This window comes from Nocardia sp. NPDC004123 (assembly GCF_053603795.1).
This window is the reverse complement of record NZ_JBSGGG010000039.1, coordinates 1-56,767: the sequence shown is the minus strand read 5'-3', so window position 1 is coordinate 56,767 and position 56,767 is coordinate 1. Positions and strand designations below refer to the sequence as shown.

Annotated in this window: 50 protein-coding genes and 1 rRNA gene (1 of these 51 cut by a window edge); 30 read left to right on the top strand and 21 right to left on the bottom strand. The window is 68.7% G+C overall.

All coding sequences use genetic code 11. The annotated features are described in order from the left end of the window. The 3 genes in view from ACWEQQ_RS40885 to argH are tightly spaced (at most 54 nt apart) and all read left to right on the top strand, a layout consistent with a single transcriptional unit that may run on beyond the window. A protein-coding gene (locus ACWEQQ_RS40885; RefSeq protein WP_354848500.1) for an argininosuccinate synthase crosses the window boundary here: on the top strand, window positions 1-1,146 show its 3' portion. The gene continues 57 nt to the left of window position 1, outside the view; the window shows 1,146 of its 1,203 coding nt (coding positions 58-1,203); the start codon falls outside the window, past its left edge; it ends in the stop codon at window positions 1,144-1,146. 54 nt (window positions 1,147-1,200) lie between these two features. Next, window positions 1,201-2,118, top strand: a complete 918-nt coding sequence (locus tag ACWEQQ_RS40880) for an SAM-dependent methyltransferase (RefSeq protein ID WP_452351985.1) — start codon at window positions 1,201-1,203, stop codon at window positions 2,116-2,118. Continuing rightward, on the top strand, window positions 2,115-3,536 hold the full coding sequence (gene argH, locus ACWEQQ_RS40875) for an argininosuccinate lyase (protein WP_354848494.1): 1,422 nt from the start codon (window positions 2,115-2,117) through the stop codon (window positions 3,534-3,536). Before ACWEQQ_RS40880 ends, argH begins: the two co-directional genes overlap by 4 nt. A gap of 60 nt (window positions 3,537-3,596) precedes the next feature. Here argH and ACWEQQ_RS40870 read toward each other — a convergent pair whose 3' ends face one another. The 5 genes from ACWEQQ_RS40870 to ACWEQQ_RS40850 form a co-directional block, all read right to left on the bottom strand. After that, window positions 3,597-3,779, bottom strand: coding sequence for a hypothetical protein (locus tag ACWEQQ_RS40870; protein ID WP_452351984.1), 183 nt, complete (start codon window positions 3,777-3,779; stop codon window positions 3,597-3,599). A gap of 182 nt (window positions 3,780-3,961) precedes the next feature. After that, the gene (locus ACWEQQ_RS40865) at window positions 3,962-5,395 is read right to left on the bottom strand and encodes a hypothetical protein (RefSeq protein ID WP_452351983.1); all 1,434 of its coding nucleotides are present in this window, start codon (window positions 5,393-5,395) and stop codon (window positions 3,962-3,964) included. Between the two features lie 537 nt (window positions 5,396-5,932). Beyond that, window positions 5,933-7,486, bottom strand: a complete 1,554-nt coding sequence (locus tag ACWEQQ_RS40860; RefSeq protein WP_452351982.1) for a DUF222 domain-containing protein — start codon at window positions 7,484-7,486, stop codon at window positions 5,933-5,935. A 223-nt stretch (window positions 7,487-7,709) separates the two neighbouring features. After that, entirely contained in the window at window positions 7,710-8,180 is a 471-nt protein-coding gene (locus tag ACWEQQ_RS40855; protein ID WP_452351981.1) for an iron chaperone, read from the bottom strand. 49 nt (window positions 8,181-8,229) lie between these two features. Beyond that, window positions 8,230-8,577, bottom strand: a complete 348-nt coding sequence (locus tag ACWEQQ_RS40850) for a VOC family protein (protein ID WP_452343850.1) — start codon at window positions 8,575-8,577, stop codon at window positions 8,230-8,232. Window positions 8,578-8,766: 189 nt separating this feature from the next. On the opposite strand from ACWEQQ_RS40850, the gene ACWEQQ_RS40845 reads away from it, so the two are divergent. Together ACWEQQ_RS40845 and ACWEQQ_RS40840 are read left to right on the top strand one after the other, a co-directional pair. After that, entirely contained in the window at window positions 8,767-11,688 is a 2,922-nt protein-coding gene (locus ACWEQQ_RS40845) for an ATP-binding protein (protein WP_452351980.1), read from the top strand. A 387-nt stretch (window positions 11,689-12,075) separates the two neighbouring features. Next, window positions 12,076-12,399, top strand: coding sequence for a DMT family transporter (locus ACWEQQ_RS40840; protein ID WP_452351979.1), 324 nt, complete (start codon window positions 12,076-12,078; stop codon window positions 12,397-12,399). A 27-nt stretch (window positions 12,400-12,426) separates the two neighbouring features. Here the strand turns inward: ACWEQQ_RS40840 and ilvA are convergent, their stop codons facing one another. After that, window positions 12,427-13,641, bottom strand: coding sequence for a threonine ammonia-lyase (gene ilvA / locus ACWEQQ_RS40835; RefSeq protein ID WP_452343853.1), 1,215 nt, complete (start codon window positions 13,639-13,641; stop codon window positions 12,427-12,429). Between the two features lie 150 nt (window positions 13,642-13,791). On the opposite strand from ilvA, the gene ACWEQQ_RS40830 reads away from it, so the two are divergent. From ACWEQQ_RS40830 to ACWEQQ_RS40820, 3 genes are all read left to right on the top strand, one after another. Then, the gene (locus ACWEQQ_RS40830) at window positions 13,792-15,282 is read left to right on the top strand and encodes an NCS1 family nucleobase:cation symporter-1 (RefSeq protein ID WP_452351978.1); all 1,491 of its coding nucleotides are present in this window, start codon (window positions 13,792-13,794) and stop codon (window positions 15,280-15,282) included. 168 nt (window positions 15,283-15,450) lie between these two features. Beyond that, window positions 15,451-15,909, top strand: a complete 459-nt coding sequence (locus ACWEQQ_RS40825) for an RrF2 family transcriptional regulator (RefSeq protein ID WP_452351977.1) — start codon at window positions 15,451-15,453, stop codon at window positions 15,907-15,909. Between the two features lie 8 nt (window positions 15,910-15,917). Then, a complete protein-coding gene (locus ACWEQQ_RS40820) occupies window positions 15,918-17,189 on the top strand; it encodes a globin domain-containing protein (RefSeq protein ID WP_452343856.1) in 1,272 nt (423 codons plus the stop codon). Between the two features lie 37 nt (window positions 17,190-17,226). On the opposite strand, the gene idi is transcribed toward ACWEQQ_RS40820, so the two are convergent. The 4 genes from idi to ACWEQQ_RS40800 form a co-directional block, all read right to left on the bottom strand. Continuing rightward, window positions 17,227-17,793 carry an isopentenyl-diphosphate Delta-isomerase gene (gene idi, locus ACWEQQ_RS40815; protein WP_452343857.1) on the bottom strand — a complete coding sequence of 189 codons (567 nt, stop codon included), beginning with the start codon at window positions 17,791-17,793 and terminating at the stop codon, window positions 17,227-17,229. Continuing rightward, window positions 17,790-18,662, bottom strand: coding sequence for a geranyl diphosphate 2-C-methyltransferase (locus tag ACWEQQ_RS40810; RefSeq protein ID WP_452351976.1), 873 nt, complete (start codon window positions 18,660-18,662; stop codon window positions 17,790-17,792). The genes idi and ACWEQQ_RS40810 overlap by 4 nt, the downstream gene beginning before the upstream one ends. 68 nt (window positions 18,663-18,730) lie before the next feature. Then, on the bottom strand, window positions 18,731-20,683 hold the full coding sequence (locus ACWEQQ_RS40805) for a family 2 encapsulin nanocompartment cargo protein terpene cyclase (protein ID WP_452351975.1): 1,953 nt from the start codon (window positions 20,681-20,683) through the stop codon (window positions 18,731-18,733). A gap of 15 nt (window positions 20,684-20,698) precedes the next feature. Further along, window positions 20,699-22,105, bottom strand: coding sequence for a family 2B encapsulin nanocompartment shell protein (locus ACWEQQ_RS40800; RefSeq protein ID WP_452343860.1), 1,407 nt, complete (start codon window positions 22,103-22,105; stop codon window positions 20,699-20,701). A gap of 366 nt (window positions 22,106-22,471) precedes the next feature. Between ACWEQQ_RS40800 and ACWEQQ_RS40795 the strand changes: the two genes are divergently transcribed. The 3 genes from ACWEQQ_RS40795 to ACWEQQ_RS40785 all read left to right on the top strand — a co-directional run bounded on the left by ACWEQQ_RS40795 (window position 22,472) and on the right by ACWEQQ_RS40785 (window position 27,136). Beyond that, complete coding sequence (locus ACWEQQ_RS40795; protein ID WP_452351974.1) at window positions 22,472-25,435, top strand: AMP-binding protein; 2,964 nt, start codon at window positions 22,472-22,474, stop codon at window positions 25,433-25,435. Window positions 25,436-25,549: 114 nt separating this feature from the next. After that, window positions 25,550-26,182, top strand: coding sequence for a TetR/AcrR family transcriptional regulator (locus tag ACWEQQ_RS40790; protein ID WP_452343862.1), 633 nt, complete (start codon window positions 25,550-25,552; stop codon window positions 26,180-26,182). A gap of 81 nt (window positions 26,183-26,263) precedes the next feature. Next, window positions 26,264-27,136: a sterol desaturase family protein gene (locus ACWEQQ_RS40785; protein ID WP_452351973.1), complete on the top strand. Its 873-nt coding sequence runs from the start codon at window positions 26,264-26,266 to the stop codon at window positions 27,134-27,136. 70 nt (window positions 27,137-27,206) lie between these two features. On the opposite strand, the gene ACWEQQ_RS40780 is transcribed toward ACWEQQ_RS40785, so the two are convergent. Further along, window positions 27,207-28,682, bottom strand: coding sequence for an MFS transporter (locus ACWEQQ_RS40780; RefSeq protein WP_452351972.1), 1,476 nt, complete (start codon window positions 28,680-28,682; stop codon window positions 27,207-27,209). Window positions 28,683-28,798: 116 nt separating this feature from the next. On the opposite strand from ACWEQQ_RS40780, the gene ACWEQQ_RS40775 reads away from it, so the two are divergent. Next, a complete protein-coding gene (locus ACWEQQ_RS40775; RefSeq protein ID WP_452351971.1) occupies window positions 28,799-29,269 on the top strand; it encodes a MarR family winged helix-turn-helix transcriptional regulator in 471 nt (156 codons plus the stop codon). Window positions 29,270-29,322: 53 nt separating this feature from the next. Here the strand turns inward: ACWEQQ_RS40775 and rffA are convergent, their stop codons facing one another. Both rffA and ACWEQQ_RS40765 read right to left on the bottom strand, forming a co-directional pair. After that, entirely contained in the window at window positions 29,323-30,462 is a 1,140-nt protein-coding gene (rffA, locus tag ACWEQQ_RS40770; protein ID WP_452343866.1) for a dTDP-4-amino-4,6-dideoxygalactose transaminase, read from the bottom strand. Next, the gene (locus tag ACWEQQ_RS40765) at window positions 30,459-31,514 is read right to left on the bottom strand and encodes a glycosyltransferase (RefSeq protein WP_452343892.1); all 1,056 of its coding nucleotides are present in this window, start codon (window positions 31,512-31,514) and stop codon (window positions 30,459-30,461) included. The genes rffA and ACWEQQ_RS40765 overlap by 4 nt, the downstream gene beginning before the upstream one ends. Before the next feature lie 403 nt (window positions 31,515-31,917). Between ACWEQQ_RS40765 and ACWEQQ_RS40760 the strand changes: the two genes are divergently transcribed. From ACWEQQ_RS40760 to ACWEQQ_RS40750, 3 genes are read left to right on the top strand one after another with little or no spacing between them, the layout of a single operon-like run. Next, entirely contained in the window at window positions 31,918-34,119 is a 2,202-nt protein-coding gene (locus tag ACWEQQ_RS40760; RefSeq protein ID WP_452352005.1) for a hypothetical protein, read from the top strand. Continuing rightward, window positions 34,116-34,604 (top strand): GtrA family protein, encoded by a 489-nt coding sequence (locus tag ACWEQQ_RS40755; RefSeq protein WP_452351970.1) that lies wholly within the window; start codon window positions 34,116-34,118, stop codon window positions 34,602-34,604. The genes ACWEQQ_RS40760 and ACWEQQ_RS40755 overlap by 4 nt, the downstream gene beginning before the upstream one ends. Before the next feature lie 10 nt (window positions 34,605-34,614). After that, entirely contained in the window at window positions 34,615-34,836 is a 222-nt protein-coding gene (locus ACWEQQ_RS40750) for a Trm112 family protein (RefSeq protein WP_452343868.1), read from the top strand. 392 nt (window positions 34,837-35,228) lie between these two features. Here the strand turns inward: ACWEQQ_RS40750 and ACWEQQ_RS40745 are convergent, their stop codons facing one another. The 3 genes from ACWEQQ_RS40745 to ACWEQQ_RS40735 are packed head-to-tail and all read right to left on the bottom strand — an operon-like array spanning window position 35,229 to window position 37,376. Next, window positions 35,229-35,840 (bottom strand): TetR/AcrR family transcriptional regulator, encoded by a 612-nt coding sequence (locus ACWEQQ_RS40745; RefSeq protein ID WP_452351969.1) that lies wholly within the window; start codon window positions 35,838-35,840, stop codon window positions 35,229-35,231. Window positions 35,841-35,856: 16 nt separating this feature from the next. Further along, window positions 35,857-36,645, bottom strand: coding sequence for an ABC transporter permease (locus ACWEQQ_RS40740; protein WP_452351968.1), 789 nt, complete (start codon window positions 36,643-36,645; stop codon window positions 35,857-35,859). Beyond that, on the bottom strand, window positions 36,642-37,376 hold the full coding sequence (locus ACWEQQ_RS40735) for an ABC transporter ATP-binding protein (RefSeq protein ID WP_452343871.1): 735 nt from the start codon (window positions 37,374-37,376) through the stop codon (window positions 36,642-36,644). Before ACWEQQ_RS40735 ends, ACWEQQ_RS40740 begins: the two co-directional genes overlap by 4 nt. Before the next feature lie 229 nt (window positions 37,377-37,605). On the opposite strand from ACWEQQ_RS40735, the gene ACWEQQ_RS40730 reads away from it, so the two are divergent. Further along, window positions 37,606-38,664, top strand: coding sequence for an NAD-dependent epimerase/dehydratase family protein (locus ACWEQQ_RS40730; RefSeq protein ID WP_452351967.1), 1,059 nt, complete (start codon window positions 37,606-37,608; stop codon window positions 38,662-38,664). 15 nt (window positions 38,665-38,679) lie between these two features. Here the strand turns inward: ACWEQQ_RS40730 and ACWEQQ_RS40725 are convergent, their stop codons facing one another. Beyond that, on the bottom strand, window positions 38,680-40,065 hold the full coding sequence (locus ACWEQQ_RS40725; RefSeq protein WP_452351966.1) for a hypothetical protein: 1,386 nt from the start codon (window positions 40,063-40,065) through the stop codon (window positions 38,680-38,682). Window positions 40,066-40,190: 125 nt separating this feature from the next. On the opposite strand from ACWEQQ_RS40725, the gene ACWEQQ_RS40720 reads away from it, so the two are divergent. The 4 genes from ACWEQQ_RS40720 to ACWEQQ_RS40705 all read left to right on the top strand — a co-directional run bounded on the left by ACWEQQ_RS40720 (window position 40,191) and on the right by ACWEQQ_RS40705 (window position 43,483). Beyond that, entirely contained in the window at window positions 40,191-40,856 is a 666-nt protein-coding gene (locus ACWEQQ_RS40720; protein ID WP_452343874.1) for a glycosyltransferase family 2 protein, read from the top strand. Further along, on the top strand, window positions 40,853-41,542 hold the full coding sequence (locus ACWEQQ_RS40715; RefSeq protein WP_452351965.1) for a TIGR04282 family arsenosugar biosynthesis glycosyltransferase: 690 nt from the start codon (window positions 40,853-40,855) through the stop codon (window positions 41,540-41,542). Before ACWEQQ_RS40720 ends, ACWEQQ_RS40715 begins: the two co-directional genes overlap by 4 nt. 382 nt (window positions 41,543-41,924) lie before the next feature. Continuing rightward, complete coding sequence (locus ACWEQQ_RS40710; protein ID WP_452351964.1) at window positions 41,925-43,031, top strand: molybdopterin-dependent oxidoreductase; 1,107 nt, start codon at window positions 41,925-41,927, stop codon at window positions 43,029-43,031. Continuing rightward, on the top strand, window positions 43,028-43,483 hold the full coding sequence (locus ACWEQQ_RS40705) for a hypothetical protein (RefSeq protein WP_452351963.1): 456 nt from the start codon (window positions 43,028-43,030) through the stop codon (window positions 43,481-43,483). The genes ACWEQQ_RS40710 and ACWEQQ_RS40705 overlap by 4 nt, the downstream gene beginning before the upstream one ends. On the opposite strand, the gene ACWEQQ_RS40700 is transcribed toward ACWEQQ_RS40705, so the two are convergent. Then, window positions 43,410-44,441, bottom strand: a complete 1,032-nt coding sequence (locus ACWEQQ_RS40700) for a sensor histidine kinase (RefSeq protein WP_452343878.1) — start codon at window positions 44,439-44,441, stop codon at window positions 43,410-43,412. The genes ACWEQQ_RS40705 and ACWEQQ_RS40700 overlap by 74 nt on opposite strands. Beyond that, window positions 44,431-45,144: a response regulator transcription factor gene (locus ACWEQQ_RS40695; RefSeq protein ID WP_452343879.1), complete on the bottom strand. Its 714-nt coding sequence runs from the start codon at window positions 45,142-45,144 to the stop codon at window positions 44,431-44,433. The genes ACWEQQ_RS40700 and ACWEQQ_RS40695 overlap by 11 nt, the downstream gene beginning before the upstream one ends. A 278-nt stretch (window positions 45,145-45,422) precedes the next feature. Between ACWEQQ_RS40695 and ACWEQQ_RS40690 the strand changes: the two genes are divergently transcribed. Continuing rightward, entirely contained in the window at window positions 45,423-46,631 is a 1,209-nt protein-coding gene (locus ACWEQQ_RS40690; protein WP_452351962.1) for a low temperature requirement protein A, read from the top strand. Between the two features lie 6 nt (window positions 46,632-46,637). Here the strand turns inward: ACWEQQ_RS40690 and ACWEQQ_RS40685 are convergent, their stop codons facing one another. Further along, entirely contained in the window at window positions 46,638-47,357 is a 720-nt protein-coding gene (locus ACWEQQ_RS40685) for a DsbA family oxidoreductase (protein ID WP_452343881.1), read from the bottom strand. Between the two features lie 179 nt (window positions 47,358-47,536). Between ACWEQQ_RS40685 and ACWEQQ_RS40680 the strand changes: the two genes are divergently transcribed. The 5 genes from ACWEQQ_RS40680 (at window position 47,537) to ACWEQQ_RS40660 (ending at window position 51,589) form a co-directional block, all read left to right on the top strand. After that, on the top strand, window positions 47,537-48,724 hold the full coding sequence (locus tag ACWEQQ_RS40680) for an NAD(P)/FAD-dependent oxidoreductase (RefSeq protein ID WP_452351961.1): 1,188 nt from the start codon (window positions 47,537-47,539) through the stop codon (window positions 48,722-48,724). A 122-nt stretch (window positions 48,725-48,846) separates the two neighbouring features. Further along, window positions 48,847-49,770 (top strand): RNA polymerase sigma-70 factor, encoded by a 924-nt coding sequence (locus tag ACWEQQ_RS40675; protein ID WP_452351960.1) that lies wholly within the window; start codon window positions 48,847-48,849, stop codon window positions 49,768-49,770. Between the two features lie 122 nt (window positions 49,771-49,892). Further along, window positions 49,893-50,186: a DUF3761 domain-containing protein gene (locus ACWEQQ_RS40670; protein ID WP_452343884.1), complete on the top strand. Its 294-nt coding sequence runs from the start codon at window positions 49,893-49,895 to the stop codon at window positions 50,184-50,186. A gap of 91 nt (window positions 50,187-50,277) precedes the next feature. Next, window positions 50,278-50,901, top strand: a complete 624-nt coding sequence (locus tag ACWEQQ_RS40665) for a DNA-3-methyladenine glycosylase (protein WP_452343885.1) — start codon at window positions 50,278-50,280, stop codon at window positions 50,899-50,901. A gap of 112 nt (window positions 50,902-51,013) precedes the next feature. Beyond that, a complete protein-coding gene (locus tag ACWEQQ_RS40660; protein ID WP_452343886.1) occupies window positions 51,014-51,589 on the top strand; it encodes a Clp protease N-terminal domain-containing protein in 576 nt (191 codons plus the stop codon). Between the two features lie 6 nt (window positions 51,590-51,595). Here ACWEQQ_RS40660 and ACWEQQ_RS40655 read toward each other — a convergent pair whose 3' ends face one another. After that, window positions 51,596-53,203, bottom strand: coding sequence for a 2-isopropylmalate synthase (locus tag ACWEQQ_RS40655; RefSeq protein WP_452352004.1), 1,608 nt, complete (start codon window positions 53,201-53,203; stop codon window positions 51,596-51,598). Between the two features lie 214 nt (window positions 53,204-53,417). On the opposite strand from ACWEQQ_RS40655, the gene ACWEQQ_RS40650 reads away from it, so the two are divergent. The 4 genes from ACWEQQ_RS40650 to ACWEQQ_RS40635 form a co-directional block, all read left to right on the top strand. After that, window positions 53,418-54,119, top strand: coding sequence for a FadR/GntR family transcriptional regulator (locus ACWEQQ_RS40650; RefSeq protein ID WP_452352003.1), 702 nt, complete (start codon window positions 53,418-53,420; stop codon window positions 54,117-54,119). Window positions 54,120-54,195: 76 nt separating this feature from the next. After that, window positions 54,196-54,621 carry a DoxX family protein gene (locus ACWEQQ_RS40645; protein WP_452343887.1) on the top strand — a complete coding sequence of 142 codons (426 nt, stop codon included), beginning with the start codon at window positions 54,196-54,198 and terminating at the stop codon, window positions 54,619-54,621. Between the two features lie 208 nt (window positions 54,622-54,829). Next, window positions 54,830-56,119 (top strand): tyrosine--tRNA ligase, encoded by a 1,290-nt coding sequence (gene tyrS / locus ACWEQQ_RS40640; RefSeq protein ID WP_452343888.1) that lies wholly within the window; start codon window positions 54,830-54,832, stop codon window positions 56,117-56,119. Between the two features lie 560 nt (window positions 56,120-56,679). After that, a 16S ribosomal RNA gene (locus ACWEQQ_RS40635) occupies window positions 56,680-56,767 on the top strand; the annotation flags it as partial.

Genomic DNA, 56,767 nt, shown 5'->3' with positions numbered 1-56,767 from the left:
AGCTGGATCGGTAAGGAGACCGGCGCGGAGGTCGTCGCCGTCGCCATCGACCTCGGCCAGGGTGGCGAGGACATGAACGACGTGCGCCAGCGCGCGCTGGATTGCGGCGCCGTCGAGTCCATCGTCGTGGACGCCCGCGACGAGTTCGCCAACGAGTACTGCCTGCCGACCATCCAGGCCAACGCCCTCTACATGGGCCGCTACCCGCTGGTCTCGGCCATCTCCCGGCCGCTGATCGTCAAGCACCTGGTCGAGGCCGCCGAGTACCACGGCGCCGACACCGTCTCGCACGGCTGCACCGGCAAGGGCAACGACCAGGTCCGCTTCGAGGTCGGCATCGGCGCGCTCGCGCCCGACCTGAAGGTCATCGCCCCGGTCCGCGACTACGCCTGGACCCGTGAGAAGGCCATCGAGTTCGCCGGCGAGAACAAGCTGCCGATCAACGTGTCCAAGAAGTCGCCGTTCTCCATCGACCAGAACCTGTGGGGCCGCGCGGTCGAGACCGGCTTCCTCGAGGACCTCTGGAACGCGCCGACCAAGGACGTCTACGACTACACCGTCGACCCGACCGTCAACTTCGAGGCGCCCGACGAGCTCATCGTCACCTTCGACAAGGGTGTGCCGGTCGCCATCGACGGCCGCCCGGTCACCATGCTCGAGGCCATCACCGAGCTGAACAAGCGGGCCGGCCGCCAGGGTGTGGGCCGCCTCGACATGGTCGAGGACCGGCTCGTCGGCATCAAGAGCCGCGAGATCTACGAGGCCCCCGGCGCCATCGCGCTGATCACCGCGCACCAGGAGATGGAAGCGGTCACCATCGAGCGCGAGCTGGGCCGCTACAAGCGGCAGGTCGAGCAGCGCTGGGGCGAGCTGGTGTACGACGGCCTGTGGTACTCGCCGCTGAAGCGCGCGCTGGACGCCTTCGTCGCCGAGACCCAGCAGCACGTGTCCGGTGATGTCCGGATGGTCCTGCACGGCGGCAGCGTCGTGGTCAACGGCCGTCGCTCCGACGAGTCGCTCTACGACTTCAACCTCGCCACCTACGACGAGGGCGACACTTTCGACCAGTCGCTGGCCAAGGGCTTCGTCCAGATCCACGGCCTGTCCTCCAAGGTCGCGGCGCGGCGGGATCTCAACAGCAAGTAGTAGCCTGCGACCGGAGCTGATTTCACTCGAGCGCCGGCCGAAGGAGACGCACCCATGCGAACCGATGACGACAGTTGGGACATCACGGAGAGCGTGGGTGCGACCGCCATCGGCGTGTCGGCCATTCGCGCCTACGAGACCAGCCGCGAGGACGCCCTGTTCCACGACCCCTACGCGGCGAAGCTGGTGGCCGCGGTCGGGTCCGAGGGCTGGAACGCCATGATGTCGGGGGCGCTGAGCCGTCAGAGCATCAGCGACGGCGACTACCAGGCCTGGTCGTTGGGCAACGTCCTGGTGGCCCGCACCGTCTACTTCGACGAGTATTTCGCCGCGGCCGTGCGGGCCGGGATCCGGCAGATCGTGATCCTGGCCGCCGGGCTGGACGCGCGGGCCTACCGGCTCGAATGGCCCTCGGACACTCGGATTTTCGAGCTCGATCAGCCGAAGGTGCTGGCGTTCAAGGCCCGGGCGCTCGCCGATGACGAGCCGGTGGCCGATCGCCGTGAGGTGCCGGTCGATCTGCGGCAGGACTGGCCGAAAGCCCTGCTGGACAAGGGGTTCGAACCGGATCAGCCGACCGCCTGGCTGGCCGAGGGGCTGTTGCGCTACCTGCCCGGGCACGCCCAGACCCAGCTGCTCGAGCGCGTGGTGGAACTCAGCGCGCCGGGCAGCCGGATGGCGATCAACCTCGGCACCGGGTCCGGTGATCTGGCCGACGACTTCCGGGAGCGGCGCCGCAAGGTGATGGCGGATGCCGGGCTGAAGCTGGACCTGGAAGATCTGTTCTACCCGTGGGAGGGCCGCGAGGACCCCCGCAGCTGGTTCGCCATGCACCGCTGGCTGGTCACCGAGGGTGACCCGGTCGCCCTGCTCGAGGACCGCGGCCGGGCCGTTCCCGAGGCGGCCCGGGCCGCAATGACCCAACACATTCTGATGACCGCGACGAAACCGCGAGGAGACGACACGCTATGACCCAGGGCGGCAGCACCAATGAAGGCGCGCTGTGGGGTGGACGCTTCGCGTCCGGCCCGGCCGCGGCGATGGCGGCGCTGAGCAAGTCGACCCACTTCGACTGGGCGCTCGCGCCGTACGACATTCGCGCCTCCAAGGCTCACGCGCGCGTGCTGCACAAGGCCGGGCTGCTGTCGGAGACCGACCTGGCGGGCATGCTCGCGGGCCTGGATCAGCTTGCGGCGGACGTGGAATCGGGTGCGTTCGGGCCCCTCGAATCCGATGAGGACGTGCACGGCGCGCTGGAGCGCGGGCTCATCGACCGGGTCGGCACCGAGCTGGGTGGCCGGCTGCGCGCGGGCCGCTCCCGCAACGACCAGGTGGCCACGCTGTTCCGCATGTGGCTGCGGGATGCGGTGCGGCGCATCGCCTCCGGCGTACTGGACGTGGTGGACGCCCTGGTCGAGCAGGCCGCCGCGCACCCGGACGCGGTGATGCCGGGCAAGACCCACCTGCAGGCCGCCCAGCCGGTGCTGCTGGCCCACCACCTGCTGGCACACGCCCACCCGCTGCTGCGCGACATCGACCGGATCCGCGACTTCGACAAGCGGGCCGCGGTGTCGCCGTACGGTTCCGGCGCGCTGGCGGGCTCCTCCCTGGGCCTGGATCCGGAAGCCATTGCCGCCGAACTGAATTTCGACTCCTCCGCCGCGAACTCCATCGACGCCACCTCCTCGCGTGACTTCGCCGCCGAGGCCGCGTTCGTGCTGGCCATGATCGCCGTCGACCTGAGCCGCATGGCCGAAGAGGTGATCATCTGGAGCACACCGGAATTCGGCTACATCACCCTGGCCGACGCCTGGTCCACCGGCTCCTCGATCATGCCGCAGAAGAAGAACCCGGACGTCTCCGAGCTCACCCGCGGCAAGGCGGGCCGCCTCATCGGCAATGTCACCGGCCTGCTCGCGACCCTGAAGGCTCAGCCGCTGGCCTACAACCGTGACCTGCAGGAGGACAAGGAGCCGGTCTTCGACTCGGTCGCCCAGCTCGAACTGCTGCTGCCGGCCATCGCGGGCCTGGTCTCCACCCTGACCTTCCACACCGATCGCATGGCCGAGCTCGCCCCCGCCGGCTTCACCCTCGCCACCGATATCGCCGAATGGCTGGTCCGCCAGGGTGTTCCGTTCCGTGTCGCGCACGAGGCCGCGGGCGGCTGCGTCCGCGTCGCCGAGTCCCGCGGCGTCGGCCTGGACGAGCTCACCGACGCGGAGTTCGCCGCCGTCGACCCGGCCCTGACCCCCGGTGTCCGTGAGGTCCTCACCGTCGAAGGCTCCATCGCCTCCCGCAACGCGCGCGGCGGTACCGCAGGAACCCAGGTCGCCAAGCAGCTCGAGGAGGTGCGCGGCACCGCCGCCACCCAGCGCGCCTGGCTGAGCTGATACTCGAAACGGTAACGGCCCGTTGGATTTCCGACCTGGAAACCCAACGGGCCGCTTTCGTCATCCGCGTCGGTAATTCATGTGCTTCGCGGCGGGCACCGCGGCACGACCGGCGTCGTGCACCTTGCCGTTCGCGGTGGTCTGCTGCTTCTTGTCGACCTTCCCGCGCCGTTCGCGCCGCGACAACGGGCGTTCGGCGGGGTCCTCGGCAGGGATTTCGGGCAGCGGAAAGCGCTCGGGCATGAGTCCTCCTCTGGGTATGCGTGACCGACGGACCGGGTTCGATCGCCGGTCGGAATCGGGAATGCCACAGGCACGGTCAATTCGGCAGACCGCCGGGCGTCAAGGGCGAAGCGCGCTCAGGAGAACAGGAACAGCCACATGCCGGGCACTGTAACCACAAGCGCGCATCCGCCGCATCCCATTTATTTCTCGTCAGCAGACTTGGTTCGTTCCAGCAGGTCAGTGAAGTTCGCGCGCAGCTCGTCGTAGGGTTCGATCGCGGCGGCCTCGCTTACCCACGCGCGGGGGCCGGTGGGAAGATCCTGACCGTACAGCCTGTTCAACGTGTGTAAACCGATGCGGCGCAGTCGCGTACCTTGTCCGCGCAGCGCGGTCCGAATCAATGGCAGGACGTCGGCCTCTGCCACGCCGGCATCACCGATATAGCTCAGGACGAGGTCAAGGGCACCTTCCCCGTCGGAGCTCCCGATAATCCTCTCGGGATCCGGGCCCACCGCAATCTCGTCCAATGGCAGCACCTGGCCGGCCAGTCGCACGAGGGCGGTGTATTCGGGTTCGGGGGTGTGGGTGGCTGCCCAGTACCAGACATACTGATCGTGCGGCGGTCGTCGGAGACGGGACACGGCATGCGGATACGCGTCGATTCCGACCGCCTCAGAGCACATGAGCGCCAAGCGGAAGTTGGATTCGCCAGTGGGTTGATCCAGTGCCGACCGGACATGTCGTGACCAGTCGGGGCGGGCCAGCAAGGCGGAGTATTGACCGAGCAGGCGTGAGATGTCCGCCTCTGGCCAATCGTGGTCGGGCGGAGGTTCTTTCAGCAGGTTCTTCAACCGCCCGGCGGTATCGATGAGGGTGAGATTCAGGGGCGCGGAGGCGATCAGCTCGCCGAATCGAGCGAGGCAGGGGAGCGCGTCCGCGTAGTGCCGGATGTCCGAGCACGGTCCGGGCAAAGCCACGAGAGCGTCGAGGATTCCCGCGGCTCCGTGAAGGAGTTCGTCGTCGACCTCCGGTGCGAGCAGCGCGGTGTAGAGATCACCTGTGGTAGCGGCGAGATGGGCGAGGTACTCGTTCAGGATCTGATTGCGGAAGCCGCCGCGCAGCAGCCAGGACTTGATGCCGGGGTCCTGGGTTCCCCGCAAGCGCTCGACGGCGTGGATGCGACCCCAGCCGTCGACACGCTGGGCAAGGCGATGGATAGCCTGCTCTTGTTCGGGTTGGGAGTTGGCCAGGGCAACAATGGCATACAGGGTCAGGTCTTCCAGCGCGCCGAGTAGTAGCAGTAATTCCTGATCGCGTGCGTCACCTGCCACGCCCAGCATGACGATGCCGAGCGCCACGGCATTGCGGCGAGTGCCATGTTCGGCCAGCCACCGTGCCAAGGCGCGCAGATCCTCGGCGGGGTGATCGAGTGCGCGCAGCTCTTTGAGCAGGTCATCGGCAACGTCAAGGGCGCGGTACTCCGCGAGCCGATCATGCAGGGCAGTCAAGGTTTCGGCGTCGGGTGCCGAGAGCGCGGCCGCGACCGCGTCGATCAGCGTGGTGATGGGTGGGGATTCGTCGGACGCCGCTAGATGATGGGTTCGAATCCCGTCGAGGACGGTCGAACTCAGCAATCGAGAGTCGGTGGATTGCTCGTCTGGGAGCGGACTGCCACCGTCCGGCCAGGGGCCGGGGCCATGTAATGCGGTGAGGCTGAGAGCGTGAGCGAGAAAAGTGGTCCGGTCATCCGAGAACTCGGGAGCCGACCACTGGCCGGGGATCACCGGCAGGGGCGCTTGGCGCCCTTTCCATTGAAGAAGATCACAGTAAGACGATAGAGCCAAAAGACTGAAGAGACAAAGGATAAAAGATGCCTGGAGGAGGGAGAGGGTGGCCGAGCTTGGGAGGCCCCCTCACCTACCAGCCCCATTACGGCCCGGCCGTTCATCGTCTCTGTGTAGTTGTCAAAGAACCATGTGCTGGGGAAATCCTTGGCGGTCAGGAGTTGTCGGTAAGCGGTCTCGAGTTGTCGGTAGAGGTGATGCGTGTACTCGGCGCGCTGGGAGGTGAGGTGTGGCTGCCGGTTGGGTGTCAGCTCCAGTGCGGCAGGGCGGGCGACGCAACTACCCCCCTTGTCCCTGCGCACACATGTGAGACACCGGCCTCGGGGCTCACGCCACCCGTGAACCCCGAGGCCCGCATCGGGATTCGATCCTTGCTGCCAGCCACTCCGCCACGTGATGACGCTCGTTGACCTGTGGGGTTTGGGTGGGGTCGATGTGTTTGGGTGCGATCCATCCGCACCGTCCGGGGTGTGGTGAATCCTGGTCCATCACAACTGTTTTCCACCCATCCCGGCTGTTGTTGACGAGTGCGTGGCAGTGATCGCATGCCAACGCCAGGTTGTTCAGGTCGGTGGGTCCGCCGGCGGCCCAGTCGGTGATGTGGTGGGCGGCGCAGATGCTCGCGGATGCATCGCAGCCCGGGCGGGTACAGCCCTTGTCCCGGGCGATGAGGGCGAGGCGCTGACCGGAGGTCGCGAGGCGCTCGCAGCGGCCCAGGTAGAGCGGAATCTCGTTGGCGTCCAACACTGCGAGCACCGGGCGGGTGCCCTGAGCCAACTCGAGGGCCTCGTGGATGCTGACGTGGCCGCCGGTGCTGGTGGTCGCCACACCGGCGCCGCGCTCCACATCGGCCAGGCTCATTGTCAGCACCGGCTGCACGCGCATGCCTCGGTGGGAGCCGAGTTCGGCAGCGGTGATGCCGAGCTTGACGGTGTTGACGGCGAGTTCGGCGGTGTCGACGCCGGACTCGGACGCACTGGCGCGGGGCTTGGTGGCGTTGACGCCAGCCTTGCCGATGTTGATGTCCGGTTGCAGCAGCGCGTGCAGCGCGTCGTGGGTGCGCTGTGCGGCATCGCGACGGTCTCGGCGTGCGGCGGCTTCGAGGACTTTGGAATCGATTCGAGCTGTGGCGGTGAGGATTTCGGTGTCGTCGATGTTGCACATGCCGGGCCGGGCGAGCTTGGCGAGGATCGCGTCCAGCGATGCGCGCAGTCCGGGGGTGAGCCAGCCTTCGATCTTCGACATGCCGTCCACGCCGGGGCGGCCGATCACGATGCCGCGACGGCGACGCCGGTCGGCATCGGAGATCACGGTTCCGTTGGGGTCGAGGCGGGCGAGGATTTCGCGGCCGATCTTGGGGAGGTCGTCGGGGGAACCGGTGTGGCAGAACGTAACCAGCAGTTCCTCGGCCTCGGCTCGTGCTTGTGTGGGGATATCGGCGGGCAGGTGCGTCATGATCTCGACGATGCCGCGCACGTGGTCGCGGGAGATGTCTGCGGTCTCAAAGGCTTTGGCGGTCGCCGTCAGAGACGCGGTGCGCAATTGCCCGGTGCGGTCGAAGAACTCTCCACATGCACCGGCGATCTTCACCCGCACCGAGGCGTCGTGGCGGGACAACCCGAGGGTGTGGCGCAGGAACGGCCCCAGATCCTTGTCCCCATTCTTCTGCGGCAGCGAACGGTCGGAAGCTTCGATGATCAATCGCGAATCCAGTGCGGACAGTTGCCGTTTGCAGGCTTCCAGCTTGCGCATCAATTCCACGACATCACCGTCCGTGAATTGGTTCAGGTTGCCGTGGAGGATCGAATTCGACAAGGTCTCGACCGCGGTCGCCAGTTCGGCGATACCGCAGGTGTCGAATGTTGTCCCCTTCGAATTCATGTGCTAATTCTACCGCCATCAACAATGCCTGGGAATCCGAAATGTCCAATATGCCAACGTAATTCAGTAGAATTCCGGCGAACTCGGAGTGTCCCTTATTTCAATCCTATTGCTTGCCAAGGGACCAACCTACCCGCGTTGCCTGACAAGGCACTACCGGGTCGATGGTGTAATCCGCTACCACGGGTGGCGGATTACACCATCGACCTTCCCGGCGGCGGCACTAGCTCAGGGCCCGCTTCAGGAGGTCGGTGATGCGGGATTCGGTCTCGGGGGTCATGGCCTTCAGCGCGTAGTTGACGGCCCACAGGTCACCCTCATCGAGGTTGGCGATGTCGTTGAAGCCGAGGACGGCGTAGCGGGTCTTGAACTTGGCGGCGGTCTGGAAGAAGCAGACGATCTTGCCGTCGCGCAGGTAGGAGGGCATGCCGTACCAGGTCTTGCAGGTGAGTTCGGGGGCGACGGATTTGATGAGGGCGTGGAGGCGTTCGGCGATTTCGCGGTCGGTGCCGGTCATTTCGGCGATCTTGGCCAGGACGTCCTGTTCGCCGTCGGCCTTGGCGGAGCGGGAGCCACGGCGGGCGGCGGTCTTCAGTTCCGCGGCATGGGCTTTCATGGCAGCGCGCTCCTCGGCGCTGAAGCCGACGGTGGTCTTCTTGGCGGTGGTCTTCTCGGTGGTGGTTTCGGCGGCCATGGCTGGATTCCTTTGCGGGAGTGGGGGAGAGGACTGGGTGGGGGAGCGGTCAGCGGTCCTGGATGAGGCCCAGGACATTGCCGTCGGCATCGGTGAGGGTGGCGACCAGGCGGCCGCCGCCCACCTCACGTGCGGGTTGCTGGACGGTCGCGCCGGCGGCGGTGAGCTCGGCGACCTTGGCCTCGATATCGCCGACGTGCCAGTAGGAGACGGGGGCGGCCGGGCTCTGCGGGCTGCCCGCGGGGACGAGGCCGATGTGCTGGCCCTCGGACTCGAAACCGATGTAGTAGGGCGAGTCGGTCTGGGGCTCGATGCCCAGCAGCGCGGTGTAGACGGTCTTGGCGGCGGTGAGGTCGGAGACGGGGTGCAGCACGGTCCTGATGCCCAGCGTGGTCATGATTTCTCCTGGTGAGTGGGGGTCCGAAGCGACCCTGTCGTCCGGTTGGCTCCTGCGAACCCGGTGTGCATTCAGCTTCGCTCTCGGGGCCCCTCGGTCACATCCGTGGTGACCACGGAATCCACCACGGAGAGCCACACCGAGCCCATCGGTACCGTCTTCCGGCGACCGATGCGGCAGACTGAATTCATGGCTGTGACGTCGGAAATCTCCACTCGCGAGGCGGAAGTGCTGACCCTGGTGGGCGAGCACCTCAGTAATGCCGAGATCGGTGCGCGACTGTTCATCTCGGTGCGCACGGTGGAGAGCCACGTGTCCTCGCTGCTGCGGAAACTGGATATGCCCGACCGGCGGGCCCTGGCCCTGCACGCCGCCGCGACCCGCGCCGCCGGCCCGCGACCCGCGCCGGCGTTGCCGAAACCGTTGACCTCGTTCATCGGTCGCGCCCGGGAGCGGGCCGAGCTCACCGAACTGATCAAGACGCAGCGGCAGGTGACCGCGGTCGGACCCGGCGGCGTCGGCAAGACCCGGCTCGCCCTGGCGGTGGTCGCGGACGTGGCCGCCGACTTCGCCGACGGCGTGTGGTTCGTCGACCTGGTGCCGATCGCCAGCCCGGATACGTGTGTGGTCGCGGGCACCGTCGCCATGGCACTCGGCATCGGTGAGCAGCCCGGCCGCGGCTTCGACCGCGCCGTGCTGGCCGCGCTCGCCGACCGGAACGCACTGCTGGTGCTGGACAATTGCGAACACGTGCGGGACGGCGTCGCCCCCTTCGTGGAGCAGTTGCTGGCGGCGTGCCCGGGTATGAGCGTGCTCGCCACCAGCCGCGCCCGGCTGATGGTGCCGTTCGAGCGCGTGTACACCGTCCCGCCGATGTCGCTTGCCGGGGACGGCGATTCGGACGCGGTCGCCCTGTTCATGGATCGCGCGGCGGCGGGCGGCTGGCCGCCCAATCACGCCATGCGCGACCAGGTCGCGACCTTCTGCGAACGCCTCGACGGCGTGGCGCTGGCCATCGAGCTGGCGGCCGCTCGCTGGACCACGCTCGGATTGGACGGTCTCGCCGCCGGTTTGGACGATCAGCTGCGCATGCTCGCCGGCGGCGCCCGCGCCGACGACCGGCATCGCTCGGTGCGCGCGGCCCTGGACTGGAGCCACGCCCTGCTCGAGCCCGAGGACCGGATGCTGCTGCGGCGGGTCTCGGTGTTCATGACCTCGTTCCCCGTCGAGGCGGCGGCCCACGCGGTGGGCCTCGACAAGGGCGCGGTGGCAGCCGGATTGGCGCGACTGGTCGAACAGAGCCTGCTGGTGGTGACCGATACGCCGACCGGTACCCAATTCCGCGCGCTGGAGACCATCCGGCAGTACGGGCTCGGACAACTCGAGGCGGCCGGCGAGGTGACCGACGCCCGCGCCGGGCATCTGCGCTGGTGCCTGGCCGAGGCGGGCGACCTCTCGGTGGTGCGCGCCGACTGGCGGGCCCGATTCGACACCGCCGCAGACGATTTCCGCGCCGCTCTCGGCTGGGCCTGCGAACAACCCGACCGCCGAAGCGACGCCCACGGCCTGGCGCGGTTACTGGCTCCCCTGATGTTCACCCGGCACCTCACCGGCGAATCCCAGTGGCGATACGAGCAGGCCGCCTACCTCGCCGACGACCCTTCCGCCGCCGCGGAATTGCTGCGGCACGCCGCGGCCGCAGCCGGTTGCCAGGGGAACGGTGACGACATGTACCGCCTGCACCACGCCGCCGCCGAATTCGCCCAGCGCGCAGGGGATTCCGCGGGGGCATCCATCGACCTGGCGACCGCGGCGGCCGCCGCCTACCGATTCTGGGGCAGGTTCGAGCGCGTCCCGGCCCGCGAGGATCTGGTCGCACTCATCGCCGAGGCGCGCCGCCTTGCCGCCGCACCGACGTCCGCCGCTCCGGCCGATATCGGGTCGGCCGTTGCGGCGGGTGCGGATACCGTGGAGGATTCCGCTGCTCAGGCCGATATAGCTCGGTCCGGGGCTGTCACGATTGATCCGGCTCGGGCTGAGGCTGCTCGGGCTGCCATCGCACTGGCCGAGGCCGTCGTTCTCACCAATCCCTTCGGTGCGCCGCAGGGCATAACCGATGTTCCTGCGCCGGAGGCGGTTTCGAGTGCGGAGCGAGCTGTCGAGCTCACGCACGGCACCCGTGACCCGTTCGCCGAATCCGCTGCCCTCGATGCTCTCGCCGCCGCTCAGAGCCGAGCTGGCGAATTGCGCGCCGCGGCGGCCACCGCACGGCGGCGCATCCGGCTGCTCTCGACCACGCCGGACAACCCGGTCGGTACCCACGAACTGATCGACGCGCTCGGCCAGGCCACCGAATTCGGTCTCGGGGCGGGCGATCTGGCCGGAGCGCGCCGCTGGGGACGGCAACTCGCCGAGCATCCGATGCTGGCCGAGGTCGGACACACCGCGACCAGCCGCCTGCTGGTGGCGGATGCGTTGGCGGGCAATGTCGATGACGTCCTCGCCCACAGCGCACGCTTCCTCGAAGCCTGGCATCGCGAGGAGCGCCCGGCCCGCTCGGCGCTCGGCGCGGCCGTAGCCGGGGTGCGCATGATCCACGGCCTGCGCGACGACTACGCCGCCGAACGCGAATGGACCGGCGTACTCCAGCAACTCGGCACCCCGGCCACGGATGCCGATGGCTACCAAGCCGTTTTCGACGCACTGCTCATGCTGCACCACGGCCAGCCGGAGGACGCGCTGGAACGCACCGAACTGACCCCGGCCGAGGCGCGCACTCGGGTGACCGGCGCGTGGCTGCCGTGGTACCTGGCCCTGCACGCCGAGGCCGCCGCCATGACCGGGAACACCGCCGCATCAGGCGATCTCGCGCAGGCGCGCACCGAGGTCGCCGGAAACCCGGTGGCCACGGCCATCATCGACCGAGCCGAGGCCCTACTGGCCAAGGACAGGGACCGTTTGCGGTCCACCGCAACAACTTTCGAGGCCGCAGGTTGCGTCTACCAGTCGGCCCGGACCCGGATCCTCGCCGGTGGCGCGGACGCCACCGAGGGCGCCGCCATGCTCACCACCCTGGGTGTGTCCCCGATGACCGCACTCGTGCACCTCTGACTGTTCAGCACCGCGTATTCTGCTCCGCTGCCCCGGGCAACGACGTGACCTTTCTTTGCCCGCTGAGCGTGGAGGTGTGGAAACCCACCCGGTCAACCCGGCGGGCAAGTCGCGAAATGACGATCGACAGCTTCAGCGACCGTGCGGCGACGACGTGCAGCGGCGGTTGATCAAAGCCGGTGGCAGGGCGGGAAGAGCTCGGTCCTACTCGGTCCGAACTCGCGGATCGGGCCGGGCTGAAGCAACCTGCGGTGGCGAGGTTCGAGGCCGGGGCACCATGCCGACCACTCCGATGTTCGAGCGGTTTGCCGAGGTGCTGGAGTTGCGGCTGAGCGTCGAGTTTCATCGGTTGCCGGAGGCGGGAGGAAGGGTGGCTATTGTGCGGTTATGACCTTGTTGTTGCTGGCGTTGGCTATTGCGTGTGAGGTGACGGCGACTGTTTCGCTCAAGATCTCGGAAGGGTTCAGCAGGCTGGTGCCTTCGATCATCGTGGTGATCGGGTATGGGGCAGCGTTCTATTTTCTGTCGCGGGCTTTGCAGCGGGGGATGACCATCGGGGTGGCGTATGGGATCTGGTCGGCGGTGGGGGTGGTGGCGGTGGCGGCGATCGGGGCGTTGTTCCTGGACGAGGGGATCACGGCGGTGCAGATCGGGGGGATCGTGCTGGTGATCGCAGGGGTGCTGGCGCTGGAACTCGGTGGGGCGCACTGACCGTGGGTAGTGCGCCCTCCGGTGTCGTCAATCCTGCACGCGCACCAGGTATCCAGCGTCCGCGAGGGCGGTGAGCATCTCGTCGCGGTGGGCGGGGCCGCGGGTTTCGAGGGTGAGCAGCACCTCGACCTCGTCGATGGCGAGCCAGGCGCCGGTGCGGGAGTGGACCACGTCGAGGACGCTGGCGCCGGTGCGGCCGAGCTCGGCGAGCAGGCGGGACAGGCTGCCGGGACGGTCGGAGATGGTGACGCGGGCGGCGAGGTAGCGGCCGGCGGCGCTGAGGCCGTGGCCGATCACGCGGGTCAGCAGCAGCGGGTCGATATTGCCGCCGGAGAGGATGGCGCAGACCGGGCCCTCCAGCGCGAGTTCGGCTGGGCTGCAGGCCATCAGCGCCGCGACGCCCGCCGCGCCCGCGGGCTCGACGATCAGCTTGGCCCGCTCCATACACAGCAGCAGCGCCTTGGACAGTGCATCCTCGTCGACGGTGACGATGGTGGGCGCGCTGTCCACGATGTGCTCGAACGGCACCTCACCGGGCCGGCCCACCGCGATGCCGTCGGCCATGGTGGACATCTGTTCCAGCGCCACCGGCTTCCCGGCCGCGAGCGAGGCGGGCCAGGCGGCCGCCTCGGCGGCCTGCACACCGATCACCCGGACCTGCGGCTTCAGCCGCTGCACCGCCGCGGCCACCCCCGCGAGCAGGCCGCCGCCGCCCGTCGGCACCAGCACCGTGCCGACATCCGGGAGCTGGTCGAGGATTTCGAGCCCGACCGTCGCCTGCCCGGCCACGATGTCGATGTGATCGAACGGGTGCACCAGCGTCGCCCCGGTGCGTTCCGCGAAATCCCGTGCGGCGGCGAGTGATTGGTCGATGGTGTCGCCCACCTGGTGCACGGTCGCGCCGTAGGCCCTGGTGGCCACCAGTTTCGGCAGCGCCGCACCCACCGGCATGAATACCGTGGCGTCGATCCCGAGTGAGGTCGCCGCCCACGCCACCCCCTGCGCGTGATTGCCCGCGCTGGCCGCCACCACCCCGTGTGCCCGCTCGGCCGCGGACAGATTGGCGATCCGGTTGTAGGCGCCGCGCGGCTTGAACGATCCCGTGCGCTGCAGGTTCTCGCACTTCAGCCAGACCTCGTGCCCGATGCGTTCCGACAGCACCCGCGAGGCCACCACGGGAGTCCGCCGGATCACCGGTGTCAGCAGGGTCGCCGCCGCTTCGATCCGCGCCATGAGCTCCATGCGGGCCATGTTGCCAGGTATTCACGCGCCTGTCGTTCGCGAAAGATATATGGATCACGCAATAACCCGGAAACCGAAAAGCAATCCACGGGGAACGGCTCGTTCCTACCTTGAGCCCACCATCATCGGCTTTCGGATCGGATACACCCCATGACCGACATCGTCACCCCCGCGTCGGCGGGCGCGGAGCCCGCCGCGGCGACACCCGCTCCAGATTACGACCCCAGGCTCACCAATGACGATCTCGCCCCCCTGAAGAAACAGACCTGGGGCTCGTACCACATCTTCGCCTTCTGGATGTCGGATGTGCACAGCGTCGGCGGATACGTCACGGCGGGCAGCCTTTTCGCCCTCGGCCTGGCCGGCTGGCAGGTGCTGGCCGCCCTGCTCATCGGCATCACGATCGTATATTTCCTGTGCAATCTGGTGGCCGCGCCCAGCCAGCGGGCGGGTGTGCCGTATCCGGTCATGTGCCGCAGCGCCTTCGGCGTGAAGGGCGCGAACATCCCGGCCATCATCCGCGGCCTGATCGCGGTGGCCTGGTACGGGATTCAGACCTACCTGGCCTCGGCGGCGCTGATCGTGGTGGCGGTCAAGCTCTTCCCGAGCCTGGCGCCGTACGCGAAATCCGGCGACTACGGTTTCCTCGGCCTGTCGCTGCTGGGCTGGTGCGCCTACCTGGTGCTGTGGGTGGTGCAGGCGGCCGTGTTCTGGCAGGGCATGGAGTCCATCCGCAAGTTCATCGACTTCTGCGGTCCCGCCGTGTATGTCGTCATGTTCTTCCTGTGCGGCTACCTGATCTACAAAGCCGGCTGGAGCGCCATCGACCTGCAGCTGGGCGCGGTGAAGTACCACGGCTGGGACGCGCTGCCCGTGGTCCTGGGCGCGATCGCGCTGGTGGTGTCCTACTTCTGCGGGCCGATGCTGAACTTCGGTGACTTCTCCCGCTACAGCAAGTCCATGGCGGCGGTGAAGCGCGGCAATCTGCTCGGGCTGCCGGTCAACTTCCTGGCCTTCTCGCTGCTGGTGGTGATCACCGCGTCGCTGACCATCCCGGTGTACGGCGAGCTCATCACCGATCCGGTCGAGACCGTCGCGCGCATCGACTCCACCTTCGCCATCGTGCTGGGCGCGCTGACCTTCACCATCGCCACCGTCGGCATCAATATCGTCGCCAACTTCATCTCCCCGGCCTTCGACTTCTCGCACGTGAGTCCGCAGAAGATCAGCTGGCGCATGGGCGGGATGATCGCCGCGGTCGGGTCGGTGCTGATCACGCCGTGGAACCTGTACAACAACCCGGACGTCATCCACTACACCCTCGAGGTGCTGGGCGCGTTCATCGGCCCGCTGTTCGGGGTGCTCATCGCCGACTACTACCTGGTGCGCAAGCGGACCATCGTGGTGGACGACTTGTTCACCATGGCCGAGCGCGGAAAGTACTGGTACCGCAACGGATTCAATCCGGTCGCGGTGATCGCCACCGTGATCGGCGCGATCGCGGCGGTGTTCCCGGTGCTGGCCAAGGACGTCTACGGCATGCACACCGCGGCCGAGTACAGCTGGTTCATCGGATGCGGTCTGGCGCTGGTCATCTACTACCCGCTGGCCACCCGCACGACGCTCATGGTCGAAGCCTGAGGGGATATCCCTGGCAGCGATGCCGGTCGCTGCCAGGGATTTGCCGGACAAGTTATAGACCGTCTCCTGAAAATGTGTCCGGCGTAACATATTCCGCACGGATTCACGTATTAAAGCGCACAGCAGGAAAACCTGCTTTTCCCAATCGGAATAAGTACCGTTGGGCCCATGCAGCTCTCCCGGTTCACCGATCTCGGCTTGCGGTCGCTCATGCGCCTGGCGGTCAGCAGTGATGCCGAGGAAAGAGTCACCGTCAAACTCATTGCGCGACAGGTGAATGCTTCCGAGAACTACGTTGCCAAAGCCATCTCCCGGCTCGCCGAACTGGGCTATGTCGAGTCCCAGCGCGGACGCACCGGCGGGATCTTCCTGACCGAGGCAGGGAAAAAAACCACCATCGGCACTATTGTTCGGCAACTCGAATGTGATAACGAAGTCATCGAGTGTGGCGGCGACAATCCGTGCCCATTGGCGAATGCGTGCCGTTTGCGGGGCGTCTTTGCTACCGCGCAGAACGCCTTCTACGCCGAACTCGATCGGTACGTCCTGTCCGATCTGGTGGATCAGCGCACCGTGGAACTGCTGTATATGCCGGTATTCCCGGCGGCTTCACTCATCGACACCTAGGAGACCTCATGAGGCTCGCGCCGGATTCCACGCTGCACACCTTCCCCGAGCTGGCTGAATCCACTACCCAAGGTCTTGGGGCCGAGCACGCCGAGGTGATCCGCGCGACCCTGCCGTTGGTGGCCGCGCACATCGACCAGATCACCCCGCTGTTCTACACCAAGATGTTCGCCGCCCATCCCGAGCTGCTGCGCGACCGCTTCAACCGCGGCAACCAGCATCAGGGCGCACAGCAGAAGGCGCTCGCCGCCTCCATCGCCGTGTTCGCCACCCACCTCGTCGACCCCGGCCTGCCGCACCCGCGGGAACTGCTGGCCCGCATCGGCCACAAACACGCCTCGCTGGGGGTCACCGAGCCCGAATACCGCATCGTCCACGAGCATCTGTTCGCCGCCATCGTCGAGGTGCTGGGCGCGGACGTGGTGACCCCGGAGATCGCCGCGGCCTGGGATCGCGTGTACTGGCTGATGGCCACCACGCTCATCGATTTCGAGCGGGAGCTCTACGACGCCGCGGGCGTCGCGCCCGGCGACGTGTTCCGCGAGACCCGGGTGGTGCAGCGCATCGACGACCCGTCGGGCGTGGCCACCTTCGTGGTCGAGTCCGCCGATCCGTCCGCACCGCTGCCGGGATTCATTCCGGGACAGTACATCTCGGTCGGCGCGCGGCTGCCCGACGGCGCCCGACAGCTGCGTCAGTACAGCCTGATCAATCGCGGCGGTGACGGCCGGCTCGCCTTCACCGTGCGGAAGGTGCTCGCCGACGCGGACACGCCGGCCGGTGAGGTCTCGAACTGGCTGCACGACACCGTCGGCGCGGGCGACACCCTCGAAATCACGCTGCCTTTCGGCGATCTCACCATCGACACCGAGGCCACCACGCCGGTCGTGCTCATCTCCGCGGGCATCGGCGTCACCCCGATGGCGGGAATCCTGGAATACCTGGCGGCCGAAACCCCCACGCGCCGGACCGTCATCCTGCACGCCGACCGCTCCACCACCGCGCACCCCCTGCGCGAGACGGTCGACGCGCTCGCCCACCGGTTGGCGGACGTGTACTTCCGCGCCTGGTACGAGGCCGACGGCCACGGGTTGCTGGACGTGACCCGGGTCGATCTGCCCGAGGACGCGGACTACTACCTGTGCGGTGGCACCGGCTTCCTGCAGTACGTCCGCGCCCAGCTCATGTCCGCCGGAATCCCTTCGGACCGAGTCCATTTCGAGCTCTTCGCGCCGAACGACTGGTTGCTCGACGCCGATCAGCAGCCCGCCCTCGCCTGACCGCGGGCGGCATCGACCCCTGGCCGCGATCGACCGGCTAGCCGTGCGCCGCGATGATCCGCAGCACTCCGCTCAGCCACGGGGTGTAGCGCGCGGGTTCCGCCGCCACGTTCTCGGCGAGGGTGTCCGGCCGGATCCACGCGGTATCGGCGACCTCGTCCGGGTTCGGGTGCGGCGCGGTGTCTTCCAGGCGTCCGATCAGGACGTGATCGAATTCGAACTCGACGCGGCCGGTATTCGGATCGGTGGCCTGGTAGGTGAAGGTGCCGGCCTCGGACAGCTCGGCGGTGATGCCGAGTTCCTCGTGCAGCCGTTTGGCGGCCGCCTCCACCACCGCCTGCCCCGGCGCCGGATGCCCGCAGCAGGTGTTGGTCCACAGCAGCGGAAAGCGCGTCTTCACGCCCGCCCGCTGCTGCAGCAGCACTCGCCCGGCGGCATCGAACAGCAACACCGAGAAGGCCCGATGCAGCCGTCCGGGCGCGGTGTGGGCAGCGGCCACCGACAGCGAACCCCGCGCCCGGCCCTGCTCGTCGACCAGTTCGACGAGCAGGGTCTCACGGTCCACCACCGGGGTGGTGTCGGATGCGTCGAGGGTGCCGGTCACCTAACCACCTTATCGGCGGTGATCATCAGGTACTGGAAGCTGCCCTCCTTGTACGAGGTCAGGAAGGGTTTCTCGACGCCGGTCGCGAGTTCGGACCGGGTGCGCAGCTCCCAGTAGGGGATGGTCGCGGGGGTGAGGTCGGTGACCGCGATGGGGACCAGGCCGTTGGCGGCCAGCGCCTGGAAGTAGCGGCTGCGCGGATGGATATTGCAGCCGTAGTGGGCGTCGATCCAGCTCACCGAGGCCGAACGGGCGCCGAACACGTCATTGGAGCAGCCGGTGATGCAGACGTAGCGGCCGCCCGGCTCGAGCAGGCGGGAGAACTCCGCGAACAGCTCGACAAGGTCCACGTACATGGTGGTTTCATTGGTCCAGATGCCGCGCCGGGAGCCGGAGTCGAAACCGGTGTCGAGCATGTTCTTGAAGTGGAAGCGCACCTTGTCGGAGACGCCGCGCTCGCGGGCCTGCTCATTGGCGAAACCCACCTGGTATTCGGAGATGGTGACGCCGTCCACCTCACAGCCGAAGCGCTGGTTGGCCATGAAACTGGTGCCGCCGCGGCCGGACCCGCCGTCCATCAGCCGGTCGCCGGGGCGGACGTCGCCGAGCTGGTCGAGCAGGACGTCGGCCTGCGCGGTCTCCAGGCGGTGCAGCTCCTTGACGATCCGGTCCTGCCGGGTCTCCTCGGGGCCTTCCAGGACCGACAGGTCCGGCTGGCCGATGCCGTAGTGATGGTGATAGAGCCCGTCCACCTCGCCGAGCTTGGTGTTGACGCGATCGTCATTGGGATTGTTGTTCCAGTAGGACGCGACCGATTTCTGGTATTCGGTCTTCAGCACGGCATCCGGCCGGGGGTGGAGCGCGGTCATGGCAGGTCATCCTCTCGAATGGGTGATATGACGCTGGAAGTACTGCGCGCATCGAAGGGTGAGGTGAATCACGGGGTTTCGTTGTAGCGGCGGCTGTCCGCGTGCCAGGCCCGGTTGCCGCCCATCCAGGCCCACAGGCCGGTCAGGAAGCGGCGCAGCTCCGGGGAGCCGGCCGCGGCGAGGGCGCCCGCCTCGGCCTCGAAGCGGTGCACCAGCTCGTCGTGGACCTCCGCGGTGCGCTGGACGGCCTGGCGGCGGGAGCACTGCTCCTCGGCGGCGAGCACGGTGGGGAGGTTGAATTCCCTTCCGCCGGAGAGGTCTTCGCGTGCCATGGAGTAGAGGTCGTTGACCATCTGGCTGGCCAGCGCGGCGGTGGTGACCACCCGGCGCACCCGCGGATCGGTGTACTCCGCGGCCGGCACCTCGTAGCCGCCGACCGCATCGATCGGGGCCATGCAGGGCAGGAAGCTGTGCGGTTGCCGGTTCAGCAGGTATTCCCAGACCGGTGGCATGCGGCCCGCCGCGCGCCACCCCGCTTCGGCGCCCAAAGCGATGAACCAGCCCGCGATCTCGGTGCGCAGGCGCGCCACCTGGGTCGGGGTAGCGAATCGCGACAGGTGCTCGAAGGAGGTCCGGAATGCCCGCAGAATCGGATCGCTCTGCATGGCCTCCTCGACCTTGACCTGGTATCGCGGTGGCAGGTGCACGGGATCCATGGCGGCGGCGGCCAATTCGAGCCGCGGCCCGAGCTCGGCCTCCGCGCTGGACCTGCTGCCGTCCGGCGCGATATCGCTGGCGTCCTCCTCACAGTAGTAGTCGTCCACCGACCACTCCGACACCGCGCACTTGGCCGCCGCCAGCAAGCGATCCGCGTCATCGCAATCCGGATGCGCCAGCATGATCAGCCGTCCGAAGTCGGCCTTCCGCAGATCATCCAGCCGCCCCTCGTACAGCCCGATCTCCTCGGCCCAGGCGATGATCCCGAAATTCACCGCCTCCGCCAGCGCCGGATTGTCCCGCACCGGCGGCGGACAGTAGAGCGCGGGAATAGCCGCCCCCTGCGCCCGCCGCACCGATCCGGTCCCGATGCCACTCGGACCATGCGAAATCCGCTCTGCCCCAGTGGAACTCGCGGCCTCCGATGCCCCGGCCGACATGGTGGTACCCGGCTCGACCGCCGTGGAGCCCGAAATCCCACGAGCCAGCTCGGTGATCGACCCGAGGTCCCACACCGGATCGAGGGTCTGCCCGGGATCTACGCCGGGAGCACCGGGCCGAGCGGCCGCCGAAGTCGGAACCGCCCGAACGGCATCCGCGATCTGCCCGGCGGACCGTTCGGGCGCCGGCCTGACCGCTGCCGCATCGGCGGGACCGACACCCTCCGGATCGGCAGCCATCGAGGTGGCTGCAGCCGGAACCACCGCATCGGGCCGAACCACGGTGTCCGCCCGTGCCGCAGGCGAAGTCGGCGCGACCGGTGTGGAGCCGCCGGACACCCCGCCTCGGCGAAATGCCGAGGTCGTGCCGATTCCGGTGGGGCCCTTCGCAACCCGCCGCCCTGCCGGGCCGGGCGAGCTCTGTTCCGCGGCATGGGTTTCGGCCGGTGGGGAGGGGAGACGGCCGGTGCCCAGGGTGCGGGGGATGGGGCGGAGGGGTTGGGCGAGTGGCGCGGTCGGGAGTCTGGGAGTCGGCACCGCGCCGCCGGCAGGCGACGGCGGACGCGATGCCTGTCCCGCGAGCTCCGTGATCACCTGGGGGGTGGGTAGGTTCACGCGGAGGCTCGGGGCCCCGAGGCCGGAGGGGCCGAGCAGCCGTCGGGGGGAGTGCGCCTCGGCGGCGTCGGAGGCGCCGAGGCGGGGATCATCACCGAGGGCGGCAATGGATTCCAGGGCGGAGAGGGCTTCGGTTGCCGCGAGCAGGGTTTGGGGCGCGGTGGTGTCGAGGTTGGTCAGCAGGGCGGCGACGGCCGCCGCCACCTCATGGGTGGCAGGCGGGGCCGCGGCGCGTGAGAGCACCGACATGACGGGACACCTCGCTCAGTCGGACTGACGGGCGACCAGCACATTGTCGAGAATGCCGAGCGCATCGGGGACCAGGACGGCGGCCGAGTAGTAGCAGCTGACCAGGTAGGAGATGATCGACTGATCGTCGATGCCCTTGAACCGGACGTTCAGGCTGGGCTCGTACTCGTCCGGAATTCCGGTCTGGTGCAAGCCGATCACGCCCTGGTCCTTCTCGCCGGTGCGCATGGCGAGAATCGACGTGGTCTGGGTGCCGCTGACCGGGATCTTGCCGCACGGGAAGATCGGCACCCCGCGCCAGGCGGGCACGCGGTGGCCGTCCACCTCCACCGGGTCGGGATAGATTCCGCGCTTGGAGCATTCGCGCCCGAACGCGGCAATCGCCTTGGGGTGCGCCAGGAACAGCTTGGTGCTGCGGCGCATGGAGAGCAGCTCGTCCATATCGTCCGGAGTGGGCGCGCCGGACTCGGTGTAGATGCGCTGTTTCAGGTCACAGTTGTTGAGCAGGCCGAAGTCCGGATTGTTGACCAGGTCGTACTCGCGGCGCTCGTAGAGGGCCTCGATGGTCAGGCGCAGCTGCTGCTCGATCTGATCCATCGGGTCGTTGAACAGGTCGGCGACACGGGTGTGCACGCGCAGCACCGACTGGGCCAGGCTGAGTTCGTACTCGCGGGGCTGATCGTCGTAGTCGACGTAGGTGCCCTCTAGCATCGGCTCCCCGGAGTGGCCGGAGGAGATCACGATCTCGGCCTCGCCGTATTTGTTCTGCGGCAGCGCCGGGGCCTGTGCCACGGCGGAAAGGTGTTCTGCCAGTGCCGGAATGTTCTCGGTCAGCTGGTTCACGGTGGAGCGGGCGAGCACCAGCATGGTGGTGGGCGTGACCGTCTTGATGGTGACCGGCCAGATCGCGTCCGGATCGGTGAGGGTCTGATCGCCGAAGTAGTCGCCGCCGCCCAGCATGCCCAGTCTGGTGGTCTCGCCGTACTCGCCCGTGCCGATCTTGGAGAGCTTGCCGTGCACGATCAGCAGCACCTGGTCCATCGGGTTGCCGAACTCGGCGACCACGGTGCCGGCGGGCAGATCCCGCTGTTCGAAGCGGCCGGCCACGGTGGCCAGGATCTCCTCGTCCGCGAACCCGCGCAGCTGCGGCAGCTCCTGCAGTTCGAGCGGGATGACCCGGGCGTGCGGGCCGTTGATGACGTACTCCACCTCGCCGTTGCCGACGGTGTGCGTGAGGCGCCGGTTGACGCGGTAGATACCGCCCTTCACCTGGCTCCACGGCAGCGAACGGGTCAGCCAGCGGGAGCTGATGCCCTGCATCTGCGGTTCGGATTTGGTGGTGTGTGCCAGCTGGTGGGCGGCAGCGGTACTGAGGGATTTGCGCTGGCCGTTTTCGGTCTGAAGGGGCATTTCGATGGTCATGCTGCGGTCCTCACCTCGAAGGGCCACCGCGACGGGAGGCGGTGGAGTCCACGGCGAAACAGCAGACCCGAGCGGGGCCTGCGTGAATTAGTCAAGTGAGTGAATTGACAAGCGCGACAGTGCGATTCCAGCGATTCCGATGGTAGAGCCCCGGATCACCCGACGCGCCGAAATGCCAAAACATGATGCCTGGCATGTTGCTGTATCCCGTAAACCCCGAACGGCCGGTTTGCTTCGGCGCGGGCCCGGATCGCTCCGCCACGCGTAGCCCGCATGGTGCTGGTCACAGCGCCAGCGCAGTAGGGTGGACATATGGCAAGCTCATCGCGACGCGTCGGGGCGGGTGACGCTGGTCAAGGCCAGGAAATGTCTGGGAGAGAAGCCGTGAAATTCAATACGAGGTCCGTGGTGGGTCCGATCGAGCGACTCGTCGCGACCGCACAGAACGGGCTCGAGGTGATCCGGTTCGGGGGACTGGTTCACGACATCGAATCGTCGCCGTACGAGGTGGTGGAGCGGAAGCGGATGTACCGCCTGCGCCACTACTTCCCGGACGACACCGGGGCGGAGCGTCCGGTGGTGGTGCTGGTGCCGCCCATCATGGTGACCGCCGAGATCTGGGACGTGAATGCCGCCGATGGGGCGGTCGACATTCTGCACCAGGGCGGAATAGATTGCTGGGTGGTCGATTTCGGCTCACCGGCCACCGAAGAGGGCGGCTGGGACCGGGATCTGGCCGACCACGTGCTGGCGGTCTCGAGCGCCATCGACACCGTCACCGAAATCACCGGCCGCGCCGTGCATCTCATGGGGTACTCGCAGGGCGGCATGTTCGCCTACCAGACCGCGGCCTACCGCTACGGCAAGGGCGTCGAGTCCATCGTGACCTTCGGCAGCCCGGTCGACGCTGTCGCGGGCATGCCCTTCGGCCTACCGCACGGGCTGGTCTCCGACGCCGCCGACTTCCTCACCGATCACGTGCTGAACCGGCTGCCCATCACCGATTCCATGGTGCGCCTGGGCTTCCAGGCCCTGGACCCGGTCAAGACCGCCCGCGCCCGCATCGACTTCCTGCGCCAGCTGCACAACCGTGAGGCGCTGCTGCCCAAGGAGCGCCAGCGCCGCTTCCTCGAGGTCGACGGCTGGCTCGGCTACCCCGGTCCCGCGCTCACCGACCTGCTCCAGCAGTTCGTCAAGCACAATCGAATGATGCTGGGCGGCTTCGTGATCCGTGATCAGCTCATCTCGCTGGCGGAGATCAAGTGCCCGATCCTGGCCTTCGTCGGCGAGGTCGACGACATCGGCCAGCCCGCCGCCGTGCGCGGCATCGTGCACGCCGCGCCCAATGCCGACGTGTACGAGACCAGCATTGTGGCCGGGCATTTCGGACTGGTGTCGGGCTCCACCGCCACCAAGCAGACCTGGCCCGTGGTGCGCGACTGGGTCAACTACCTCAGCGGCCGCGGCGAACTGCCCGAGCAGGTCCAGCGCATGAGCACCGAGGTGGTCCGCAATGGCCCGCGCACCGGGCTCACCCGGGTCGTGCACGCCCTCGGCACACTGGCCGAGGCCGGAACCAGCGTCGGCAAGACCATCGAGGGCGTGGCCGGGCAGACGCTGCGCGGTACGGTCGAACTCACCAGCGAGGCCGCCCGCGCGCTGCCCCGGCTGACCCGGCTGGGCATGATCCAGCCGCATACTCGAATCTCGCTGGGCCGCTTGGTCGCCGAGCAGGCGCAGCGCGCGCCGCAGCGCGATCTGTTCGTGTTCGACGACCGCGTGCACACCCAGGAGGCGGTCAACGAGCGCATCGACAATGTGGTGCGCGGGCTGATCTCCGTCGGCGTGCGGCCGGCCACCCGGGTCGGGGTGGTCATGGAGACCCGGCCGAGCGCGCTGGCCTCCATCGCCGCGCTGTCGCGGCTGGGCGCGGTCGCGGTGCTGCTGGCGCCGGGGAGCGAACTCTCCAAGGTCGCGGACCTGACCGGGACCAGGCTGCTCATCGCCGATCCGGAGAACCTCGCCAGCGCGGCCGCCACCGGTCACCGGGTGCTGGTGCTCGGCGGCGGCAATACCCGTGTCCTCGACATTCCGCCGGGCGCCGATGTGGTCGACCTGGAACAGATCGACCCGGCGCAGGTGGAGCTGCCCGCCTGGTACCGGCCGGATCCGGGCCTGGCGCGCGAGCTGGCCTTCATCCTGGTCACCGGTACCGGCGACAAGTTCGACGTCAAGCAGGTCACCAATCACCGCTGGGCGCTGTCGGCCTTCGGCACCGCGTCGGCGGCGAACCTGGGCCGCCACGACACCGTGTACTGCCTTGCGCCGCTGTACCATTCGTCCGGATTGCTGGTGAGTCTGGGTGGCGCGGTGGCCGGCGGCAGCCGCATCGCGCTGGCCCGCTCGCTGGAACCGGCGCGGTTCGCCGAGGAGGTGCACCGCTACGGCGTCACCGTGGTCACCTACACCTGGACCATGCTGCGCGACATCCTCGACGCCGACACCTTCGCCGACGGGCATGCGCATCCGATCCGCCTGTTCATCGGGTCCGGAATGCCCAGGGGCCTGTGGCGGCGCACCGAGGAGCGCTTCACGCCCGCCAAGGTGCTGGAGTTCTACGCCTCCATCGAAGGAGATGTGGTGCTGGCCAACGTCTCCGGCGCCAAGATCGGCTCCAAGGGCCGCCCGGTGCCGGGCACCGCCAAGGTCGAACTCATCGCCTACGACCCGCTGACCGACGAAATCCTGGTCGACGACAGCGGTTTCGCGCGGCGCTGCGCCGACAACGAGGTGGGGCTGCTCATCGGCACCGTCTCCGACCTCGTCGACCTCTCCGCGGGCGGACTCCGCGGCGTCTTCGCCCCCGGCGACGCCTGGATGCCCACCGAGAACCTCTTCCGCCGCGACAGCGACGGCGACTACTGGCTCATGGACCGCCGCGACACCGTCATCCCGACGCCGCGCGGCCCGGTCTACACCCAGCCGATCGTCGACGTGCTGAACGACATCACCGCCGTCGACATGGAGGTGGCCTTCGGTCTCACCGCCGGGGACCGCATCCTCGCGGTCGCCGCGGTGAGCATCCGCGCGGGCTTCGGCCTGGCTCCCAAGGATGTGACCGAGGCGGTCCGGGCCCTGGCCCCCGACCAGCGCCCCGACATCGTCTACGTCGTGGACGACATTCCCCGCAGCTCCACCTACCGTCCCTCGACGCGGGCGGTGCAGGCTGCGGGCCGCGCCGAACCCGACGACCGCACCTGGTGGTACAACCGCACCACCGAGGCCTACGAGGTCCTCACCCCCGACCTCGCCGCGCGCCTGTTCGGCTGATCGCCTCGAACGCGCCCCCGCCACCGTGTCGTACCGAAGAAGACACGGCAGGGCCGGGGCGCGTTCGCATTTCGCCTGCGATCCATCGAATTGACCGAATGGTAATTTTCGAGCATGCGATCGGATGTCGGAGGTGGGAGCGGAGCCGTGAAGCGGGTCGGCACGGCGGGGACCAAGGGGGTGCCGCGAGCCGAGCGGGAGGCGCAGATCCTCGATGTGGCGGCCGCGGAGATCGCGCGGGTCGGGTACGCGGGGCTGTCACCGGCGGTGGTGGCGGCGGGGGCCGGGGTGTCGAAACCATTGGTGTACGGGTATTTCGGGTCCAAGGACGGGTTGTACGTGGCCTGCGTGCAGCGGGCCGCGGGCGTGCTCGGGGACGCGATCGACGAAGCCATCTCGGGGACGGCCTCGCTGGAGATGGCCGAGCGCACGCTGGCCGCGATCTTCACCGCGCTGGAGCCGCGGCCCTACGACTGGAAGGTCGTGCACGACCAGTCCCATCCGGCCGAGGGACCCGCGGCGGACGCCGCGCTGGCCGCGCGCGCACGCATCGCGGCCCAGACCGATCAGGGTGTGGGCGCGTTCGTGTCGGGACACGGGCTGACCGACCCGCAGGATCTGTCCGCGCTGATCGCGGTGTGGACCGGGCTGGTCGCCGCCCTCGTCGACTGGTGGCTGGGTCATCCAGACGAGACGGCCGAGGCCATGATCGCGCGCAGCGCCCGGCTGTTCGCCGCGCTCACCTGAATTCGACCGGGAGCGGTTCGAGCTCTTGCCATTGAATTGACCGATTGGTAACTTACGAATCGGTCAATTCATGGAGGTTCGATGTTGTCGCAGGTCTGGCACGAGATCAACACGCCGCTGCTCTACGCGATCCCGGTGTTCCTGCTGTGCATCGCGGCGGAGGCGGTGACACTGCGCGACAGCGACCGCGAGCAGGCGACCGGGTACCTGACCCCCGACACCCGTGCCAGTCTGAGCATGGGCATGGGCTCGATGGTCTCGTCCTTCGTGTTCAAGACGGCCAGTCTGGTGCTGTTCGTCCTGATATGGACCTATCTCGCGCCGTGGCACCTCCCGACCGGCGCCTGGTGGAGCTGGGTGCTGCTGACGGTGGTCCTCGACCTGCTCTTCTACCTCAACCACCGCTTCTCCCACCGCGTCCGCATCGGCTGGGCTGCCCATCAGGCCCACCACTCGAGCGAGTACTTCAACTTCGGAACCGCCTTGCGGCAGAAGTGGAATCCGTGGTCCGAGGCCGTCTTCTGGGCGCCCCTGCCGCTGCTGGGCTTCGCCCCCTGGACGATCTACATCGCCTTCACCCTCAACCTGATCTACCAGTTCTTCACCCACACCGAGACCATCGGAAAGCTCTGGGCCCCCATCGAATTCGTCTTCAACACCCCGTCGCACCATCGCGTCCACCACGGCAGCGACCCCGAATATCTCGACAAGAACTACGCCGGCATCCTCATCATCTGGGACCGCATGTTCGGCACCTTCCAGCCCGAAATGCACCGCCCCACCTACGGTCTCACCAAACCGGTCGGCACCTACAACCTCCTGAAGCTGCAATACCATGAGTACGGCAACATCATTCGCGACGTCCGCGCCGCCGACGGCTACCGCAACAAACTCGGCTACATCTTCGCCCCGCCCGGCTGGCAGCCCCCGGAACTGCGCGACCAGCCCGCCTGAGCTCGCGCCGCACGAAAGCCCGGTCCTGGACCGGGCTTTCGAAAATCGGCCGTGTTCCGTGCGCTCCGGTTCAGTTCTCCGCCAGTACCTTCTGTGGCTCGGCTGCTGCGGTGGTGCGGGCCGCGACCGCGTTGCGGACCGGGATCGCGAGCGCGATCACCGCGGACACCAGGCAGGCTGCGCTGCCGATCAGGAACACCGTGCGGAAGCCGTTCTCGGTCGGAATGGCATGGCCGCCAACCGAGATGGTCAGCTGTGCCAGCACCGCGCCCACGACCGCCGAGGAGACGGAGGTGCCGATCGAGCGCATCAGGGTGTTGAAGCTGTTGGCGGAGGCCGTCTCCGACAGCGGCACCCCACTCATGATCAGCGCCGGCATCGCGCCGTACGCGAGCGCCACACCCGTGCTGCAGATGATGTTCACCAGCTCCAGACCCCAGGTGGAGCCCATCGTCAGCTGTGCCACCCCGTACCCGGCCGCCATGGTCAACGCGCCGGTGAACAGGGTGATCTTCGGGCCGCGCGCGGCGGACAGCCGGGCGCCCACCGGTGAGACGAGCATCATCATGATGCCGCCCGGGGCCATCCACAGCCCCATCATGATCATCGACTGACCCAGGCCGTAACCCAGCGACGTCGGCAGCTGCAACAGCTGCGGCATGCTCAACTGCAGTGCGTACATGCCGACACCGATCGCGATACTCGCGAGGTTGGTGACCAGCACCTGCGGACGCGCGGTGGTGCGCAGGTCCACCAGCGGCTCGGGCGACCGCAGCTCCCACCAGCCCCAGGCGAGCAGGATGACGACCGCCGCAGCGAACAACCCCAGCGTGGTACCGCTGGTCCAGCCCCAGGTCGCGCCCTTCGACACGGGCAGCAGGAACGACACCAGACCGGCACCGAGCAGCACCGCACCGGGAAGGTCGAAACGGCCCGACGGTCCTTCCGAGCTGCCCTCGGGCACCAGGGTCACGATCAACGCGGTGGCGATGCCCACCAGGCCCGCCGCGACCCAGAACATCACACGCCAGCTGCTGTACTGGGTGACGGCCGAGGCGATCGGCAGGCCCAGTGCGCCGCCGATGCCCAGCGACGAGCTGATCAGCGCGATCGACGAGCCGAGCCGTTCGGCGGGCATCACATCGCGCAGCAGGGCGATGGCGAGCGGGATGATGCCGACGCCGAGCCCCTGCAGGCCGCGGCCGACGATCATCGGCACCAGCGAATCGGACACCGCACACACGATCGACCCGACGATGAGCGGAATGGTGGAGGCGATCATCATGCGCCGCTTGCCGTACATGTCGCCGAGCCGGCCCGCGACGGGGGTGGCGACGGCCGCGACGAGCAGCGTGATGGTGACCACCCAGCTGGTGTTCGAGGCCGAGGTGTTCAAGATGCGGGGTAGCTCACCCAGCAGCGGCACCACCAGCGTCTGCATGAGCGACGCGATGACACCGGCGTAGGCGAGCACCGCGAGGGTGCGGCCCGCGCCCGTGCGCGCCGGCGTCGAGCCGGACGCCGTAGCGGAATCGGGTTGGGTCATGGGATCTCCTCACGATGCGAATCATGTGTACTGTACACATAAAGTGCAAGATGCACATGCAGTGGCGGATGCACAACGCTAGGGTGTGGGTGAACAGGGGTTGAACCCGCAGGTCAATGCGGATCGCGGAAGGACGGGACGTGCCGAAGCCCACTGAATTGCTGGAATTCCAGACCATGCTGATGGCCCGTTTCAGCCTCATCGCGCGCAAGGCGACCGATACCAGCCTCGATCGCAGCGCCTACCTGTTGCTGAGCCTGCTCGAAGCCGAGGGCCCGATGTCCATCGGCCAGCTCAGCGAAATCCTCGGCCTCGACGTCTCCACCCTGAACCGGCAGACCGCGGCGCTGCTCCGCGCCGGCCTCGCCGACCGCATCCCCGACCCCGACGGCGGCATCGCCCGCAAGTTCCGCCTCACCCCGGAAGGCGCGTCCCGCCTGAACGGCGAACGCGCACAGAGTATCCGCCATCTCGACCAGATCGTCGCCGACTGGACCGACGCGGAGGTCACCGCCCTCGCCGACTCCCTCGCGCGCCTGAACGCCGACATCGACCGCTACCGAAACCGTATTTCCGCGCGCCCCTGACGCGGACCCCTCGTGTGGCAACGGCATCCGCCATGCCGCCGGGCCCGCGGCTACTAGACGGTGAAGCTGGTGACGCCGTCGACGACGCGGGTCAGCTGCTCCTCGGTCAGGCCCGGCCACAGGGGGAGCCGCACCAGGGTGGCCGAGAACTCGGCGCTGCGCACGCACGGGAACGGGGTACGGCCGAGCTTGAGCCCGGCGGGGGAGGAGTCCAGGGGGACGTAGTGGAAGGGAGCCACGATGCCGCGCTGGGACAGGTGCGCGATGAGGTCGTCGCGGCGGTGCTCGGTGGGGACGCGCAGGTAGTACAGGTGCGCGGTGTGCTCGCGGTCCGACGGCACCGTCATGAGGCGAATGTCGTTGCGGGCGGCCCAGTCCGGGAGCGCGGCGGCGTAGGTGTCCCACACGCGGTGGCGGTTGCGCTGGATGGTGTCGAACTCGGCGAGCTGGGCGTCGAGGACGGCGGCGTTCAATTCGCTGGGCAGGTAGGAGGATCCGATGTCCTGCCAGGAGTACTTGTCCACCGCGCCGCGCAGGAAGCGGGCCCGGTCGGTGCCCTTCTCGCGAATGATTTCCGCACGCGCCATGAGGATTTCGTCGGTGAGCAGCACCGCGCCGCCCTCACCGCAGTGCACGTTCTTGGTGTCGTGGAAGGACAGCGCGCCCACGGTGCCGATGGTGCCCAGCGGGCGGCCCCGGTAGTAGCCGCCCAGGCCGTGCGCGTTGTCCTCGATGATGGCGAAGCCGTGCGCGTCGGCCAGCCGCTGCAGCCCCTCCATGTCGGCGGCCACACCGCCGTAGTGGATGACCATGACGGCCTTGGTGCGCGGAGTGACCGCCGCGGCCACCGACTCCGGATCCAGATTGCCGGTGGCGGCGTCGATATCGGCGAACACCACGGTCGCGCCGCGCAACGCCATGGCCGTCGCACTGGAGGTGAACGCGAAACTCGGGACGATCACCTCGTCCTCGGGCCCGAGCTCCAGCAGCAGCCCGGCCATTTCGAGCGCGTGCGTGCACGAGGTGGTGAGCAGCGCGTGCGGCGCGCCGGTGATGTCACGCAGTTTCGTGGTGGCGGTCGCGGTGAAGGGACCGTCGCCGTGGCTGTGGTCCGAGGACAGCACGGCCTCCACATTCGGCAGCTCGCGCGCGGCGCGGAACGGGCGGCTGAAGATGATGCGGTCACTGCTCACGCGCGGAGCTCCCCCTCGATGTCTTCGTCGAACCGATTCGTCGTGCCGCCGTGGTGATTTCCACCGTCGTAGCGGATTCCGCCGCGCAACTGCCGCGGCCGCGGCGTCGGCGAATCCACCGTCAGATACAGCGGCTTGCCGACCAGCACATGCAGTGCCACACCGAGGTATTCGGCGATCAAACCCAGCGAGAACAGCACCGCGCCCGAGCACAGCAGCAGCACCGTCATGAGCGAGGCCCAGCCCTCGGGGTCGGTGCCGCTGTCGGTCAGCCGGTGGTACACCACCCACCCCGCCATGGCCAGCCCGCCCAGCGCCAGCGTCACACCCAGCATGCTCACCAGCCGCAGGCCGCGAGTTCCACTGCACAGCACCATCTTCCAGAACAGCGAGAACAGCCGCCGGTAGTTGTAACCCGACTCCTCGCGGCCCTCGGCGCGCAACTGCACCGGCACCTGCGCCGCCTCGCCCACCACCCAGGTGAGCGCCACATCCAGGTACACGCCATTGGAGGCGACCTGCGCCAGCTGCCGTGCGATATCGCCGCGGATCAGCCGGTAGCTCTCGAAGCGGGTGGAGTCCGGGAAGGCGAACACCGTCGCCAGCACGATCTTCGCGCCGCGCGAGGTGACATTGCGCAGGAAGCCGTGCGGGCGGGTGTTGACCGGCTTGGAGTAGACCAGATCGGCGCGCTGCTCGAGCGCCGCGTCCAGGAAGTCGGCGATGAAGGCCGGATCGTGCTGGCCGTCCTCGTCCATGGTGACGGTCCAGTCGCCCTGCGCGGCGGCCATACCGGCGATGGTGGCGGCATCCTGGCCGTAATTGCGGCTCAACCACACGACCCGCACCTGCGGGTAGGTTTCGGCGAGCTCCTGCAGCACCACGTCGGAGCGGTCGGGCCCGTGATCGTGCACCAGCACGATCTCCTCGACCCGGAAGGTGGCGCCCTGCGGCGTGGTGACCGGCTCCCCGAGCTTGTCCAGCTCACTGACCAGTGCGGCGATCGTCTCCTCGCCGCGGTACACGGGCACCACGACGGAGACAGCGTGCACCCGCGCCGGGCGCTCGCTGCCGGAGGTCACGCTGGGGTCGCTCGCGTAGGTGCGGGCGGACGGAATCGGCATCAGCTGAATGTACTTTCGATGACGGTGTGCGCCGGAACTCCAGCCCGGAAACCGGAGCCCGAGCCGCGCTGAACTCTAACACGCTGCTCGGCGCGGCATTCGGGGCGAAGTGTTGACACCCGGCCCATCATTCCCCATGTCCATCCCCCGCAACGGCGCCCATACCTCCCAACGGCTTGGCGTAAGTGCCATCGACATCGCCGCCCTGTAGGGTCTGGAACTCGTGGTGGAAAGCTCAGTTTCCAAGGTGGTCGGGGCCGCCGAATCCGGGCAGGACGATAAGGCGGCTCGGCGCGAGGTGTATCGCTGGGGCATCGTCACTTCGATCGGGGTGACCCTCGGGTATCTGGCTGTCATCCTGGCCAACTCCCGCCACTTCTTCACCGATGACACCGAATCCCAGTACACCGGCCTGTGGGTGTTCTTCGGCCGCGCCTTCCGTGACGGCCATTTCCCGCTGCTGATTCCGGACCAGTGGATGACGGGCAACTACACCAATGAGGAAGCGGGACTGTTCAACCCGCCGCAGCTGCTGATCGATCTGATCGCGCCCTCGGTGCCGAACCTGGCCGTGTACGCGACCATCGTGAAGCTGGTCTTCGCGATCATCACCGGGCTCGGCGTGTACCGGGTGTGCCTGGTGTACGGCGCCCGCCCGCAGTGGGCCGCGGTGGCCGGGGTGGCCATGCCGTTCACCGGCTTCTTCCTGTTCTTCGACTCGGCCAGCTGGTTCACCGCCATGGCCGGCACCGCCTGGATGATCCACGCCTGGGCGTCCGCGGAGCGTTACCTGCGCGGGCAGGGCGGTCCGATCCCGGTCTTCGTGTACCTGTACCTGGCGATCTCGGTGCAGTACGTGTTCCCCGCGGTCGAGGCCGTGCTCATGCTGATAGCGGTGGCCGTCGGCTACCTGGTGTGCCGGGGGCCGCGGACCTGGCCGCAGTGGCGCGACGCCTTCGGCCCGCTGCTACGCCTGGCCGCGGCGGCGGCCTGTGCGGGCACGGCGGGTCTGCTGACCTTCCTGCCCTCCATGCTGTCGGCGCAGGTGAGCTGGCGCGGCAATTCGCAGATCAATAACGACCAGTTCCTGACCGTGCCGTGGTCCGAATCGCTGAACGCCAGCCTGCCGACCACCATGCCCGCGTTCACCTCGTGGTGGGGCTACGTCCAGCCGCTGCCCATGACCTACATCGCCTGGTTCCTGATCCCGGCGCTGGCGTTCGTGGATTGGAAAGCGGCGCAGAAACACTGGAAGCAGTTCGTCGCGATTGCCCTGTTCGCGCTGATGGCGCTCATGTGGACCGCCGGGCCCGGCACCGTCGGCCCGCTGCGCTGGCCCGCCCGCGTGCTGCCCATGCTGGCGCTGGGTCTGCTCGTGCTGGTGTGCGTGCTGCTGGGCCGCTTCGCCACGCTGCGGGACCGCAACACGCGGATCATCTCGGCACTGGTGCTGGTCCTGGCCCTGTGGGTGCGCACCTTCTCCGCCGACCCGCACCGGGTGCTGTGGCACCTGGGCTCGGCCGCCGTGGTGATCGCCCTCGGGTTCGGCGCGGTGTGGCTGGGCCGCACCCGCGGCGCCACCGGAGCCACCGCGCTGGTCATCGCCGCCATGGTGCCGATCGCCTGGTTCCAGGTGTGGTGGGTGCAGCCCACGCCCATGTCGTGGAACCTGCCCGCCGACCGCAACGAGGCCATGGCCGCCTTCCCGAAGTTCCAGGCCGGCACCACCCTGCAGCTCTCCGACCGCGGCCTGCTGCAGCCCGCCGACAAGAACCTGCAGGGCGCGTACGGGTCGCTGGTGTGGGGCAACTACGCCAAGGACCTGCAGCAGGACTACGTCAACGGCTATACGCCCAACGGGCACTTCTACTTCGGTGAAATGCTCTGCATGCGCTGGGATTCCAGCGTCTGCCCCGACGCGTACCGCCGGCTGTTCAGCGCCGAGCCGGCCACCGGCCGCACCCTGGCCGACCTCATGCTGATCGACCGGGTCGTGTTGCAGAAGGCCATGTTCCCCGACGCGGGGGACCAACCCGCCCCGGAGGGCTGGCACTTCGTCGACGTGCCCGGGCACGAGAAGTACATCTGGGTGCTCGAGCGCGACAACGGCCCGATCTCCACGGTCAACGGCCGCGTCGGCGACGCCCACGATGTCACCGCCACCTCGCTCGACGAGACCGACGCCACCAGCCGCGTACAGGTCTCCTCGGAGACCGGCGGCCGCGTCACCTTCGCGCGCCTGGGCTGGCCCGGCTACCGCGTCACCCTCAACGGCAAGACCGTCCCGTTCCACACCGTCGCGAAAGTCTTCGTGGCCGTGGACATTCCGGCCGGCACCGACAAGGCCGTGCTGGAGGTGAGCTGGCGGCCGCCGGGCTGGAAGATCGGAATCGGCAGTGCCGCGGGCGGACTCGTCGGCCTCGGACTGCTCCAGTGGCTGTACGTTCGCTCGCGCCGGCGCGGACAGGACGTGCCCGCCGCCGAACAGCTCGACGACGATCCGGACCGCGAACTGGTGGGCACCGCCAAGTGACCGAGACGCGTCCCTCGCTCACCGGCGCCGAGCCCGCCCCGGCCGGGCCGCTGCTCCGGCTGGTGCGTCGGCAGGAGATCGCCTTCGCACTGGTCGGCGGCTTCAACACGCTGATGGGCGTGGTGCTCACCATCGTGTGGCTGACCGTTCTCGGTGGCGTGGTGTCCAAGGACGTGGCCGCCGCCCTGTCGGTGGCGCTGGCCTACGCGGTCAGCATAGTGGTGGCCTTCGTCCTGCATCGCACTCTGGTGTTCCGGGTGCGCGGCCACCTGCTGCGCGACTTCGTGGCCTTCGTCGGAGTGAACGCGGTCGGCATGGTGCTGAACATGGTGCTGCTGCAGCTGGCCGTCTCCCTGCTGCACGCCCCCGCCAGACCGGCCGCCGTGGTGGTCATGGGCCTGGTCGCGGTGGCCAGCTACTTCGGCCACCGCCACATCAGCTTCCGCCGCCCCGCCGATTCCCCTCCTGCCCACGCCGACCGGTAGGTTGTCGGACATGTCGGAGGAAACCCTGGACCCCACCCTGCTGAGCCTGCTCGCCTGCCCCCAGGACAAGGGCCCCCTGCAGCTGGTCCACACCGCCACCGGTGACACCGTGCTCTACAACCCCCGCCTGCGCCGCGCCTACCCGGTCGACAACGGCATCCCGGTCCTCCTCGTCGACGAGGCCCGCGACGTCTCCGACGACGAACACACCCTCTTCGTCACCCAATCCTGATCCCCCCGCGCGCCTTCCATGAAGGCCCGCTGACCGGGCTGCGTCCCGCCGTCGGCCGGCTCGCGCGGGCGCGGTGCCGGCCGCGGCCCTGCTGGTCGATAGCGGCTCCAAGCTGATGCATGCCCGAGGCTCGCGCAGCGTGGTGCTGGGTCCTGGTTTCCGGGTTTTCACCGTTGCGGCGATTGTGGCCCTGGGGGCACTGCAGTCGCATGTCACGGCTGGGCAGCCGCAAGGTTGGGTCACTCGGCACCAAGGGTCGTACCGGAGCCGGGTTGGGTAGCGGTGGCGCAGCAGGGGACACCGTCGCAGTGAGAAGGGGCGCCTCGCGCGCAGAGGCCCGCTGGCCAGAGTAGTAGCGGGTTCGATTCTGCCGGTGGATGTCTCGGGCTGGGTCAGCCCTGCTGGGGGAGATCGCCGGTGAAATAGCGTTGCAGGGTGGGGCCGATGGTGGCGACGAGGTCTTCGACCGGCATGGAGGCGATGGGTTCCAGGCGGACGATCTTGCGGGTTACCAGGAGGCCGGCCAGCTGGGAGGCGGCGAGTGCGGCGCGTTGGGCGCCGGTGCCGGGGGGTGAATCGACCAGGGGGCGAATCTCTTTCAGGACTATTTCCAGGATGAAGGCGCGCGCCAGGGTGGGGTCGTCGCTGGCGAGGAGACTGCGGAAGGCGGCTACGGCGGGCATGCCGACGGGGGAGTCCCAGATGCCGACGACGGTGCGGACGATGTGGGCGCCCAGGTTTTCCACGGGGACGGCGGCGAAGCCGGCGAGGATGGTCTGGGGATCGACGGGGAGTTGCAGGGCGGCGGCGAACAATTGGTGTTTGGTACCGAAGTAGTGGTGCACCAGTGCGGGATCCACTCCGGCCGCGGTGGCGATGGAGCGGATGGAGGCGCGGTCGAACCCGACCTCGGCGAAGCGCACCCGGGCGGCGTCCAGAATCGCCTCCCGGGTGCCGGAATTGCCCGGACGCCGACCGCTGCGGGTCCCGTTGCCTCCGCTCACGCCGCGTGTCTCCCGGTCATGCGGTGCGCCGGCGCAGGGTGGCCGCGCCCAATCCCAGTGCGATGGCGGCGAAGACGGCCACGATCAGCACATCCCGCCACATCTGCCCGGTGGCCCCGGTGTGCGTGGACACCTGCTCCAGCGCGTCGACGGCGTAGCTGAGCGGCAGCACATTGCTGATCGCCTCCAGCCAGCTCGGCAGCTGTCCGCGCGGCACCAGCAGGCCGCACAGGAAGAATTGCGGCAGCACGATCACCGGCATGAACTGTACGGCCTGAAACTCGGTGCGCGCGAACGCGCTTGCCAGCAGGCCCAGCGCGACCCCGAGCATCGCGTCGACCACCGCGATCAGCACCACCAGCCCCGGGCTGCCCGCCGCGTTCAGCCCGAGCAGCCAGAACGCCACCAGGCAGGCCACCGCTGCCTGCACCGCGGCCGCGATGGAGAACGCGGTCCCGTACCCGGCCAGCAGGTCGAATTTGGACAGCGGCGTGGTCATCAATCGCTCCAGCGTGCCCGAAACCCGTTCGCGCTGCATGGCGATGGCGGTGATGAGGAACATGACCACGAACGGCAGGATGCCGAGCATGGTGATGCCGACCCGGTCGAACAGCCGCGGCGCGCCCGGCATGGTCGGATAGTTCTTGTATACGAAATACAGCAGCGTCATGAGCAGCGCGGGCACCAGCACGATCATGGCGACGGTGCGGTGATCGGCGCGCAGCTGCCGCAGGATGCGCACGGTGGTGGCGGTGTAACAACCCAGTGGCCGTGGGCCCGCCGGGCGTGAAAGGGTCGCGGTCACAGCTCTTCTCCCATCCGGATCAGCTTGAGGAAGGCGTTCTCCAGACTGGATTCGCCGGTGTCGGAACGCAATTCGGCGGGCGTGAGCTGCGCCAGCAGCCGGCCCTCGCGCATCAGCAGCAGTCGGTCGCAGTGCTCGGCCTCGTCCATGACGTGGCTCGAAACCAGCAGTGTCCGGCCCTGTTTCGCGAGCGCCTGGAACTGCTCCCACAGGTCGGCGCGCAGCACCGGGTCCAGGCCGACGGTGGGCTCGTCCAAGACCAGCAGCTCCGGATCGGCCACCAGCGCGCAGGCCAGGGACACGCGGGTGCGCTGCCCGCCGGACAGCTCGTTGCCGTGATGCCCCGCATGACTGCTCAAACCCACGGCGGCCAGCGCCGTTTCGACGTCGGCGGACGAAGCCCCGTACAGCGCACCGAAATACGCGACATTGCTGGCCACGGTGAGGTCGTCGTAGATGCTCGGGTCCTGGGTCACGTACCCGACCCGCCGCCGCAGCCCGCGCGATCCGGCCTCCTCGCCGAGCACGGACACCGACCCGGATTCGATGATCTGTGTCCCGACGATGCTGCGCATGAGCGTCGTCTTTCCGCACCCCGACGGCCCCAGCAGCCCGGTGATGCTGCCCCGGGGAACGGTCAGGGAGATGTTCTGCAGAACCTGTTGCCCGCCGCGCCGCACTTCCAGGTGCTCGATGGCGATGGCGTCGGTTGTCGTCGCTGGTGCCGTCACGGGTCACCCTCAATTCATCGAGTGTTGAATTCACTACGTGATGAATTGTGCGCTCATCCGGGGCCCGGGGCAAGACCCCGCTGCGTGTCGTTTTCCGGTGTGGCGATCTGGTCATATCGGCGTGGCGATCTGGTCGCATCTGACCGATTCCGCTGACCAAATCGTGACGAATCACGCGAGGTCGGCCAGTCCGGGCGCATTCCGGCGGCGGTCCATCCAGAATCGCCGCATGCGTGTACTTCTGACCGGCGCAGCCGGATTCATCGGCTCGCACATTCACCGCGCGGCACTGGCCGCCGGACACGAGGTCGTCGCGGCCGACTTCATGCTCGCCGCCGCCCACGGATCCGCCGCCGTGCCCCCGCCCGGCATCGCCCGGGTGGACGTGCGCGACCCCGATGCCCTCGGCGATCTCCTGCACGGCATCGACGTCGTCTGTCATCAGGCCGCCGTGGTCGGCGCGGGTGTCAGCGCCCAGGACGCCCCGGCCTACGCCAGCCACAACGACCTAGGCACCGCCGTGCTGCTCGCGGCCATGCATCGGGCCCACTGCCGCCACCTGGTGCTGGCCTCCTCGATGGTGGTCTACGGCGAGGGCCGCTACGTCGATTCCGCGGGCGTGCCCGCCGAGCCGGCCCCGCGCACCCGCACCGATCTCGACCACGGCCGCTTCGACTACCGCGGTCCCGACGGCCGTCCTCTCACCTGGGCGCCCATCGACGAGGACGCGCCCCTGCGTCCGCGCAGCCTCTACGCCGCCTCCAAGGTGGCCCAGGAGCACTACGCCACCGCCTGGGCCGCGGCCACCGGCGGGACCGTCACCGCACTGCGGTACCACAATGTGTACGGACCCGATATGCCCAGGGACACACCATATTCCGGGGTCGCCGCCATCTTCCGCTCCGCACTCGAGGCGGGTGAGTCCCCGCGCGTGTTCGAAGACGGCACGCAGGCCCGCGATTTCATTCACGTCCGCGATATCGCGGAGGCCAATGTCGCCGCCCTCGAACACCCGCTGGGCGCGTTCACCCCGCTCAATATCGCCTCGGGCACCCCGATCACCATCGGCGAGGTGGCCGCCACCCTGGCCCGCGCCTGCGGCGGCAAGCAGCCCGTGGTGACCGGCGACTACCGCGCCGGCGACGTCCGCCACATCGTGGCGAGTCCCGAACGCGCCCGCCGCTCACTGGGTTTCGTCGCCGCCGTCACCCCGAGCCTGGGGCTCGCCGAATTCGCGACCGCGCCGTTGCGCTCCACCGCCGGGAACGGGGCCCCCACCTGGCGGTGAATTCGGCTGCGGCGATCACCAATTCGTCAGGATCAGGTGGTTGACGAGCAGCGCCCCCGCCGCCTGCGCGGCGAGCCAGAAACGCGTGCTGTGGCGGGGGAGCAGCGCGGTCGCCGACAGCGCCCACACATCGAACGGCAGCCAGATGCGTTCGGTCTCGGCCTTGCTCAGCCCGCTGATGTCCGCGATGAGGATGGCGGTGATCCCGGCGGCGGCCAGTAGCGCCGCCGGATCGACGCGGGAGCGCCAGCGCGAGAGCCAGTTCCGCCACGGCTGCACCGGCAGGAACTCCAGCTCGACCAGCACCCGGCTGCCCGCGGCGGCGGTGGCCGGCCCCACCGCGCACACCGTCGCCGCGAGATTGCCCCAGACCCAGTACGAGTAGGGCCGCTCGCTGGCAATGCCCTGGTAGTAGCGCTGCACCACGAGGTGATAGCCGGTGAGCCACCAGAATCCCGCCGCCGCGAAGACTGCCACCACCGCCAGCGCGGCCGCGAGCGCCGGCAGCGCGGGCCGCAGCGACCGGGCCAGCAGCACCGCCGCGGCCGGAACCACCATGAGCACCAGGCCGTAATTCAGGAAAATGGTGAACCCGAACAGCGCCCCGGACGCCAGCGCGAGCAGGACCCAGCCGCGCTCCAGCCGGGTCGCCAACGCCAGCAATGCCACCGCCCAGGCGCCCACCCCGGCGAAGAGCCCGTCCGCGGAGACCGCGATCCAGATGACCGCGGGCATGAGCGCGAGGAAAGGCGTTGCGGCCCGGGCCCGATGCTCGGACCCCAGCGCCCGGATGGCGAACGGCACCGCGGCCGCGGCACTGGTCCCGACCAGCACACACAGCAGTCCTGCCCAGGCTCCGCCGCCCAGTCCGATCCGGTCCAGCAGCACGAACACCAGCAGCGCGCCCGGCGGATGCCCGGACACGTGGGTGGTCCACGAATCGGGCTGGAAATCCAGGATGCGCCCGGTGAATCCGCGCAGCATGGCCCCGATGTCGTGCACTCCGCCGACCTCGTGCAGGTACTCGTCGCGGGTGGTGAGCCGCCCGGCGAAGCCGCGCTGCCAGCCGTCCACCATGGCCAGCGCGAACGCCCACGCCGCCGCCGTCGCCCACGCCGCCAGCAGTAGTCGTCCCCACGACAGCCGCCGTGCCAGATCGGGGCCGAAGCGCACCACGGCCGCGGCGAGGGCGACGGCCGGCACCGTGCCCCACCCCACATGCGGCAGCCAGCCACCGAAGATCGGCGCGGCCTCGGCGTAGAGCCGGTCCCGCCAGGGTTTGCCCTCGATTCGCGGAAACACAAAGGCGGCACAGACCAATACGAGAGCCGCGAGCGCGCAATAGCCGTCGGCACGGGTGGAGACGGAGCGCGCGACCCGGGTCGCGGAAGCGTTCGCCATGCCGGAAACCCTAGGCTCCGAAACCCGCCGGAACTGTCCGGATCGCCATTTCTCCTGCTCTTGTCATACTTTCGTCATGCGTGTCCCGGGGTCGGAAGACCCCGATTGGCCGTACGGTCGAGGCCATGACCGAGTTGGACTCCGTACCCGGGGTCACGGTGGTGATCCCCTGCCGGGACGAAGCGGAAGCGCTTCCCGGCGTACTGTCAGCAATTCCGGTGGGCTACCGGGTGATCGTGGTGGACAACGGCTCCACCGACGGCACGGCCGAGGTCGCGCGTGCCGCCGGAGCGACCGTGGTGACCGAATCGACCCCCGGCTACGGCAGCGCCGTGCACGCCGGCGTCGACGCCGCCCGCACCGAACTGGTCGCCGTCCTGGACGGCGACGGCTCCCTCGATCCCGGCGAACTTCCGCGGCTGGTGGCCGAATTCGGCCCCGGCGTCGACATGGTGGTCGGTCGCCGCCGCGCGGCGATACCCGGCGCGCAACCCCTGCATGCGCGAATCGGCAACTGGGCCTTCGCCTTCCGGCTACGGCGCCGCTATGGCCTGTCGGTGCACGATATCGCCGCCATGCGGGTGGCCCGCCGCGACCGCCTGCAGGCGCTCGGCCACCTGCACGCCCGCTCCGGCTATCCGCTGGCTCTGCTCACCGGTGCGGCCCGCGCGGGCTGGCTGGTGCTGGAGCGAGACATCACCTATCGGCCGCGGACTCACGGCGAGTCCAAGGTCTCCGGTTCCTGGCTCGGCACCGTGCGTGCCGCCCGAGACTTCTGGAGCGTGCGATGAACCCGACCGATGTCCCCGCCACCATGCTCGTGGTGGCCAAATCGCCCATCCCCGGGTTCGCCAAAACCCGCCTCACACCGCCGTTCTCACCGGTCGACGCCGCCTACCTGGCGGCCTGCGCCCTGCTCGACACGCTGGACGCGGTGCGCGAGAGCGGCATCCGGCACAGCGTCGTCGCCTGGACCGGCGACCTCGACCGCGCCGAGCGTTCGGTCGAACTGGCCGCCGCCCTGCGCGAGGTGACCGTGGTGCCGCAGCGCGGCGACAGCTTCGGCGAACGCCTCGCCAACGCCCACGTCGATGCCGCCGAGTTCGGTGTCCCGGTGCTGCAGATCGGCATGGACACCCCGCAGGTCGACGCCGACCTGCTGAACCGCTCGGCCGCGCGCCTGGTGGCCACCGGCGATGCGGTCCTCGGCCCCGCGGCGGACGGCGGCTGGTGGGCCCTCGGTCTCTCCGAGCCGCGCCCGGCGCACCTGCTCACCGACGTCCCCATGTCGACCCCCCGCACCTGCGAGCTCACCGCAACAGCCCTGCGCCACAGCGGATTCCGGGTGCACTCCCTCCCCACCCTCACCGATGTGGACACCTACGCCGACGCCGTCTCCGTAGCGGCCGTGTCCCGCGGCCGCTTCACATGCGCCGTCGCCGACCTGGTGACCGCGAAAACCCCCGCCCCACTCTGAGATTCGAGCTTGGAAAGGAGCCCGCGGCGGCCGCCCGAACCGCCCCGCCGCGGACGCCATGTCAGAACCCACCGCACCGCCCGCTGAACCCGCACCGCCCGGCGGGCCAGCCCAACCCGGCGGAAACGTCCAGTCGAGCGGGAGAGTTCAGTCGAGCGCCACAGCTCAGCCCGGCGAGACGGACCGGTCCGGTGGGGCGGCCCAGTCCGGCGGGGAAGCTCAACCCGGCGGGGCAGCCCAGCCGGGCGGGACCGGTCAGTCTGGTGGGACAGCTGATCCTGGCCCGGTCGACGGGCCCGGCCGGGTCGAGGGGGCCGGGCCGCTCCAACTGTTGCTGCCGGCTGCGCTTTCCGATCGGCTGAGTCCTGCCCGCTCCACGGCCGTGGCCGCGCGGACCGGCATTGCGCTCGGCGTCGGCATCTCCATTCTGTTCGTGACCGGCCTGATCAGCCATCTGATCCAGCATCCGCCGGACTGGTTCTGGTGGCCTGCGCATCCGGTGTGGCTGTACCGGCTCACGCAGGGCACGCACGTGACGGTCGGGGTCATGATGATCCCCCTGCTGCTGGTGAAGTTCTGGTCGGTGTATCCGCGGTTCTTCATCAAACCGTCGTTGCGCCGGGGACTTCCGGACGCGCTGGAGCGGCTGTCGGTGGTGGTGCTGATCGGCGCGGTGCTGTTCCAGATCGTGACCGGGCTGTTCAATACCGCGCAGTTCTACCCGTGGAGGTTCTTCTTCACCACCACGCATCACGCCATGGCGTACCTGGCCTTCGGTGCGGTCCTGGTGCATCTGGCGGTCAAGCTTCCCGTTGTACGGCAAGCGCTTTCGCGCCCGATCGACGATCCTGTCCCGGATGCCGAACAGACCGCAGAATCGGAACGCGCGCAGCCGGGTGTTTCGCGGCGCGCGGTGCTCGCCGCGGCCGGGCTGGGCGCGGTCGTGGCGGGTCTGGCGGTGGCGGGGCAGTCGATCCCGTTCCTGCGCTGGGTCTCCCTGCTCGCGCCACGCAGTGGCGAAGGCCCACAGGGTGTTCCGATCAACCGGACTGCCACAGCCGCTGGAGTCACCGAGACCGCCCGCTCACCGCAGTACGCGCTGACGGTGAAAGTCGGTGGCCGCGAACACAGTTTCTCCCGCGCCGACCTGGAGGCCCTGCCGCAGACCGGCAGCGCACTGCCCATCGCCTGCGTCGAAGGCTGGAGCGCGCAGGGCCACTGGTCCGGTGTCCGCCTGCGCGACCTGCTGGCCCGGGTGGGCGAATACGGGGGCGGCGACGTGCGTTTCGTGTCCCTGGAGACGACCGGCATCTACGGTTCGTCCGTCCTGCCCCGCACCCACGTGGTGGATGCCGCCACGCTGATCGCCCTGCGCCTCAATGGCGAAGATCTCGCCCTCGACCACGGCTACCCCTGCCGCCTCATCGCACCCAGCCGCCCGGGCGTCCTGCAGACCAAATGGCTGAAATCGATCGAGGAACTGTCATGACGATCACCCGAATCCTGCTGAGCGCGCTGGGCATCGGCCTGGCCGCGTACGGCGTCGAATTGCTGCTGAAGATGAGCACCCCGGACCTGCGCTCGGTCGCGATCTGGTTCATCGGCGTCATTCTCGCCGAGAACCTGGTCTTCGGCCCGGCCGCGGCCCTCGCCGGCGCGCTCGGCCGCCTCGTGCTCCCCGCCCGCTGGTGGCCCGCCTACGCCGTGGGCGCGTTCATCAGCCTGGCCCTGATCCTCATCGCCGTCCCGGTGCTCGGCCGCGAGGGTGCGGTCCCCGGCAATGCCACCATCCTCAACCGTGACTACCCGGTCGGCCTGCTGGTCGCGCTCGCCGTGGTCTGGGCGGGGGTGGCCGCCTACCTGCTGTTCACCGCCCGGCGGTGGTCAGCAGCGGCAGCCGGACCTCGAATCGCGCACCGTCGGAACGATTCTGCGCGGTGATGTCCCCGTGGTGCGCCGCCACCAGCCCCGCGGCAATGGCCAACCCCATGCCGCTGCTGCTGCCGAGTTCGGCCGCGCCGGGGGAGCGGGCTGAGCTGCCGCGGTACGCGACCTCGAAGATGCGCGGCAGATCGGCTTCGGAGATGCCGGGCCCGGTGTCGTCGACCCGGGCCCAGGCGTGCCCGGCGTCGGCGCCCGCCGAGATGTCGATGCGCCCGCCGGGCGGGGTGTGCGCGATGGCATTGGCGACCAGGTTGGTCAGCACCCGGCCCAGCGCCCGATCGCTGCCCGCCACCACGATCTTGTCCTCGGGTTGCGTTGCGGCCAGGGTGATCCGGGCGCGTTCGGCCGTCGGCCGGTTGGCCGCCAGCACCTCGTCGATGAGCTCGCGCAGATCGACCGGCTCCATCTGCAGCCGCAGCGCCCCCGAATTGATCTTCGACATCTCGAACAGGTCGTCCACCATCGTGGAGAGCCGATTCGTCTCGCGCACAATCTGGTCCGCGTACCGCTGCACATCCTCGGGACGCGACACCACCCCGTCCTGCAGCGCCTCGCCCATGGCGCGAATCCCCGCCAGCGGGGTGCGCAGATCGTGGCTGACCCAGGCCACCAGCTCGCGCCGCGACCGTTCCGCCGCGCGCTCCTGCTCGAGCATCTCGCGCTCCCACACCGTGGCGCGGGCCTGCTCGCGGCCGAGCAGAATCGCCGCGGGCACGGTGACCGCGGTGACGACGGCCAATACCACTGCCGTGCGCTCGAATTCGGCCCCGAACATGAGCCCGCTCACCGCCACCACTCCGCACAGCGTGGCCAGCGTCGGAATCAGCACCAGCACGGCCATGCTCGTGGTCATCGCGCGATTGCGGGTGTAGCGCAGCAGCAGTGCGCCGATCACCACCACCGGCAGCGTGCCGGCCAGCGCGTACCCGATCAGCCCCGGCGTATCAGTCGGCACCGGACACCTCCTCGGTTCCCGGTTCGATACCGAGATCGGCGCGGCCCCAGGCATATCCGCGACCCCACACCGTCTCGATCCGATGTGCGGCGCCCAGTTTGGCGCGCAACCGCTTCACGTGCACGGTGACCGTGGACAGGTCGCCGAAGTTCCAGCCCCACACCTCGGCGAGCAACTCCTGCCGGCTGAAGACGCGCCGCTGGTGCGCCAGCAGGAAGGCCAGCAGATCGAATTCGCGCGCGGTCAATTCGACCGGCGTTCCACCCGCCACCACGGTCCGCGCCGCCCGGTTCAACTCCACCCCGTCCCCGCGCAGCACCTCGTCGGCCACCGGCTGCGGATGCGAGCGCCGCAGCACCGACGCCACCCGCAGCGCCAGCTCGCGCGGACTGAACGGCTTGGTCACATAGTCGTCCGCGCCCGCCTGCAACCCGATCACCCGATCGTCCTCCTCGCCGAGCGCGGTCAGCAGAATGATCGGCGTCTCCGGATGCGCCCCCGCCCGCACGGCCCGCGTCAGATCGATCCCATCCGGCGGCGGCATCATCACATCCAGCACCGCCAGATCGATCTCGTTCCGGGCCAGCACGGCTGCGGTCGCCGGCCCGTCCGCGGTCTCGATCACCTCGAGCCCGTCCCGCTCCAGATACCGCCGCACCACCTCGCGCACGACGGGATCGTCATCCGCCACCAGAATCCGCATCTCCCCACCCTAGGCGGCGGCGAACCGCGAATCACCTGGTCCGAGCCATTTCCCAAGTCGCCGTCACAGTTTCGTCACCACCGGTGACCGGCTCCAACGCCCCTGCGGACCTACCGTCGAACCATGGACCCCGCACCCGCCGAGCTCCGCGTGGTCGCCAGGTAGCGGGGCGGCCGATCGCCTGGCCGGCGCGGTGGTGAGCGCACCGAGCGCGGAATCGCCGGGAGGGCGGCCGGGCGCAGGCGGCGGCCGGCGCCGGGCGGCTCTACGCTCTGGACGTGACCAGCGATACGTCCGGCCCGGCCGGCGAGGTCGAAGCGGAAGGCGGACAGGTCCGGGCCTCGACTCTGGAACTGTTCTTCGACCTCGTCTTCGTCTTCACCATCACCCAGCTCACCCACGCCTTCACCCACCATCCCGGCTGGTCCGAGCTGGGACACGTGGCGCTCATGTTCGCCATCATCTGGTGGATGTACAGCGGGTACGTCTTCCTCACCAATGAGGTCGCCCCGAGCAATTCGTCGCGCCGCACGTTCCTGCTCATCGGCATGTTCGGTTTCTTCGTGATCGCCCTCGCGATTCCGAGTGCGTTCCAGGGTTCCGGGCTGGCCTTCGGGCTCGGGTACTTCGTGATCAACACGGTGCACAGCGTCATGTTCGCAAGGTCGGGCAGCCGGGGGGCGACCTCCGCGATCCTGCGTCTCGCGCCGCTCAATGCCGTGTCCGCGGTGCTGGTGCTGGCGGGCGGCATCGCCGAGGGCTGGGTGCGCGCCGTGCTGTGGATGATCGCGGTCGCGGTGCAGGTGGTCTCGCCGTACCTGGCCCGCACCGAGGGATTCGTCATCCGCCCCAGCCATTTCTGCGAACGCCATGGTCTGGTCGTGATCATCGCGCTGGGCGAATCGGTGGTGGCCATCGGCGCGAACCTGACCGGTATGGACCTCACCGTCGGCCTGGTCGCGACCGCGGGCCTCGGCCTCACCCTCGGATATGTGCTGTGGTGGGCCTATTTCGGCTTCGACGACGAGCGCGGCGAGCACCGGCTGCGGGCACTGCGGGGCCCGGCGCAGATCCGCACCGCGGTACTCGCCTACGGCTATTCACTGTTCGTGCTGGTGCTCGGCATCATCCTGACCGCGGCCGGCATCTCCATGACCATCGGGCACGGCAATCAGCCCGCGAGTAAGGCCGCGGCACTGGCCCTTTCGGGCGGCGTGGCCCTGTTCCTGCTGGGCCAGTGCCTGTTCCGGCTGGCCCTGGGCATTCCCCGCCCGGGTCTGCGATTCATCGCCGCGATCGCCGTTCTGGCCACCGCGCCGATCGGCATCGCCTGGGTGGCCTGGGGGCAGCTCGTGGTCCTGATGCTGGTCGCCTATGGCTTCGTGATCGCCGACGATCTGCTCCGGCTCCGATCCGGGGAGCGCAGCGCGTACCTGCAGGACATCTCGGGGTTCGGGCACCGGATCATTCGCGACGGCGATCGCTAGCCGCGCTCAATCCCGTTGCGGCAGCGCGCAACCGTCGGGACCGCAGGCCTCGCCGTCCGCGACGATCTCGAGCTCCGGCGCGTGATCGCTCCACGCCCGTTCCAGCGCCTGCGCGAACACCTCCGACGGCTGCGCGCCCGACACCCCGTACTTGCGGTCGAGCACGAAGAACGGCACGCCACGCGCGCCGAGCCGGGCGGCCTCGGCCTCGTCGGCACGCACCGCGTCGGCGTAGGCCTCGGGATCCGCGAGCACCTCGCGTACGGCGGCGTCGTCGAATCCGGCCGCCACCGCGACCCGAACCAGTCGTTCGGTATCTCCGAAAAGCGGCTCCTCCTCGGCGAAATTGGCCGCGTACAAGGCATCCAGCAGCTGCTCCTGCTTGCCCTGCTCGAGCGAGAAGTGCAGCAGCCGATGCATGTCGAAGCTGTTGCCGAAGTCCCGCCCCGAGGTCAGATAGGGCAGCCCGACCGCCTCGGCCTGCGCCCCGATGCCGCGCTCATTGGCGGCGGCCTGCGCCTCGCTGATGCCGTACTTCTCCGCGATGTGCGGCACCACCGCGTCGCTGTGGTCCCGGGGCAGCGTCGGGTCCAGCTCGAAGGACCGGTGCACCACCGACACGGCATCCCGATGCGGGAACGCCTCCAGCGCCTCCTCGAAACGCCGCTTGCCCAGATAGCAGAACGGGCAGTTGATATCGGTCCAGATCTCGACCTGTACGGCCATCACACCTCACACTCCGACGCTGTTTCCGCAGGCCGGAGGGTCCGGCCACCCCTCTGCCAACCGGCGACCGGGCCCGAATGTTCCGCTGTGACCCAGTTCACACTGGCGGGTTGTCACGTTCCGCGGGGCTGTCCTGTCTCATGCCCGACCCAGCAGGAACGAGCCCCACGGAGCCGACCATGAACGCCACCACCAATACCCACCGAATCGTCGTCCTCGGCGCCGGCTACACCGGCATGCTGGCCGCCATCCGCCTGGCCCGCCGCACCCGGAAGCTGGACGCCCACATCACACTGGTGAACCCCTCGGAGCGCTTCACCGAGCGGCTGCGCATGCACCAGATCGCCGCCGGGCAGGAACTGGCCGACCACCGCATCCCCGAGCTGCTGGCCGGTTCGGGCGTGGTCTTCCACCGCGCGGCCGCCGTCGCCATCGACGCCGAGGCCCGCGTCGTCACCCTCGACGACACCACCGATCTGCCCTACGACACGCTGATCTACGCCCTCGGCAGCACCACCGACACCTCGATCGTGCCCGGCGCCGACCACCACGCCTGGACCCTCAACGACCCGCGTCAGGCCCGCCGCTTCTCGCACCGGCTCGCCGAAATCGCCGCTGCCGCAGGCACTGTCACCGTGGTCGGCGGCGGTCTGACCGGTATCGAGGCGGCCACCGAGATCGCCGAATCGCACCCGGGCCTGAAAGTCACCCTGATCAGCGCCCAGGAACCCGGACACATGATGGGCGACAAGGCCCGCGCGCACCTGAACCGCGCCCTGGACCGGCTCGGCATCGTCCGCAAGGTCGGTGTGCAGGTCGCCAAGGTGCTGCCCGATGCCGTGCGGCTGACCACCGGCGACCTGATGGCCTCGGACCTGACCCTGTGGACCGCGGGCGTGAAGGTGTCGCCGCTGGCCGCTCAGGCCGGAATCGCCGTGGACGAGCGCGGATTGATCGTCACCGACACCACCCTGCGCTCGGTCTCGCACCCGGAGATCCTGCCCATCGGTGACGCCGCCGCGGTACGCATGCCCTTCGGCGTTCTGCACGGCACCTGCCAGAGCGGCATGCCCACCGCCGCCTACGCCGCCGACAGCCTGGCCCGCCGGCTGCGCGGAAAGACCGTGAAGCCCTTCCGTTTCGGCTACATCCACCAGCCGGTGAGCCTGGGCCGCAAGGACGCGGTCATCCAGTTCACCAAGGCCGACGACACCCCGCGCCGCTGGTACCTGAGGGGCCGCGCCGCCGTCGTCTACAAGGAGCAGGTCAGCGGTAGCCCGGTGCCCGTGTACAAGATGAGCAAGCACATGAACATGCAGGTGCAGTTCGCCAACGGCGGCCGCGCCACCCGCGCGATCGCATGCTGAGATCATCGAAACGACCCGAACGTCTCTCTGCGGTTCGCGTCCGCCCAGGTAGCCGGGATATCGATGCGATATCCCGGCCCGTCGATGGATTCATTTCGCAAGACCCGGTAGGTATGAGTCCCATGCAGGATCACACGCCCGACCAGCCCGTACCCGCTGCCCGGCAGGACGATTCGATCGATCCCTTCGTGGCACACCGCCGGCTGCTGTTCGGCACCGCGTATCAGATGCTCGGCACCGTCACCGACGCCGAGGACATCCTGCAGGACGCCTGGATCAAATGGCACGAGGTGGACCGGGACACGGTCACCCACCCCAAGTCCTATCTGGTCCGCACCGTCACCAATCTGGCGCTCAACCGCCTCACCTCGGCGCGCTCCACCCGCGAGACCTATGTCGGGCCGTGGCTGCCCGAACCCCTGCTCACCAGCACGGCCGACGCCGCAGAGGAGACCGAGATGGCCGACACCGTGTCGACCGCCATGCTGGTCGTCCTCGAAACCCTGAGCCCGGCCGAGCGCGCGGTCTTCGTGCTGCGCGAGGTCTTCGGCTATTCGCATGCCGAGATCGCCGGTTTCCTGGACCGCCCCGAGGCCACCGTCCGCCAGATCTCGCACCGCGCCCGCTCTCATGTGCACTCGCGCCGCCCGCGCTTCGACACCGATGTCTCGATCCGCTCGGAGATCACCGAGAAGTTCATGGCCGCGGCCCAGGGCGGAGATGTCAACGCGCTCATGGAACTACTGGCCCCCGACGTGACGCTGTGGAACGACGGTGGCGGCAAGGTCACCGCCGCCCGCCGCCCGCTCTACGGTCCCGACCATGTGGCTCGCTGGATGCTCGGCGCCATGGCCAAACCGATCAGCGCGGGCATCCGCCTCGAATCCGCCTACATCAATGGCGAACTCGGCGTGCTGGCCATGATCGGCGACTACCGCGTGGGTGCTCTGACCTACGACATTCGCGATGGTCACATCGAAAACATTCGCTTCCAGGTGAATCCGGACAAACTGGCCGGTATTCAGCAACAGGGTGGCGGCGAATAGGTCGCCGAATCGGTCGGTCGACAGGAATCCGGTGTCGCGGCGATAGCGGACCCGTACTATTCGGCGCTCGTCGGGGGCATCCGCTCCCGTTTCGACACCGCTATTCTGCAAGGGATTCCGTAATGATCGGCTATACCAAGCGCCGTGCGGCGCGACACATCCTGCCCTGGGCCGCCGCGGCCTTCATCGGTGTGAGCAGCGCGCTCGCCGGTCCCGCGGTCGCCGCGCCGGTGCTCCACACCGCCTGCGCTGCCAGCGAATACGAGAACGTGAGTGGCGCCTGCGTGCCGCGCCCGGAGCAGTCTCCCACCGTCCCGGACGGGGCTACCGCCCGCTGCAAGGACGGCACCTACAGCTTCAGTCAGCACCGCAGCGGCACCTGCTCGCACCACGGCGGCGTCGCAACCTGGCTCTGACCACCGCTTCGGCTCCGGCCCCGCGGTAACCGGACCCGCACGGCCGTCCCGGCACTCCGGGCGGGACGGCCGTGCGGAACAATAGGTCGGCGTGAGTGCCGAAGAGCTTGCCGTCGAACCACTGTGCGCCGCGCGGCGCCTGCTCGGCAGCACGCTCTGGTCCGGGCCGGTGGGCCTGCGCATCGTCGAGGCCGAGGCCTATGGGAGCGACCCCGCCGGGCCGTGGCCCGACCCGGCCGCCCACTCCGGCCGCGGCCGCACCCCGCGCAACGCGGTCATGTTCGGCCCGCCCGGCGTGCTGTACGTCTACTTCAGCTACGGCATGCACACCTGCGTGAACGTCACCAGCGGTCCCGACGGCATCGCCAGTGCCGTCCTCGTCCGGGCCGGCGAGATCATCGCGGGCCACGATCTCGCCCGCACCCGCCGCCCCGCCGCCAAATCCGACGCCGACCTGGCCCGTGGCCCCGGCAATGTCGGCAGCGCCCTCGGAATTCGCCTGGACGACTACGGAACTCGTCTCTTCGACCCGGACGCGCCGATTCGCTTGGAACTCGGCCCCGAGATCACCGATCCCGCTGCCGTATCCGCCGGTCCCCGAGTCGGGGTGAGCCTGGCCGCCGACCGTCCGTGGCGGCTGTGGCTGCCGGATTCCCCGGCGGTGTCGACCTACCGCCGCAGCCCGCGCGCTCCCAAGCTGGATCGTTCCGCCTAGTCCGGATCGGTCCGCGCGCCGGGCGGGATGCGGCGCACCGGAGTCCGTATCGGCGGGCGGACCGGAGGACTACGGTGGACGAATCGACCGCTCACCCTAGGTGGAATAGCCCATGTTCGAACGGTTCACCGACACTGCCCGCCGCGCCATCGTGCTGGCCCAGGAGGAGGCCCGCCTGCTCGGGCACGACTGGATAGGAACCGAACACCTGCTGCTCGGCCTCCTGCACGGCGGTGATCCGATCGCAGGGCAGGCCCTCGCGGACGTGGGCCTGGACCTCTCCGGCCTCCGCGAGCGAGTGAACCAGGCGGTCGGCGTCCAGGAGAACGGTGCCCCCGCCGGGCACATTCCCTTCACACCCCGCTCGAAGAAGGTGCTGGAGATGTCGCTGCGCGAGGCAATGCGCCTGCAGCACAACTACATCGGCCCCGAACACCTGCTGCTGGCCCTGGTCGCCGAGGGCTCCGGCGTGGCCTCGCAGGTTCTCATCAGCGAGGGCGCCACAACCGACGACCTCCGGGACCGGATCGACGCCCGCATGGCCGCGAGCCCCGGCCCGACCGGCGTGCCCTCGGCCGAAGCCGAACTCCGCCAGCGCATCACCGAACTCGAACACCGGGTGGCCGAACTCGAGCGTCGCCTGGACGGTCCCGGCACCGGGTCCGTCCTCGGCGACATCATCGGGTAGCTCCGGCTACACGCGCAGCGGTACCGCCCGGGCGGCTCGCTCCCCGGCCGCCAGCACTGCGGAAACCGTGGCGCGGGCGGAGGTTTCACCGCTACCGAAGGCCCAGGCCACGCCATCGTCCGTCCGGTACTCCAGGTAGGTGACGGCCGGATCGACTCCGGCGCGGGCCACGCTCTGATGCGTCACCGACAACACCTCGACCGAGAACCCACGCCGGCCCAGCAGACCGATGGCGTCCTCGACCGTCGCGTCGGCGGGGATAGCCGAATCGGCCGGGCCCCCCGCATAGGTGGCGGTGAACAGCTCCCACAGCGTTCGCGCCGACACCTCGGTCCCGGTCCGGTCGGTGTGGTGCTGGACGTGGCGGGCGAAGTCGATCTGCAGGCGGCGCGGCAACTCCAGGCCGTACTCGGCCTCCAGCAGGTACGCGATCCCACCCTTGCCGGACTGCGAATTGACCCGGATCACCGCGTCGTAGGAGCGGCCGACATCGGCCGGATCGATGGGCAGATACGGTACCTCCCAGGCGATTTCACGTTCGGGCTGCCCCAGCCGGACCGCCCGCTCGCGATGCTCGGCGAACCCCTTCTTGATCGCGTCCTGATGCGTCCCCGAATACGCCGTGTACACCAGATCACCTGCGTAGGGATGGCGTTCGTGCACCGGCAGCCGCGTGCAGTACTCGACGGTTCGCCGCACCTGGTCGATATCGGAGAAGTCGATCATCGGATCCACGCCCTGCGCATGCAGATTCAACGCCAGCGTCGCCAGATCCACATTGCCCGTGCGCTCTCCGTTGCCGAACACGCACCCCTCGACCCGCTGCGCCCCGGCCAGTACCGCCAACTCCGCGCACGCGATCCCGGTGCCGCGGTCATTGTGCGGATGCACCGACAGGATCACGCTGTCGCGGCGCGCCAGGTTCCGGTGCATGTACTCGATCTGATCGGCATACACATTCGGCGTCGCCACCTCGACCGTCGCGGGCAGGTTCAGCGTCACCGGCCGCTCGGGCGTGGTGTCCCACAACGTCGTCATGCGGTCGCAGACATCCAGCACGAAATCCGGTTCGGTCAGCATGAACACCTCGGGCGAGAACTGGAACCGGACATTCGGCATGTCCCCGGCCAGTTCCAGCACATCGCGCCCGCCGGCCGTGATCAGCTCGGCCAGCTCGTCACGGGTCTTGCCCAGCACCACATTCCGCCAGGTAGGCGCGGTGGCGGTGTACATGTGGATGACTACATCGTTGGGAATGCCGCGTACCGATTCCACGGTCCGCTCGATCAGATCCCGGCGCGCGGGGGTGAAGACGACGATGGTGACGTCCTCGGGAGCCAGCCGCTCGGCCCCGATCAATCGCACGAAGTCGAAGTCGGTCTGCGAGGCGCTGGGATAGCCGACCTCGATCTCCTTGTAGCCCATGGCCACCAGCAGTTCGAAGAACCGCCGCTTGCGGTCGGGATCCATCGGCTCGGCCAGGGCCTGATTGCCGTCGCGCAGATCCACCGGCACCCACAGCGGTGCGGTCGTGATCCGGTTGGCGGGCCAGGAACGTTCGGTCAGCGGCACCGAAACCCGTTGGTACACATCGCGATACCGATGCGAGGGCATGACGGACGGCTGCTGACGATTCCAGCTCGGGGGAGTGCTCACGGAAGATTCGCTTTCGCGTCGGAGGAGGTGACCGGCGCAGCACAGCGAGCCCGCTAGCGGGGTGCCGGTCGGTCAGACCCCGCCGCGGCGGTGAAGGAGAAGCAGGGCACCCAGAAGCATGTGGACTAGACTAGAGGGGATTAACTCCTCAGACAAGTAGAGAGGCCGAGCAATAGTGGCGCAGGTACAGAGGCATCCGCTCGCCGCCCAGGCCGCCGAGGTCCTGCTCTCGCGAATTCGTGCGGGGGAGTGGCAGCTGGGCCACCGCCTCCCCGGCGAGACCACGCTCGCCGCCCAGCTCGGTGTCGGCCGCTCGACGCTCCGCGAGGCCATTCGCGAACTCGCGGGTAAGGGCGTGCTCGAAAGCCGCCAGGGCGCGGGCGTTTTCGTCACCGCCCTGGATGTCGCCGAGGACTGGGACACGGTGCTGCGCCGCTCGGACATCGTCACCGTCCTCGAGGCCCGCATCGCCATCGAGGCCGAGGGCGCGGCCCTGGCCGCCCGCCGCCGCACCCCCGCCGACCTGCGCGCCATGCTCCGCGCCCTGGCCGCCCGCGCCGAGAGCGGCGATTCCGTCGAAGGATTGGTCGACGCCGACACCGCCTTCCACCGCACGGTCGTGGCCGCCGCCCACAACGACATCCTGCTCGAGCTGTTCAATGCCTTCGTCCCGCGCTCGCGCCACGCCATGATCGACATGCTCCGCATCCGCCCATTGCGCGATCCGGCCACCGACCACGACGCACACGAGCACCTCTACGACGCCATCCGCGCCCGCGATCCCGAGGCAGCCGCCACCGCCAGCCGCGTCCACCTGACCGCGCTCGGGGCCGCCTTCGAGCCCTGGCCAAAAAATTCTGCCGAGCGGCGATGAGTTTCCGCGACGGCCCCCGTCCTAGTGAGCAAGCGAGTTCGACACCGAACCGACAAGCCCCGGAAGGACATTCGACATGACCGCCATCGCCGCCACCCCGACCGTCGCCATCACCGCCACCTCGGGCAAGCTCCGCAACCGCGTGCTGTGGACCCTGCAGATCGTGCTCGGCCTGTTCTTCATCGTCGCCTCCGGCCTGCCGAAGTTCGCGGGCCAGGCCGACGCCGTCCGCGTCTTCCACCAGATCGGCTGGGGCGACTGGTTCCGCTACTTCACCGGCCTGGTCGAGGTCTCCGGTGGCATCGGCCTGCTGGTCGCCCGCCTGAACGGCCCCGCCGCCGCGGGCCTGTCCATCACCATGGTGTGCGCCGCCGCCACCCAGGCCTTCGTCCTCGGCTCCCCGGCCCTGGCGGTCTTCCCGCTCATCCTGGTCGGCGTCTTCGCCTGGATCGCCTACGAACGCCGCGCCTCCTTCTCCACCTTCACCAACCTGGTGAAGTGACCCGAACAATCGCTCGACCCCAAGCCCGTCGCCGACGAAACTCGGCGGCGGGTTTCCTCGTATGTCATGCGCCAACTGATTTCGTTGCGACCGGGGTAACTCGTCGGGGACGGCCAAAATTGTTTCGGCTCTCCACCGGCGGCCGCATGCAGTACCGGCGACGGCACCAAGGCCGGGCGAAAAAGTCGCGGAGAGGCGGAATGGAAAGATGGAGGCCGTGAGCGGCGACATCATCGATGAACTGACCTGGCGCGGGTTGATCGCGCAGTCCACCGACCTGGACGCCCTGCGTGCGGCCGCGGCCAAGGGCCCGATCACCCTCTATGCCGGGTTCGACCCGACCGCGGCCAGCCTGCACGCCGGACACCTGGTTCCCCTGCTGGCACTCAAGCGCTTCCAGCGCGCCGGCCACCGCCCGATCGTGCTGGCCGGTGGCGCGACCGGTCTCATCGGTGACCCCCGCGACGTCGGCGAGCGCACCATGAACTCCACCGACACCGTCGCCGAATGGGCCGGCCGCATCCGCTCCCAGCTCGAGCGCTTCGTGGATCTGGACGGCCCGAACGCGGCGATCATCGCCAACAACATGGACTGGACCGGGTCGCTGTCCACGGTCTCGTTCCTGCGGGACATCGGCAAGCACTTCTCGGTGAACGTCATGCTGGCCCGCGACACCGTCAAGCGCCGGCTGGAGTCGGACGGCATGTCCTACACCGAGTTCAGCTACATGCTGTTGCAGGCCAACGACTTCCTGCAGCTGCGCCGCGAATACGGCTGCACGCTGCAGGTCGGCGGTTCCGACCAGTGGGGCAACATCATCGCGGGCGTGGAGCTCAACCGCCGGGTCGACGGCGAGCACGTGCACGCCCTCACCGTCCCGCTGGTGACCTCGGCCGACGGCAAGAAGTTCGGCAAGTCCACCGGCGGCGGCAGCCTCTGGCTGGACCCGGAGATGACCAGCCCCTACGCCTGGTACCAGTACTTCGTGAACACCGCCGACGCCGACGTGGTCCGCTACCTGCGCTGGTTCACCTTCCTCTCCCGCGAGGAACTCGACGAGCTCGAGAAGGCGACCGCCGAGCGCCCCTTCGCCCGCGAGGCCCAGAAGCGACTGGCCGCCGAGATGACCACGCTCGTGCACGGCGAGGCGAACACCCGTGCGGTTCAGCTGGCCAGCCAGGCCCTGTTCGGCCGCGGCGATCTGCGCGAGCTCGACGACGCCACGCTGTCGGCGGCCCTGGCCGAATCCGCGGTCGACGGCAAGGTCGCCGAGGCGACCGGAACGTCCACCATCGTGGATCTGCTGGTCGACTCGGGTCTGTGCGAGGGCCGTAGTGCGGCCCGTCGCGCGGTCAACGAGGGCGGCGCCGCGGTGAACAACGAGAAGGTGTCCGATCCGGAGTGGACCCCGTCCGACGCCGACTACCTGCACGGACGCTGGCTGGTGCTGCGTCGCGGCAAGAAGAACTTCGCCGGCGTGCGCCGCGCGGCCGACTGACCGGTTCGCCGATACCGAAACAAGATCGAAATGACCTGGGTCACAAACCAGTGGCCCAGGTCGCCGATTGCCCCGGTCAGCAGCCCGTTCACCAGCGCAAACGACTCTGCGACCAGCGGATTTGACCTCGCGTTATCCGCCGCGTAACTTAGTCCAGGTCAGAGCGACACGGACACCGACCGGGACCGAAACGCCCAGCTCAGAGGCTGGAAATCTTCGGAAACGGATACGAGGTTGGACGAGGAGCGCCGGACGCGAACACGCCAGCCAGAAAATTGGCCCTTGACTCTGCGGAGGCTCGCGGCTAGGCTGGAAAAGTTGCCTCGCAGGACATCCAATCAATTTTGGATCGATTGCTTGTGCGTGTGTTCTTTGAGAACTCAATAGTGTGTCGATGAATGTCAGTGCCAAATATTTAATTTGGTTCCGGCCTCACACCCCCCGTGTGCTGGGGTCGGACATTTAAGTCAGCTAATTTCCGGCTGGCGTTTTTATCGCTAGGTTTTCGGACTCTGCGAACATTCTTCTGATTGGCTCCTTCGGGAGTGGATCGAGAGTCTTCAACGGAGAGTTTGATCCTGGCTCAGGACGAACGCTAGCGGCGTGCTTAACACATGCAAGTCGAGCGGTAAGGCCCTTCGGGGTACA

What these genes read in the sequence shown, in the direction of transcription:
- ACWEQQ_RS40730 (WP_452351967.1), top strand. Translation starts at nt 37,606, where the DNA reads ATGCGTGTACTTCTGACCGGCGCAGCCGGATTCATCGGCTCGCACATT.
- ACWEQQ_RS40810 (WP_452351976.1), bottom strand. Translation starts at nt 18,662, where the DNA reads ATGACCGCGCTCCACCCCCGGCCGGATGCCGTGCTGAAGACCGAATAC.
- ACWEQQ_RS40750 (WP_452343868.1), top strand. Translation starts at nt 34,615, where the DNA reads ATGTCGGAGGAAACCCTGGACCCCACCCTGCTGAGCCTGCTCGCCTGC.
- ACWEQQ_RS40670 (WP_452343884.1), top strand. Translation starts at nt 49,893, where the DNA reads ATGATCGGCTATACCAAGCGCCGTGCGGCGCGACACATCCTGCCCTGG.
- ACWEQQ_RS40820 (WP_452343856.1), top strand. Translation starts at nt 15,918, where the DNA reads ATGAGGCTCGCGCCGGATTCCACGCTGCACACCTTCCCCGAGCTGGCT.
- tyrS (WP_452343888.1), top strand. Translation starts at nt 54,830, where the DNA reads ATGGAGGCCGTGAGCGGCGACATCATCGATGAACTGACCTGGCGCGGG.
- ilvA (WP_452343853.1), bottom strand. Translation starts at nt 13,641, where the DNA reads ATGGAGCTCATGGCGCGGATCGAAGCGGCGGCGACCCTGCTGACACCG.
- ACWEQQ_RS40705 (WP_452351963.1), top strand. Translation starts at nt 43,028, where the DNA reads ATGACGATCACCCGAATCCTGCTGAGCGCGCTGGGCATCGGCCTGGCC.
- ACWEQQ_RS40675 (WP_452351960.1), top strand. Translation starts at nt 48,847, where the DNA reads ATGCAGGATCACACGCCCGACCAGCCCGTACCCGCTGCCCGGCAGGAC.
- ACWEQQ_RS40715 (WP_452351965.1), top strand. Translation starts at nt 40,853, where the DNA reads ATGAACCCGACCGATGTCCCCGCCACCATGCTCGTGGTGGCCAAATCG.
- ACWEQQ_RS40855 (WP_452351981.1), bottom strand. Translation starts at nt 8,180, where the DNA reads ATGGCCGCCGAAACCACCACCGAGAAGACCACCGCCAAGAAGACCACC.
- ACWEQQ_RS40790 (WP_452343862.1), top strand. Translation starts at nt 25,550, where the DNA reads ATGCGATCGGATGTCGGAGGTGGGAGCGGAGCCGTGAAGCGGGTCGGC.
- ACWEQQ_RS40695 (WP_452343879.1), bottom strand. Translation starts at nt 45,144, where the DNA reads ATGCGGATTCTGGTGGCGGATGACGATCCCGTCGTGCGCGAGGTGGTG.
- ACWEQQ_RS40780 (WP_452351972.1), bottom strand. Translation starts at nt 28,682, where the DNA reads ATGACCCAACCCGATTCCGCTACGGCGTCCGGCTCGACGCCGGCGCGC.
- ACWEQQ_RS40800 (WP_452343860.1), bottom strand. Translation starts at nt 22,105, where the DNA reads ATGACCATCGAAATGCCCCTTCAGACCGAAAACGGCCAGCGCAAATCC.
- ACWEQQ_RS40880 (WP_452351985.1), top strand. Translation starts at nt 1,201, where the DNA reads ATGCGAACCGATGACGACAGTTGGGACATCACGGAGAGCGTGGGTGCG.
- argH (WP_354848494.1), top strand. Translation starts at nt 2,115, where the DNA reads ATGACCCAGGGCGGCAGCACCAATGAAGGCGCGCTGTGGGGTGGACGC.
- ACWEQQ_RS40845 (WP_452351980.1), top strand. Translation starts at nt 8,767, where the DNA reads ATGGCTGTGACGTCGGAAATCTCCACTCGCGAGGCGGAAGTGCTGACC.
- ACWEQQ_RS40775 (WP_452351971.1), top strand. Translation starts at nt 28,799, where the DNA reads ATGCGGATCGCGGAAGGACGGGACGTGCCGAAGCCCACTGAATTGCTG.
- ACWEQQ_RS40725 (WP_452351966.1), bottom strand. Translation starts at nt 40,065, where the DNA reads ATGGCGAACGCTTCCGCGACCCGGGTCGCGCGCTCCGTCTCCACCCGT.
- ACWEQQ_RS40785 (WP_452351973.1), top strand. Translation starts at nt 26,264, where the DNA reads ATGTTGTCGCAGGTCTGGCACGAGATCAACACGCCGCTGCTCTACGCG.
- ACWEQQ_RS40870 (WP_452351984.1), bottom strand. Translation starts at nt 3,779, where the DNA reads ATGCCCGAGCGCTTTCCGCTGCCCGAAATCCCTGCCGAGGACCCCGCC.
- ACWEQQ_RS40720 (WP_452343874.1), top strand. Translation starts at nt 40,191, where the DNA reads ATGACCGAGTTGGACTCCGTACCCGGGGTCACGGTGGTGATCCCCTGC.
- ACWEQQ_RS40860 (WP_452351982.1), bottom strand. Translation starts at nt 7,486, where the DNA reads ATGAATTCGAAGGGGACAACATTCGACACCTGCGGTATCGCCGAACTG.
- ACWEQQ_RS40645 (WP_452343887.1), top strand. Translation starts at nt 54,196, where the DNA reads ATGACCGCCATCGCCGCCACCCCGACCGTCGCCATCACCGCCACCTCG.
- ACWEQQ_RS40825 (WP_452351977.1), top strand. Translation starts at nt 15,451, where the DNA reads ATGCAGCTCTCCCGGTTCACCGATCTCGGCTTGCGGTCGCTCATGCGC.
- ACWEQQ_RS40655 (WP_452352004.1), bottom strand. Translation starts at nt 53,203, where the DNA reads ATGCCCTCGCATCGGTATCGCGATGTGTACCAACGGGTTTCGGTGCCG.
- ACWEQQ_RS40805 (WP_452351975.1), bottom strand. Translation starts at nt 20,683, where the DNA reads ATGTCGGTGCTCTCACGCGCCGCGGCCCCGCCTGCCACCCATGAGGTG.
- ACWEQQ_RS40830 (WP_452351978.1), top strand. Translation starts at nt 13,792, where the DNA reads ATGACCGACATCGTCACCCCCGCGTCGGCGGGCGCGGAGCCCGCCGCG.
- ACWEQQ_RS40680 (WP_452351961.1), top strand. Translation starts at nt 47,537, where the DNA reads ATGAACGCCACCACCAATACCCACCGAATCGTCGTCCTCGGCGCCGGC.
- ACWEQQ_RS40660 (WP_452343886.1), top strand. Translation starts at nt 51,014, where the DNA reads ATGTTCGAACGGTTCACCGACACTGCCCGCCGCGCCATCGTGCTGGCC.
- ACWEQQ_RS40795 (WP_452351974.1), top strand. Translation starts at nt 22,472, where the DNA reads ATGTCTGGGAGAGAAGCCGTGAAATTCAATACGAGGTCCGTGGTGGGT.
- ACWEQQ_RS40850 (WP_452343850.1), bottom strand. Translation starts at nt 8,577, where the DNA reads ATGACCACGCTGGGCATCAGGACCGTGCTGCACCCCGTCTCCGACCTC.
- ACWEQQ_RS40685 (WP_452343881.1), bottom strand. Translation starts at nt 47,357, where the DNA reads ATGGCCGTACAGGTCGAGATCTGGACCGATATCAACTGCCCGTTCTGC.
- ACWEQQ_RS40840 (WP_452351979.1), top strand. Translation starts at nt 12,076, where the DNA reads ATGACCTTGTTGTTGCTGGCGTTGGCTATTGCGTGTGAGGTGACGGCG.